The 56,773-nt window shown below is 73.0% G+C and carries 54 protein-coding genes (1 of these 54 only partly in view); 44 read left to right on the top strand and 10 right to left on the bottom strand.

The window, feature by feature from the left end; genetic code table 11:
- The first annotated feature begins 86 nt into the window (after nt 1–86).
- A complete protein-coding gene (locus ACZ43H_RS11930; RefSeq protein WP_464590559.1) occupies nt 87–1,046 on the top strand; it encodes a thiamine-phosphate kinase in 960 nt (319 codons plus the stop codon).
- 162 nt (nt 1,047–1,208) lie between these two features.
- On the opposite strand, the gene rpmB is transcribed toward ACZ43H_RS11930, so the two are convergent.
- Entirely contained in the window at nt 1,209–1,394 is a 186-nt protein-coding gene (gene rpmB, locus ACZ43H_RS11925) for a 50S ribosomal protein L28 (RefSeq protein WP_011756723.1), read from the bottom strand.
- A 277-nt stretch (nt 1,395–1,671) separates the two neighbouring features.
- On the opposite strand from rpmB, the gene ACZ43H_RS11920 reads away from it, so the two are divergent.
- The 10 genes from ACZ43H_RS11920 (at nt 1,672) to ACZ43H_RS11875 (ending at nt 11,139) form a co-directional block, all read left to right on the top strand.
- Entirely contained in the window at nt 1,672–3,351 is a 1,680-nt protein-coding gene (locus ACZ43H_RS11920) for a DAK2 domain-containing protein (protein ID WP_464590557.1), read from the top strand.
- A 13-nt stretch (nt 3,352–3,364) separates the two neighbouring features.
- A complete protein-coding gene (locus tag ACZ43H_RS11915) occupies nt 3,365–5,605 on the top strand; it encodes an ATP-dependent DNA helicase RecG (RefSeq protein ID WP_464590555.1) in 2,241 nt (746 codons plus the stop codon).
- 49 nt (nt 5,606–5,654) lie between these two features.
- Entirely contained in the window at nt 5,655–6,236 is a 582-nt protein-coding gene (gene rsmD / locus ACZ43H_RS11910; protein ID WP_464590553.1) for a 16S rRNA (guanine(966)-N(2))-methyltransferase RsmD, read from the top strand.
- Between the two features lie 3 nt (nt 6,237–6,239).
- Entirely contained in the window at nt 6,240–6,737 is a 498-nt protein-coding gene (coaD, locus tag ACZ43H_RS11905) for a pantetheine-phosphate adenylyltransferase (protein ID WP_464590551.1), read from the top strand.
- Between the two features lie 263 nt (nt 6,738–7,000).
- Nucleotides 7,001–7,384 (top strand): YceD family protein, encoded by a 384-nt coding sequence (locus ACZ43H_RS11900; RefSeq protein WP_464590549.1) that lies wholly within the window; start codon nt 7,001–7,003, stop codon nt 7,382–7,384.
- 43 nt (nt 7,385–7,427) lie between these two features.
- On the top strand, nt 7,428–7,613 hold the full coding sequence (gene rpmF / locus ACZ43H_RS11895; RefSeq protein ID WP_135080093.1) for a 50S ribosomal protein L32: 186 nt from the start codon (nt 7,428–7,430) through the stop codon (nt 7,611–7,613).
- Nucleotides 7,568–8,365 carry a ribonuclease III gene (rnc, locus tag ACZ43H_RS11890; protein ID WP_464590546.1) on the top strand — a complete coding sequence of 266 codons (798 nt, stop codon included), beginning with the start codon at nt 7,568–7,570 and terminating at the stop codon, nt 8,363–8,365. Before rpmF ends, rnc begins: the two co-directional genes overlap by 46 nt.
- Nucleotides 8,366–8,380: 15 nt before the next feature.
- Nucleotides 8,381–9,268, top strand: a complete 888-nt coding sequence (gene mutM / locus ACZ43H_RS11885) for a bifunctional DNA-formamidopyrimidine glycosylase/DNA-(apurinic or apyrimidinic site) lyase (protein WP_464590544.1) — start codon at nt 8,381–8,383, stop codon at nt 9,266–9,268.
- A gap of 77 nt (nt 9,269–9,345) precedes the next feature.
- Complete coding sequence (locus ACZ43H_RS11880) at nt 9,346–9,555, top strand: hypothetical protein (protein ID WP_379184087.1); 210 nt, start codon at nt 9,346–9,348, stop codon at nt 9,553–9,555.
- Nucleotides 9,556–9,639: 84 nt separating this feature from the next.
- Nucleotides 9,640–11,139: an LVIVD repeat-containing protein gene (locus ACZ43H_RS11875; RefSeq protein WP_464590542.1), complete on the top strand. Its 1,500-nt coding sequence runs from the start codon at nt 9,640–9,642 to the stop codon at nt 11,137–11,139.
- Between the two features lie 78 nt (nt 11,140–11,217).
- Here the strand turns inward: ACZ43H_RS11875 and ACZ43H_RS11870 are convergent, their stop codons facing one another.
- Nucleotides 11,218–11,643 (bottom strand): hypothetical protein, encoded by a 426-nt coding sequence (locus tag ACZ43H_RS11870; RefSeq protein ID WP_464590540.1) that lies wholly within the window; start codon nt 11,641–11,643, stop codon nt 11,218–11,220.
- Nucleotides 11,644–11,770: 127 nt separating this feature from the next.
- Here ACZ43H_RS11870 and ACZ43H_RS11865 point away from each other — a divergent pair, with 127 nt between their 5' ends.
- The 12 genes from ACZ43H_RS11865 to ACZ43H_RS11810 all read left to right on the top strand — a co-directional run bounded on the left by ACZ43H_RS11865 (nt 11,771) and on the right by ACZ43H_RS11810 (nt 26,974).
- Nucleotides 11,771–12,994, top strand: coding sequence for an MFS transporter (locus ACZ43H_RS11865; RefSeq protein ID WP_464590538.1), 1,224 nt, complete (start codon nt 11,771–11,773; stop codon nt 12,992–12,994).
- A gap of 193 nt (nt 12,995–13,187) precedes the next feature.
- Nucleotides 13,188–16,742: a chromosome segregation protein SMC gene (gene smc, locus ACZ43H_RS11860; protein ID WP_464590536.1), complete on the top strand. Its 3,555-nt coding sequence runs from the start codon at nt 13,188–13,190 to the stop codon at nt 16,740–16,742.
- 2 nt (nt 16,743–16,744) lie between these two features.
- Nucleotides 16,745–17,209 carry an acyl-CoA thioesterase gene (locus ACZ43H_RS11855; RefSeq protein ID WP_464590534.1) on the top strand — a complete coding sequence of 155 codons (465 nt, stop codon included), beginning with the start codon at nt 16,745–16,747 and terminating at the stop codon, nt 17,207–17,209.
- Between the two features lie 118 nt (nt 17,210–17,327).
- Complete coding sequence (locus ACZ43H_RS11850) at nt 17,328–17,564, top strand: hypothetical protein (protein WP_464590532.1); 237 nt, start codon at nt 17,328–17,330, stop codon at nt 17,562–17,564.
- A 52-nt stretch (nt 17,565–17,616) separates the two neighbouring features.
- Entirely contained in the window at nt 17,617–18,777 is a 1,161-nt protein-coding gene (ftsY, locus tag ACZ43H_RS11845) for a signal recognition particle-docking protein FtsY (protein WP_464590530.1), read from the top strand.
- 297 nt (nt 18,778–19,074) lie between these two features.
- Nucleotides 19,075–20,379 (top strand): ammonium transporter, encoded by a 1,305-nt coding sequence (locus ACZ43H_RS11840; protein WP_464590528.1) that lies wholly within the window; start codon nt 19,075–19,077, stop codon nt 20,377–20,379.
- Nucleotides 20,376–20,714 carry a P-II family nitrogen regulator gene (locus ACZ43H_RS11835; protein ID WP_379184069.1) on the top strand — a complete coding sequence of 113 codons (339 nt, stop codon included), beginning with the start codon at nt 20,376–20,378 and terminating at the stop codon, nt 20,712–20,714. The genes ACZ43H_RS11840 and ACZ43H_RS11835 overlap by 4 nt, the downstream gene beginning before the upstream one ends.
- Nucleotides 20,715–20,927: 213 nt before the next feature.
- The gene (locus ACZ43H_RS11830; RefSeq protein WP_464590526.1) at nt 20,928–22,301 is read left to right on the top strand and encodes an ammonium transporter; all 1,374 of its coding nucleotides are present in this window, start codon (nt 20,928–20,930) and stop codon (nt 22,299–22,301) included.
- On the top strand, nt 22,298–22,636 hold the full coding sequence (locus ACZ43H_RS11825) for a P-II family nitrogen regulator (protein ID WP_464590525.1): 339 nt from the start codon (nt 22,298–22,300) through the stop codon (nt 22,634–22,636). Before ACZ43H_RS11830 ends, ACZ43H_RS11825 begins: the two co-directional genes overlap by 4 nt.
- 10 nt (nt 22,637–22,646) lie before the next feature.
- Entirely contained in the window at nt 22,647–24,869 is a 2,223-nt protein-coding gene (locus tag ACZ43H_RS11820) for a [protein-PII] uridylyltransferase (RefSeq protein WP_464590523.1), read from the top strand.
- 54 nt (nt 24,870–24,923) lie between these two features.
- A complete protein-coding gene (gene ffh, locus ACZ43H_RS11815; protein WP_464590521.1) occupies nt 24,924–26,495 on the top strand; it encodes a signal recognition particle protein in 1,572 nt (523 codons plus the stop codon).
- Nucleotides 26,496–26,602: 107 nt separating this feature from the next.
- The gene (locus ACZ43H_RS11810; protein ID WP_464590519.1) at nt 26,603–26,974 is read left to right on the top strand and encodes an NYN domain-containing protein; all 372 of its coding nucleotides are present in this window, start codon (nt 26,603–26,605) and stop codon (nt 26,972–26,974) included.
- 32 nt (nt 26,975–27,006) lie between these two features.
- Here ACZ43H_RS11810 and ACZ43H_RS11805 read toward each other — a convergent pair whose 3' ends face one another.
- Nucleotides 27,007–28,173 carry an ROK family transcriptional regulator gene (locus ACZ43H_RS11805; RefSeq protein ID WP_464590517.1) on the bottom strand — a complete coding sequence of 389 codons (1,167 nt, stop codon included), beginning with the start codon at nt 28,171–28,173 and terminating at the stop codon, nt 27,007–27,009.
- A 167-nt stretch (nt 28,174–28,340) separates the two neighbouring features.
- On the opposite strand from ACZ43H_RS11805, the gene ACZ43H_RS11800 reads away from it, so the two are divergent.
- The gene (locus ACZ43H_RS11800) at nt 28,341–30,341 is read left to right on the top strand and encodes a glycoside hydrolase family 3 protein (RefSeq protein ID WP_464590515.1); all 2,001 of its coding nucleotides are present in this window, start codon (nt 28,341–28,343) and stop codon (nt 30,339–30,341) included.
- Between the two features lie 70 nt (nt 30,342–30,411).
- Entirely contained in the window at nt 30,412–31,497 is a 1,086-nt protein-coding gene (locus ACZ43H_RS11795) for an amidohydrolase family protein (RefSeq protein ID WP_464590513.1), read from the top strand.
- A gap of 19 nt (nt 31,498–31,516) precedes the next feature.
- Here ACZ43H_RS11795 and ACZ43H_RS11790 read toward each other — a convergent pair whose 3' ends face one another.
- Nucleotides 31,517–31,813, bottom strand: coding sequence for a hypothetical protein (locus tag ACZ43H_RS11790; RefSeq protein WP_464590511.1), 297 nt, complete (start codon nt 31,811–31,813; stop codon nt 31,517–31,519).
- 140 nt (nt 31,814–31,953) lie between these two features.
- Here ACZ43H_RS11790 and ACZ43H_RS11785 point away from each other — a divergent pair, with 140 nt between their 5' ends.
- Nucleotides 31,954–36,246, top strand: coding sequence for an nSTAND1 domain-containing NTPase (locus tag ACZ43H_RS11785; protein WP_464590509.1), 4,293 nt, complete (start codon nt 31,954–31,956; stop codon nt 36,244–36,246).
- Nucleotides 36,247–36,264: 18 nt separating this feature from the next.
- On the opposite strand, the gene ACZ43H_RS11780 is transcribed toward ACZ43H_RS11785, so the two are convergent.
- Entirely contained in the window at nt 36,265–36,909 is a 645-nt protein-coding gene (locus tag ACZ43H_RS11780; protein ID WP_464590507.1) for a hypothetical protein, read from the bottom strand.
- A 180-nt stretch (nt 36,910–37,089) separates the two neighbouring features.
- On the opposite strand from ACZ43H_RS11780, the gene rpsP reads away from it, so the two are divergent.
- The 7 genes from rpsP to ACZ43H_RS11745 all read left to right on the top strand — a co-directional run bounded on the left by rpsP (nt 37,090) and on the right by ACZ43H_RS11745 (nt 41,972).
- Nucleotides 37,090–37,629 carry a 30S ribosomal protein S16 gene (rpsP, locus tag ACZ43H_RS11775; RefSeq protein WP_464590505.1) on the top strand — a complete coding sequence of 180 codons (540 nt, stop codon included), beginning with the start codon at nt 37,090–37,092 and terminating at the stop codon, nt 37,627–37,629.
- A 5-nt stretch (nt 37,630–37,634) separates the two neighbouring features.
- The gene (locus ACZ43H_RS11770; RefSeq protein WP_379184044.1) at nt 37,635–37,877 is read left to right on the top strand and encodes an RNA-binding protein; all 243 of its coding nucleotides are present in this window, start codon (nt 37,635–37,637) and stop codon (nt 37,875–37,877) included.
- Between the two features lie 105 nt (nt 37,878–37,982).
- Nucleotides 37,983–38,561: a ribosome maturation factor RimM gene (rimM, locus tag ACZ43H_RS11765; protein ID WP_464590503.1), complete on the top strand. Its 579-nt coding sequence runs from the start codon at nt 37,983–37,985 to the stop codon at nt 38,559–38,561.
- Nucleotides 38,561–39,718 (top strand): tRNA (guanosine(37)-N1)-methyltransferase TrmD, encoded by a 1,158-nt coding sequence (gene trmD / locus ACZ43H_RS11760; protein WP_464590502.1) that lies wholly within the window; start codon nt 38,561–38,563, stop codon nt 39,716–39,718. Before rimM ends, trmD begins: the two co-directional genes overlap by 1 nt.
- A gap of 296 nt (nt 39,719–40,014) precedes the next feature.
- Nucleotides 40,015–40,365 (top strand): 50S ribosomal protein L19, encoded by a 351-nt coding sequence (gene rplS / locus ACZ43H_RS11755; RefSeq protein WP_464590500.1) that lies wholly within the window; start codon nt 40,015–40,017, stop codon nt 40,363–40,365.
- A 35-nt stretch (nt 40,366–40,400) separates the two neighbouring features.
- Nucleotides 40,401–41,192 carry a signal peptidase I gene (gene lepB / locus ACZ43H_RS11750; RefSeq protein ID WP_464590499.1) on the top strand — a complete coding sequence of 264 codons (792 nt, stop codon included), beginning with the start codon at nt 40,401–40,403 and terminating at the stop codon, nt 41,190–41,192.
- Between the two features lie 18 nt (nt 41,193–41,210).
- Nucleotides 41,211–41,972, top strand: coding sequence for a ribonuclease HII (locus ACZ43H_RS11745; RefSeq protein ID WP_464590497.1), 762 nt, complete (start codon nt 41,211–41,213; stop codon nt 41,970–41,972).
- Here ACZ43H_RS11745 and ACZ43H_RS11740 read toward each other — a convergent pair.
- Nucleotides 41,889–42,653 (bottom strand): YqjF family protein, encoded by a 765-nt coding sequence (locus ACZ43H_RS11740; protein WP_464590495.1) that lies wholly within the window; start codon nt 42,651–42,653, stop codon nt 41,889–41,891. The genes ACZ43H_RS11745 and ACZ43H_RS11740 overlap by 84 nt on opposite strands.
- Nucleotides 42,654–42,663: 10 nt before the next feature.
- Nucleotides 42,664–43,902, bottom strand: coding sequence for an NAD(P)/FAD-dependent oxidoreductase (locus tag ACZ43H_RS11735; RefSeq protein ID WP_464590493.1), 1,239 nt, complete (start codon nt 43,900–43,902; stop codon nt 42,664–42,666).
- A 69-nt stretch (nt 43,903–43,971) separates the two neighbouring features.
- Between ACZ43H_RS11735 and ACZ43H_RS11730 the strand changes: the two genes are divergently transcribed.
- The 5 genes from ACZ43H_RS11730 (at nt 43,972) to ACZ43H_RS11710 (ending at nt 48,520) form a co-directional block, all read left to right on the top strand.
- Nucleotides 43,972–44,280 carry a DUF2469 domain-containing protein gene (locus tag ACZ43H_RS11730; protein WP_180933790.1) on the top strand — a complete coding sequence of 103 codons (309 nt, stop codon included), beginning with the start codon at nt 43,972–43,974 and terminating at the stop codon, nt 44,278–44,280.
- A gap of 146 nt (nt 44,281–44,426) precedes the next feature.
- Nucleotides 44,427–44,801 carry a YraN family protein gene (locus ACZ43H_RS11725; protein WP_464590491.1) on the top strand — a complete coding sequence of 125 codons (375 nt, stop codon included), beginning with the start codon at nt 44,427–44,429 and terminating at the stop codon, nt 44,799–44,801.
- Nucleotides 44,801–46,390 (top strand): YifB family Mg chelatase-like AAA ATPase, encoded by a 1,590-nt coding sequence (locus ACZ43H_RS11720; RefSeq protein WP_464590489.1) that lies wholly within the window; start codon nt 44,801–44,803, stop codon nt 46,388–46,390. The genes ACZ43H_RS11725 and ACZ43H_RS11720 overlap by 1 nt, the downstream gene beginning before the upstream one ends.
- Nucleotides 46,387–47,523, top strand: coding sequence for a DNA-processing protein DprA (gene dprA, locus ACZ43H_RS11715; RefSeq protein WP_464590487.1), 1,137 nt, complete (start codon nt 46,387–46,389; stop codon nt 47,521–47,523). The genes ACZ43H_RS11720 and dprA overlap by 4 nt, the downstream gene beginning before the upstream one ends.
- 97 nt (nt 47,524–47,620) lie before the next feature.
- The gene (locus ACZ43H_RS11710; protein ID WP_464590805.1) at nt 47,621–48,520 is read left to right on the top strand and encodes a tyrosine recombinase XerC; all 900 of its coding nucleotides are present in this window, start codon (nt 47,621–47,623) and stop codon (nt 48,518–48,520) included.
- A 102-nt stretch (nt 48,521–48,622) separates the two neighbouring features.
- On the opposite strand, the gene ACZ43H_RS11705 is transcribed toward ACZ43H_RS11710, so the two are convergent.
- The gene (locus tag ACZ43H_RS11705) at nt 48,623–49,252 is read right to left on the bottom strand and encodes a M23 family metallopeptidase (RefSeq protein ID WP_464590485.1); all 630 of its coding nucleotides are present in this window, start codon (nt 49,250–49,252) and stop codon (nt 48,623–48,625) included.
- Nucleotides 49,253–49,646: 394 nt separating this feature from the next.
- On the opposite strand from ACZ43H_RS11705, the gene rpsB reads away from it, so the two are divergent.
- The 6 genes from rpsB to ACZ43H_RS11675 all read left to right on the top strand — a co-directional run bounded on the left by rpsB (nt 49,647) and on the right by ACZ43H_RS11675 (nt 54,446).
- Nucleotides 49,647–50,594 carry a 30S ribosomal protein S2 gene (rpsB, locus tag ACZ43H_RS11700; RefSeq protein ID WP_464590483.1) on the top strand — a complete coding sequence of 316 codons (948 nt, stop codon included), beginning with the start codon at nt 49,647–49,649 and terminating at the stop codon, nt 50,592–50,594.
- A 92-nt stretch (nt 50,595–50,686) separates the two neighbouring features.
- Nucleotides 50,687–51,496: a translation elongation factor Ts gene (gene tsf, locus ACZ43H_RS11695; RefSeq protein ID WP_464590481.1), complete on the top strand. Its 810-nt coding sequence runs from the start codon at nt 50,687–50,689 to the stop codon at nt 51,494–51,496.
- 182 nt (nt 51,497–51,678) lie between these two features.
- Entirely contained in the window at nt 51,679–52,392 is a 714-nt protein-coding gene (pyrH, locus tag ACZ43H_RS11690; RefSeq protein ID WP_379184018.1) for a UMP kinase, read from the top strand.
- 83 nt (nt 52,393–52,475) lie between these two features.
- Nucleotides 52,476–53,030, top strand: coding sequence for a ribosome recycling factor (frr, locus tag ACZ43H_RS11685; protein WP_464590803.1), 555 nt, complete (start codon nt 52,476–52,478; stop codon nt 53,028–53,030).
- Between the two features lie 20 nt (nt 53,031–53,050).
- Entirely contained in the window at nt 53,051–53,929 is an 879-nt protein-coding gene (locus ACZ43H_RS11680; RefSeq protein WP_464590478.1) for a phosphatidate cytidylyltransferase, read from the top strand.
- Nucleotide 53,930: 1 nt separating this feature from the next.
- Nucleotides 53,931–54,446 carry a histidine phosphatase family protein gene (locus tag ACZ43H_RS11675; protein WP_464590476.1) on the top strand — a complete coding sequence of 172 codons (516 nt, stop codon included), beginning with the start codon at nt 53,931–53,933 and terminating at the stop codon, nt 54,444–54,446.
- 11 nt (nt 54,447–54,457) lie between these two features.
- Here the strand turns inward: ACZ43H_RS11675 and ACZ43H_RS11670 are convergent, their stop codons facing one another.
- Nucleotides 54,458–56,053 (bottom strand): hypothetical protein, encoded by a 1,596-nt coding sequence (locus ACZ43H_RS11670; RefSeq protein ID WP_464590474.1) that lies wholly within the window; start codon nt 56,051–56,053, stop codon nt 54,458–54,460.
- A 2-nt stretch (nt 56,054–56,055) separates the two neighbouring features.
- On the bottom strand, nt 56,056–56,773 hold the 3' portion of the coding sequence (locus ACZ43H_RS11665) for a CorA family divalent cation transporter (protein WP_464590472.1). 263 nt of this gene lie beyond the right edge of the window; the window shows 718 of its 981 coding nt (coding positions 264–981); its start codon lies beyond the right edge, outside the window — the gene reads right to left on this strand; its stop codon occupies nt 56,056–56,058.

The raw sequence follows: 56,773 nt of genomic DNA, 5'->3' as shown, positions 1-56,773 counted from the left end.
TGCCGGTCAACCTACCGTGCGACCCGTGGCTGTCGATAGGTGCGCCCACGTCCGGGCCGCCTACCGGGATCTGGTGGGATGAGCGCATGGCCTTTCCCCCCGACGCCACGCTCGCCGACGCCGGCGAGTTCGGACTCATCAGCGCCCTCACCGACGTCTTCGAGCAGGGGGAGCAGGTGCTGATCGGCCCGGGCGACGATGCCGCCGTGCTGCGCGTGCGGACGGGCCACGTGGTGGTGTCGACGGACCTGATGGTCGAGGGACGCCACTTCCGCCGTGAGTGGGCCTCGGCCGAGGACGTGGGCCACCGCGCCGCCGCGCAGAACCTCTCCGACGTCAATGCCATGGGTGGCCGGGCGACCTCGCTGACGATCGGGCTGGCGGCCCCGGCCGACCTCCCGGTGCAGTGGGCGCTCGACTTCGCCCGCGGCTTCGCCGACGAGTGTGCGCTCGTCGGTGCCAGCGTGGTCGGCGGGGACGTCACCCGGTCCGACCAGCTGGTCATCGCCGTGACGGTCCTCGGCGCGTGCACCCAGGCGCCCGTGGTCCGCTCCGGAGCCGAGCCCGGGGACGTCCTCGCGCTCTGCGGACGCCAGGGCTGGGCGGCCGGGGGACTGGCCGTGCTCGGCCGCGGGTTCCGCTCCCCGCGGGTGCTCGTCGAGGCCTACCGGCGCCCCGAGCCGCCGTACGCCGCCGGGCAGGTCGCCGCCGAAGCCGGCGCCACCGCCATGATCGACGTCTCCGACGGGCTGCTCGCCGACGCCGGGCACATCGCGAAGGACTCCGGGGTGGCGATCGACGTGCGCCGCTCGGCCTTCCCGGTGCCCGACCCCCTGCAGGCCGTGGGCGCCGCGCTGGGCGCCGACCCGCTGCAGTTCATCCTGGGTGGCGGGGACGACCACGCCCTCCTGGCCACCTTCCCGGAGGGGTCGGTGCCCGAGGGCTGGTCGGTGGTCGGCTCGGTCGCCGAGGCCGGCGAGGACGGCCCGGTGGTCACGGTCGACGGCGCTGCGTACGACGGCCCCACCGGCTGGGTGCACTTCTAGCGGAGACGCGTCAGCGGATCCGCTGATGGTGGTCGAGCGAGCCGCGCGACCGAGCCTGCGAGGTCGCGACCGGCGTGTCGAGACCCGTCGTCGGCTCCTGCTGACGCAAGCAGAAGGCCCCCGAAAGCTGCTCGGCAGCTTTCGGGGGCCTTCGTGCTTACGTCAGCGCGTGACCTTGCCGGCCTTGAGGCAGCCGGTGCACACGTTGAGGCGCTTGGGGGTGCCGTTCACGGTCGCCCGCACGCGCTGGATGTTGGGGTCGAAGCGTCGCTTCGTGATCTTGCGCGACCACGGCCGGTTGTTGCCGAAGCCAGGCTTCTTGGCGCAGATGTCGCAGACGGCAGCCACCGTGAACTCCTGAAGAAATCGAGGTACCAGAAAATGGGCCCGAGCGAGCGGGCAACCGAGCCAGAGTATCCGATCTCCCCGGCTCGGTGCGAATCGTGACGGGCCACCCCCGGGGCGACCCGTCGCCCGCGACGTGCTGCGGGCGGTGTGGGGCGCCTCCATGGTGCCACGCCCTATCCTGTGGCCCTCACCCGGCGTGGTCGCGACGACGTGCCCAGGCGCGGGACCCACGACACGAACACAGGCGGGCCACACAGGCAGGCGGCAGAGGCAGGCGATGGAAGTACCGCACGGGGGCACGATCGGGCTCGCCGTCGTGCTGCGCTTCGTCGACATCGCCACGGACGCCCTGGCGCAGGCGCGCGAGGAGATCGACGCGCTCAACGTCTACCCCGTGCCCGACGGCGACACCGGCACCAACATGTTCCTCACCGTCTCCGCCGCGCGCGACGCGATCCGGGAGGCGACCGGGGGAGACCCGAGGGCCGAACGTGGCCCGGCCCTGGCCGCCTGCAGCCGCGGTGCCCTGCTCGGGGCGCGTGGCAACTCCGGGGTGATCCTCAGCGAGATGCTCGGCGCGATCTGCCACCGGATCGCCGCCTCGCGACCCGACGAGCGCAACGCGGTCGTGATGGCCGAGGCCCTGCGGCGGGCCGCGGACGCCAGCTACGCGGCGGTCGGGACACCGGTCGAGGGCACCATGCTGACCGTCGCCCGGGCGGCGGCGGAGGCCGCCGAGGTGCGTGCGGCCGACCCCCGCGCCCGCGCACGCGACGTGTTCACGGCGGCCGCCGCGGCGGCCCGCGAGGCGCTGGCACGGACCCCCGAGCAGCTCCCGGTGCTGCGCAACGCCGGCGTCGTGGACGCCGGTGGGCGCGGTGTGAGTGTCATCCTCGACGCAGCCGAGACCGTGCTCACCGGGCGTCGCCCGACACCGGTCACCGCCCCGTTCGGCCGCCACCACATCCCGGTCCCGCACCCCGCCGAGGCCCGCGAGGGCGACCTCACGGCCGACGGTCCCGCCTACGAGGTGATGTACCTCCTCGACGCCGACGACGACCGGGTGGCGGTGCTGCGCAAGACCCTGGCCGGCCTCGGCGACTCGCTGGTGGTCGTGGGCGGCGAGGGACTGTGGAACGTCCACGTGCACGTCGACGACGTCGGCGCCGCGATCGAGGCCGGCATCGAGGCGGGGCGTCCCCACCGGGTGCGGGTCACGCACTTCGCCGAGCAGGTGGAGCGCGCCCGCGAGCGCACCCGCGAACGGACGGGCCGACGGATCGTCACCGTGGCCGCCGGACCCGGCCTGGCCGAGCTCTTCGTGGAGGCGGGCGCAGTCGTGGTCGACGGCGGTCCCGGGCGGCGCCCCTCGACGGGGCAGCTGCTCGAGGCGATCACCTCCTGCGGTGCCGTCGAGGTCGTGGTGCTCCCCAACGACCCCGACTCCGTGCGGGTGGCCGAGATCGCGGCCCGCACCGCCGAGGAGGACCACGGGATGCGTGTCGCGGTCATCCCGACGCAGGCGCAGGTGCAGGGGCTCGCGGCGCTGGCCGTGCACGAGCCGGGCCGCACCTTCGACCAGGACGTGCTGGAGATGACCGCCACCGCCCGGCACGCCCGGCACGGAGCCGTCACCATCGCCGCGCGGCAGGCCATCACGATGGCCGGGCCCTGCGAGCCGGGTGACGTCCTCGGCGTGGTCGCCGGCGACTTCGCGCTGGTCGGCGCGGACCTGTACGCCGTGGCCACCGATGTGCTCGACCGGCTGCTCGGCGGTGGCGGCGAGCTGGTGACGATCGTCGCCGGGGCGCCCGCCGACGACAACACGGCCCATCCACACCCCGCCGAGCTGGCCGCCCGGAGCGCCGCGTGGGTCGAGGAGCACCACCCCGCTGTCGACGTCGTGGTGTACGACGGGGGGCAGGAGCGCTACCAGCTCCTGATGTCGGTCGAGTGAGCCGGAGCCGCGCATGATCACCCTCTCCTCACCCGTCGAGTCCGTGCTCGGGGGCAACGCGAAGCGCGGCCTGCGCGCCGGGATCACGGAGGGTCTCGGGATCCGCACCGTGGGCGACCTGCTGCGCCACTTCCCCCGCCGGTACCTCGAGACCGGCGAGGTCTCGCGGCTCGAGGACCTGCAGGAGGGCCAGCTGCTGACGATCGTCGGCGACGTGGTCCGCAGCAGGGTCAACACCTACCAGGACCGGCGCACCGGCCGCCCGGCGTACCGTCTCGACGTCGTGGTGCGCACCGAGGGGCCGTCCCTGCGCATGTCGTTCTTCGCCAAGTCGCAACGCATCAGCGAGTGGCAGGCCAGCCGGATGTGCGTCGGGCGGCGCGGCATCTTCCTCGGCAAGGCCGGCACGTTCCGGGGAGAGTGGCAGCTGACCAACCCCCAGACGGTGCTGTTCGGGTCCGGCGAGGAGGACGCCGCGCAGATGTCGCTGGACGCGATGCGCGACCTCTACCCGATCTACCCCCAGACCAAGGGCGTCGACTCCTGGGACCTCCAGCGTGCGGTGACCTTCGCGCTCACGGTCCTCGACGACGTGCCCGAGCTGCTCCCTGAGGACGTCCGGAAGGCCTACCGCCTGCTCGACATCCAGCAGGCCTACCACTGGGTCCACGCGCCCCAGGACCTCGGCGAGGTACGCCGCGCGCAGCGCCGGTTCCGCTTCGAGGAGGCCCTGGTCACGCAGCTCGTGCTGGGCCGGCGGCGGCGCGAGCTGATGGCCCTCGGGGCCCAGGCCCGCACCGGCCGCGAGGGCGGGCTGCTCGACTCCTTCGACGCGCGGCTGCCGTTCGAGCTCACCGAGGGCCAGCAGGTCGTCGGCGACGAGATCGAGCGCGACCTGGCCCAGCCGCACCCGATGCACCGGCTGCTCCAGGGCGAGGTCGGCTCCGGCAAGACCGTGGTGGCGCTGCGCGCGATGCTGCGCACCGTCGACTCGGGTGGCCAGGCGGCGCTGCTGGCGCCCACCGAGGTCCTGGCCCAGCAGCACCACCGGTCGATCACGGCGATGCTCGGCGACCTGGCCGCGGGCGGCATGCTCGGCGGGGCCGCCGACGCCACCAACGTGGAGCTCCTGACGGGGTCGATGACCAAGGCCCAGCGGACCGCCCCGCTCTCGCGGATCGCCACCGGCGAGGCCGGCATCGTGGTGGGCACCCACGCCCTGCTGGAGGACCAGGTGATGTTCGCCGACCTCGGGCTCGTGGTCGTCGACGAGCAGCACCGCTTCGGGGTCGAGCAGCGGGCCGCGCTCACCGACAAGGCCGCCAGCCCTCCGCACGTGCTGGTCATGACCGCGACGCCGATCCCGCGCACCGTCGCGATGACCGTCTTCGGCGACCTCGAGACCTCCACGCTGACCGAGCTCCCGGCGGGTCGCGCCCCCATCCAGACCAACGTGGTCCCGCTGGGGGAGCAGCCGCTCTGGATCAACCGGGTGTGGGAGCGGCTGCGGGAGGAGGTCGGCAAGGGCCACCAGGCCTACGTCGTCTGCCCGCGGATCGTCCGCGACGAGATGGAGCAGGGGGAGCGCGACCAGCTCGACCTCGACGAGGACGGCAACCTCGTCGTGGACCGCACCGGCACCGGCCTCAGCTCGGTGGTCGACGTGGCCGCCGACCTCGCCGACGCCCGGCTGCCGGGGCTGCGCATCGGCGTCCTCCACGGCAAGCTCCCGGCCGACGAGAAGGACCGCACCATGCGCGCCTTCGCGGCCGGCGAGATCGACGTGCTCGTCTCCACGACCGTGATCGAGGTCGGTGTCGACGTGGCCAACGCCACCGCGATGGTGCTCCTCGACGCGGACCGGTTCGGCGTCTCCCAGCTCCACCAGCTGCGGGGCCGGGTGGGCCGCGGTGGCCACCCCGGGCTGTGCCTGCTGGTGACCCGCGCCGAGACGGGCTCGCCGGCCCGGGACCGTCTCGAGGCGGTGTCGCGAACCACCGATGGGTTCGAGCTGAGCCGGGTCGACCTCGAGCAGCGGCGGGAGGGCGACGTGCTGGGCAAGAACCAGTCCGGCTTCCGCTCCAGCCTGCAGAACCTCCGCGTGCTCCGCGACGAGGAGACGATCCTCGACGCCCGCGCGGCCGCCAAGGACCTGCTGGACGCCGATTTCGAGCTGCGTCAGGCTCCGGGCCTGGCGGCCGCGGTGGAAGAGATGGAGCGCTCGGTGCAGTCTGAGTTCATGGAGAAGTCGTGAGCGCCCTCGGTGGGTGCTCGGGGCCCTCCGCGTCGCACGGGGGGCGGGCATGACGCGCATCATCGGGGGGTCGGCCGGCGGCCGGCGGATCACGACGCCGCGGGGCGCCAGCACACGACCGACCAGCGACCGGGTCCGCGAGGCGCTCTTCTCGGCAGTGGAGTCGTGGTGCGGCTCGCTCCACGGCCTGCGCTTCCTCGACCTGTACGCCGGGTCCGGCGCGGTGGGCCTGGAGGCGTGGTCCCGTGGTGCCGGCGTCGTCACCCTGGTCGAGCAGGACCGCCGCACGGCCGCGCTGATCTCCCACAACGCGCGGGCCCTCGGGTTCACCCGGGCCAACGTGGTGGCGGCGCCGGTGTCCACGACGCTGCGGCGGCCCCCCGCGGCGCCGTACGACGTCGCGTTCCTCGACCCGCCGTACCCGCTGGAGGACACCGCCGTGGCCGCCGACCTGCGGGCTCTGGTGACCCAGCACTGGCTCGTGCCGGGTGCGCTGGTGGTCGTCGAGCGGTCCGCCCGCAGCCCGGAGCCCCGCTGGCCCGCGGGCTTCGACGACACCCGGGACAAGCGCTACGGCGAGACCGTGCTCTGGTACGGTCACGCCGCCTCAACGCCAGACCCCGAGGAGTAGCCCGTGCGCCGAGCCGTCTGTCCCGGATCCTTCGACCCGGTCACCAACGGACACCTCGACATCATCTCCCGCGCCTCGCGGCTCTTCGACGAGGTCGTGGTCGCCGTGGGCGTCAACAAGTCCAAGCGGCGGCTGTTCACCGCCGAGGAGCGCATGGAGATGCTGCAGGACGTCTGCAGCGGGTTCGACAACGTGGAGGTCGCCGGCTTCGAGGGCCTCCTGACGACGTTCTGCGCCGAGCGGGACATCCACGCCATCGTCAAGGGCCTGCGCGCCGTCAGCGACTTCGACTACGAGCTGCAGATGGCCCAGATGAACGCCTCACTGGCCGACGTGGAGACCGTGTTCGTGCCGACCAGCCCCGAGTACTCCTTCCTGGCCTCGAGCCTGGTCAAGGAGGTGGCGACGTTCGGCGGCGACGTCTCCGGGCTGCTCCCCGCGTCCGTGCACCAGCGTCTCGTCGAGCGGCTCCACGAGCGCTCGGCGTCCGGGGAGGGCTGAGCCGTGGGGGCCTGTTTTGCCGTCCCGAGCCCTCGACCGTTAACATTCTTCGCGATCTGTCCTGTCCGGACCTGGAAGTGAATCCCCTGAGCAAACTGGACCCGAGAGCGCCGCTCGTGCTCGACACCCGCGAGCTCGGCCGCCGCCCGGGGTCCCAGCGCGGGGTGACACGTTCGGTTCCGGCACCGGCAGATCTGGGCATCGAAGTCCTTCGTGTCCCCGAAGGCTCGCCGGTCGAACTCGACCTGCGGCTGGAGGCGGTCATGGAGGGGGTGCTGGTCACGGGCACGGCGACAGCCGCGCTCGAGGGCGAGTGCGTACGGTGCCTGGAACCCATCACGGACGACCTGTCCGCGACGTTCCAGGAGCTGTACGTCTACGACGACCCTCACGACCGGTCCCACTCCGAGGAGGACGACGAGGTCAGCAAGCTGGAGGACGACCTGCTCGACCTCGAGCCGCTGCTGCGGGACGCGGTGGTGCTCGCACTGCCGTTCCAGCCGCTGTGCCAGGACGACTGTCCCGGACTGTGCCCCGAGTGCGGGGCCCGTCTGGCAGACGACCCGGACCACGGGCACGAGGCTGCGATCGACCCGCGGTGGGCGAAGCTGACCAAGCTCGAGCAAGACCACGAACAACCCGAGTAACACGTGCGGCCGGACGTCCCGGTCAAGGTAAGAGGAGAGAACAGTGGCTGTCCCGAAGCGGAAGATGTCGCGCAGCAACACGCGTCACCGTCGCTCGCAGTGGAAGGCCGTCGCGCCGTCCCTGGTGACCTGCGCGAACCCCGCCTGCGGTGCCAAGCACCTCCCGCACCGTGCGTGCGGCGAGTGCGGCCAGTACGGCGCGCGGGCCGACCGTCGTCAGGTCCTCTGACCAGACCCGGTCCACTGACCAACTACGGCGAGCTACGAGCAGCGCTCGGGAACCCTGAGCTGGATCCCGAGCTGCTCGAGCGCGCCCTCACCCACCGGTCCTTCGCCTACGAGAACGGCGGACTGCCGACCAACGAGCGCCTGGAGTTCCTGGGCGACTCGGTGCTCGGCGTCGTCGTGACCGAGACGCTGTACCGGACGCACCCCGACCTCTCCGAGGGCCGGCTGGCCAAGCTGCGTGCCGCGGTCGTGAACGCCCGCGCCCTCGCCGAGGTCGGCCGCGGCATCGGGCTCGGCGAGCACGTCAAGCTCGGCCGGGGTGAGGAGTCCACGGGCGGCCGCAACAAGGCGTCGATCCTGTCCGACACCGTCGAGGCGGTGCTCGGGGCGGTCCACCTCAGCGGCGGCTTCGTCGTCTCCGCCGAGGTCGTGCACCGGCTCTTCGACCCGCTCATCGAGGCCGCCTCGGCCATGGGCGCCGGCCTGGACTGGAAGACCTCCCTGCAGGAGCTCTCCGCCGAGCACGGCCTCGGCGTGCCCGAGTACGTCATCGAGGACGACGGGCCCGACCACATGAAGACCTTCACCGCGAAGGTCAGGGTCGGCGAGGGTCTCTACGGCAACGGCGTGGGTCGCTCCAAGAAGGAGGCCGAGCAGGCCGCCGCCGAGACGGCGTACGGCGAGATCGCCGCCGACCTCGGCGTGGAGGACCCGGCCATCGGCGCGGCCCAGACCGCCGCACGCGACAACTGACGCACCCGAGCTGACGTGCCCGAGCTCCCCGAGGTCGAGGTCGTCCGGGCCGGGCTCGAGCGCCACGTCCTCGGCGCGACGATCACCCGCGTCGACGTCCTGCACCCCCGGCCGGTCCGCCGGGACCTGCGCGGCCCCGCCGGGTTCGCCGCGGCCCTGACCGGTCGCCGCATCGAGGCGGCCCGCCGTCGCGGCAAGTACCTCTGGCTCCCGCTCGACAACGGCGACGCCCTGCTCGGGCACCTCGGCATGAGCGGCCAGATCCTGGTCCAGCCGCCGGACGCCCCCGCCGAGCGTCACCTGCGGGTGCGCCTCGCCCTCGAGGGGGCGGACGAGGGCCGGGAGATGCGCTTCGTCGACCAGCGGATGTTCGGCGGGCTCTCGGTCTCCGCCGGCGGCGCCGGGCTGCCCCCCGAGATCGCCCACATCGCGCGCGACCCGCTCGACCCCGACTTCGACGACGACGAGTTCGTACGCCGCGTCCGCCGGCGCGCCTCGGGGGTCAAGCGACAGCTGCTGGACCAGAACCTCGTCTCGGGCGTCGGCAACATCTACGCCGACGAGGCCCTGTGGCGCGCACGTATCCACGGCGAGCGACCGGGGGAGCGGCTGACCGCCGCCCAGGTGCGCGAGCTGCTGGGCCACGCGCGCGCCGTGATGACCGACGCGCTCGGCCAGGGCGGCACGTCGTTCGACGCGCTCTACGTCAACGTCAACGGCGAGTCCGGCTACTTCGACCGGTCGCTGCACGCCTACGGCCGCGAGGGTGAGCCGTGCGAGCGGTGCGGCACCCCGATCCGCCGGGTGGCGTTCATGAACCGGTCGTCGTACTTCTGCCCCGTCTGCCAGCCCGTCCCACGGGCTCGCCGCGCGCCCCGTCAGGCTTTGCCTTCGGCAGATTGACCCCACGCGGATCCGGTGGGACTCTTGAAGACGGCCCGGACACCCACGGGCTTCCCTCCCACCCGGAAGGCTTTTCCATGGCCAAGGCGCTGATCGGATACATGAACAGCGACCTGCGGACCCCCGCCCGACTCGTGGCCGAGAACGACCGGCTGCGCGCGCGAGTGGGTGAGCTGGAGACTCTCGTCCGCCGGCTCTCCGAGGAGAACGACCGGCTCGCGGCCGACCACGCCGCCGTGCTGCTCGACCTCGAGTCCGCCTCGATGCAGGAGATGCAGCCCGCCTGACCGGGCCTGCACCCTCGCCTGCGTCCGCCTGACGGCGGACGCGGCAGTTCCGTGACCGCGGGCGCGGTGGCTCGTTGAGCCGCCATGCGACCTGTTGCCGCGCTCGCCGGCGCCGTCCTCACCCTCGGCACCGCCCTGGGCGTGGCCCAGCCCGCTCTCGCCCACGGGGACCACAGCGGCCCACGCCCGGTGCAGTCGGCGCTCGCCGGCGGGTCCGGCGGCGGGCTGCTGGCCAGCCCCAACGTCGCACACCTCTCGTCGAACCCCTCCCAAGTCGGGATCTCCGGGTGCTTCATGCAGACGGCGCCGATCCTCGTGACCAGCGGTGCCGACTCCGTGCGGGTCTGGGACGTGAGCGACGCCGCGCACCCGAGCGTGGTCGGCGTCCTGCCGAACGCGCTGTTCGAGAACGAGGCGATGAACTGCGGTGAGCGCAGGACCGCCCACGGCGTCCGGCGCTTCGCGCTGATCGGCGTCGACAGCGTGCAGGCCTCGCCCGGCGATGTCCAGCACGCCAACGTCGGGGGCGGCGAGATGATCGTGGTCGACGTCACCGACCCCAGCGATCCGGTGATCCTCTCCCGTGCGCCCGGCACGACCAGCACCCACACCGTCGCCTGCGTGACCTCGGCGAACTGCACCTACGTCTACTCGGCGGGGGAGGGCGACCACTTCTCGATCTTCGACCTGCGCGACCTCGACCACCCGCGCGAGGTCGACGCCGCCCCCGGAAGGCCCGGCACCCAGCCGTTCTGGTCGCCCACCGCCGGTCACAAGTGGAACTTCGACGCCGCCGGCATCGGCACCCACACCGGCTGGAACGGTGCGTCGATGTGGCGCACCGACCGCCCGGCACACCCGCAGCTGATCACCACCACCGGCCGGGCCGGGCGCGGCACCGACCCGCGCCACCCGGGCTGGAACGACTTCATCCTGCACAACTCCTTCCGTCCGAACGCGAAGGCCTTCCGGCCGGGCGCCAAGCCGTCGTTCACACACGGCAACGTGCTGCTGACGACCGAGGAGGACTACGAGCAGACCGACTGCTCCAAGGCCGGCTCGTTCCAGACCTGGTGGGTCAAGCGTCTCGACGGGACGAGGTCGGCCATCGTGCCGCTGGACAAGGTCGAGCTCGCCGACCTCGGCACGTTCCCGCTGCCGCGGGGCGCCTTCTGCTCCTCGCACTGGTTCGACTTCCGCCCGGGCGGGATCGTCGCGGTCGGCTACTACGGCGGAGGCACGCAGCTCGTCGACGCCCGCCACCCACGGCACCTGCGGTCCTACGGTCACGCGGTCTGGGGTGCCTCGGAGGTGTGGGACAGCATGTGGGTGCCGGCGTACGACGCGCAGGGCCGGCAGACCGGGCGGAAGACCAACGTCGTCTACTCCATCGACCTGGTCCGGGGGCTGGACGTCTACGCCGTCGACGTGCCGGGCGACGGCGTCGGGGCCGAGCCCGAGCCCGGGTCGGTCCCGTCCAGCACGACCGCGGACCGGGCCCGGGAGGGCGCCGTGCCGCTGGGGCTGGTCGGGGGTGCGGTGGCCCTGGCGCTCGCCGTACGCCGCCGCGCCCGGCGCAGCTGACCCGGACGTGGAACGACCCGCCCTGCGGTTGCAGGGCGGGTCGTCACGCGCCGAGCGCTGGAGCGGTGCAGGTCCGGATCAGCGACGGTGGGCGGTCATGTAGCCGGTGTCGCCGCTGCTGGGCTCACGCCACACCACACGCAGCTTCGCGCCCTTGCGTCGGGTCTTCACGGCCACGGGGGAGACACACGTGGGGGCGCCCGGGTCCCTGGTGATCACCTCGCGGAACCGGAACCAGCCGTTCTTCTTGCCCTTGTACACCCACTTGCCCGAGCAGGTGTCCGGGTAGACGACCTTCCCGTGGAGCTTGCCGTCCGCCTTGGTGATGGTCACCTTCGCGGCGTAGCCGGCGGGGCCGCCGCTGTCGCCGTACACGGCGCCCTTCCACTTGCCGGTGATGCTCGTCGCGCTCCGCGCGTCGGGTGCCGGCGCCGCCTCCGCAGCGCCGACCGTCGAGCACGTCAGGACCGCCGCGACAACGGTGGCCATCGTTCGCTTGTGCATGGGTCTCCTCGAGATGGGTGGTCGTGGACCCGGAATGCTGCCCGCTCGCGACGCCGTTAATCCCGGTGACGCGCCGGGCCGCGACGACTAGCGTTTCCTCCTTGTGAGCTGCCTCCTCGAGACCGTCGTGCCCCAGCGTCTGGGGCGGGGCTTCCGGTGGCTCCTCGCCTCCTCGTGGGTGTCCAACCTCGGTGACGGGATCGCGCTCGCGGCGGGACCTCTGCTGGTTGCCTCGCAGACGCACGACGCGTTCCTCGTGGCGCTCGCCGCCCTGCTCCAGTGGCTGCCGCCGCTGCTCTTCGCCCTCCACGCCGGGGCGATCGCGGACCGGCTCGACCGCCGGCTGATCGTGGTCACGGTCGACCTGCTGCGTGCGGTCGTGCTGGTCCTGCTGTCCCTCGCGGTCCTCACGGACGCGGTCTCGATCGCCCTCGTGCTCGTGGCGATGTTCCTGCTCGGCACGGCGGAGGTGTTCGCCGACAACACCACCAGCACGTTGCTGCCGATGCTGGTGGGCCGAGCCGACCTCGCGCTGGCCAACTCCCGCCTGCAGACCGGTTTCATCACGGTCAACCAGCTGGCCGGTCCGCCCATCGGCGCTGCGCTGTTCGCGACCGCGATGGCGCTGCCGTTCCTGACCCAGGCCGTGCTGGTGGCGCTCGGCGCCGTGCTCGTGTCCAGGATCGTGCTGCCGCCGCACGGTCGCGAGCCCGGAGCGGAGAGCCACATCCGCCGCGACATCGCCGAGGGGTTCCGCTGGGTGCGCAACCACGCTGCGGTCCGGACCCTGGTCCTGACGATCCTGGTCTTCAACGTGACCTTCGGAGCAGCCTGGTCGGTGCTCGTCCTGTACGCCACGAAGCACCTGGGCATGGGTGCGATCGGCTTCGGGCTGCTCACGACGATCTCGGCGGTCGGCGGCCTGCTCGGCACCCTCTCCTACGGCTGGATCACGCGCCGGGTGTCCCTCGGCAACATCATGCGCGTGGGGCTGGTGATCGAGACCCTCACGCACCTGGCGCTGGCCCTGACCACGCGGCCGTGGGTGGCCATGGGCATCTTCTTCGTCTTCGGTGCCCACGCGTTCATCTGGGGCACCACATCGATCACCGTGCGCCAGCGGGCGGTGCCCTCCGAGCTGCAGGGCCGGGTGAGCGGGGTCAACATGGTGGGCGTCTACGGCGGCCTCGTGGTCGGCTCCGCCATCGGCGGCCTGATCGCGCGGCACTGGGGGGTCACCGGACCGTTCTGGTTCGCGTTCGTCGGCTCCGCGGTCTTCGTGGTGCTGATCTGGGGCCAGCTGTCCCACATCGCCCACGCGGACGAGGAGCCGGCGCCCGCACCCGCCTGAGCGGCGTACCGGCGCGGGGTCGGGCGGACGCGCCGAGATGCGGGGAACGGGGGGAGGCGGCCGGTAGGGTGAGTCGCGCTGAGCTTCCCCCTCGGCGTGCTGCGACGACGCAGCCGCGTCTCAGTGCCCATGATCGGGAGCCTTTGATGGGCCGGCGGACCTCCCGCCGGCCCGACGATGGTGAGGAGCCGCGGTGTACCTGAAGAGCCTGACCCTGAAGGGGTTCAAGTCCTTCGCCTCCTCGACCACCCTGCAGCTCGAGCCCGGGATCACGTGCATCGTCGGCCCCAACGGCTCCGGCAAGTCCAACGTGGTCGACGCGCTCGCCTGGGTGATGGGCGAGGCCAGCGCCAAGTCGCTGCGCGGCGGCAAGATGGACGACGTCATCTTCGCCGGCACCTCCGGTCGCCCGCCGCTGGGCCGCGCCGAGGTGCTGCTCACCATCGACAACTCCGACGGCGCCCTGCCGATCGAGTACGCCGAGGTCACGATCAGCCGCACCATGTTCCGCAGCGGCGGGTCCGAGTACGCCATCAACGGCAGCTCGTGCCGGCTGCTCGACGTGCAGGAGCTGCTCTCGGACTCCGGCATCGGCCGCGAGATGCACGTGATCGTGGGGCAGGGCCAGCTCGACACGATCCTGCACGCGACCCCCGAGGACCGCCGCGGCTTCATCGAGGAGGCCGCGGGGGTGCTCAAGCACCGCAAGCGCAAGGAGAAGGCGCTCCGCAAGCTCGACTCGACCGAGGGCAACCTCACCCGGCTCAACGACCTGCTGACCGAGATCCGTCGCCAGCTCAAGCCGCTGGGCCGGCAGGCCGAGGTGGCCCGCAAGGCCGCCGCCGTGCAGGCCGACGTCCGCGACGCGCGGGCCCGCCTGATGGCCGACGACCTCGTCACCGCCCGCACCGCGCTGGAGCAGGAGCTGGCCGACGAGTCGGTGCTGCTCGAGCGTCGCGAGCAGGTCGAGGCGGCGATCGCGGCCGCCCGCGAGGCCGAGGCCGCGCTCGAGGCGGCCCTGCGCGAGGATCTGCCGGCCCTGTCCGCGGCCCAGGAGACCTGGTTCGCCCTGTCCGGGCTCCGGGAGCGCCTGCGCGGCACCCAGTCGCTGGCCGCGGAACGGATCCGCAACGCGGCCGGCACCGCCGAGTCCGACCAGGAGCGGACGGGCCGCGACCCCGAGCAGCTCGAGGCCGAGGCCGAGCGGGTGCGCGAGCAGGAGCAGCGGATCGCGGCCGAGGTCGACGGCCACCGCGCCGCGCTCGAGCAGGCCGTCGCGGCCCGCAAGGCGGCCGAGGACGCCGCGGCCGAGGAGGAGCGCCGCGTGGCCGCGCTCCAGCGCGCCGCGGCGGACCGGCGGGAGGGCCTGGCCCGCCTGCACGGCCAGGTCAACGCGCTGAAGTCGCGCGCCGCGGCCGCCGACGACGAGGTCGGCCGGCTCACGCTGGCCCGCCAGGACGCGATCACCCGCGCCGACCGCGCGCAGCGCGACTTCACCTCGCTGGAGACCAAGGTGGCCGGGCTGGACGCCGGCGAGGAGGGTCTCGACGCCGAGCACGAGGCCGCCAGCGCCCTGCTCGACGACATCGAGGAGCGGCTGGCCAAGGCCCGCGACGAGGCCCAGCAGGCCGAGCGCGAGCGGACCGGCCTGCTGGCCCGCAAGGACGCCCTCGAGATGGGCCTCAACCGCAAGGACGGCGCCGGCGCCCTGCTGGCCGCCTCCGACTCGGTCTCGGGACTGCTCGGCTCGGTGGCCGCGCTGCTCACCGTGCGCGCCGGCTACGAGGCGGCTGTCGCCGGAGCGCTCGGCTCCGCGGCCGACGCCGTGGCGATCACCGACGCGGACGCCGCCGTGCGCGCGATCGGGCTGCTCAAGGACGACGACCTCGGCCGCGCCGGCATGCTGCTCGGCGGCGCGCCGGGGGAGGAGCCCGGCAGCTGGCCGGCCCTGCCCGGCCACGCGTCGTACGCCGTGGACGTGGTCGAGTGCCCGGACGAGCTGCGACCCGGGCTGGCCCGACTGCTGTTCAAGGTCGCGGTCGTCGACGACCTGGCCGCCGCGCGCAGCCTGGTCGCCGACCTGCCCGACGTCACCGCGGTCACCCGCGAGGGCGACGTGCTCGGCGCCCACTTCGCCTCGGGCGGCTCCTCGAGCCAGCCGAGCCTGATCGAGATCCAGGCGGCCGTCGACGAGGCCGCCGCACAGCTGGCGGAGGCGATCGCCGCCTCCGAGCGGCTGGGCTTCGACATGTCCCGCCTGGAGAACGAGCGGCTGGAGGCGCAGAAGCGTGCCGACGTCGCGCTCGCCAAGCTGCACGAGTCCGACGCCACGCTCGCCGCGGTGGCCGAGGAGCTCGGGCAGTACGGCTCCCAGGCGCGGGCCGCCCGCGGCGAGGCCGAGCGGCTCGCCCAGGCGATCGAGAAGGCCGAGGCCGCCCGCGACCAGGACCTGGCCGGGCTCGCCGAGCTCGAGGCCCGGCTGGCCCGGGCGGAGGATGCGCCCGAGGAGGAGCCGGACACCGAGGCGCGGGAGCGGCTGGCGGAGGCGGCCCGGACCTCGCGTCAGGGCGAGATGGACGCCCGGCTCGCACTGCGCACCTCCGAGGAGCGCGCCCGGGCCATGCACGGCCGCGCCGACTCGCTGGTTCGCGCGGCCAGGGCCGAGCGCGAGGCGAGAGCCCGTGCCGCCGAGCGCCGCGACCGGCTGCTGCGCGAGGGCCGGGCCGCCGAGGCCGTCGGAGCCGCGGCGGCGTTCGTGCTCGGTCGCCTGGAGGTGTCCGTGCACCGGGCCGCGGAGGTGCGGGCCGCCGTGGAGCAGGCCCGCCGGGGGCGCGAGCAGGAGCTGATGGACGTCCGCGCGCGGCTGCGCGACCTGGGTCGGGAGCACGACGAGCTGGTCAACTCCGTGCACCGCGACGAGATGGCGCGCACCCAGCAGCGGATGCGCATCGAGCAGCTGGAGGAGAAGGCGCTCGAGGAGCTCGGCCTCGACCCGGCCGGGCTGGTCGCCGACTACGGTCCGGAGCAGCCGGTCCCGGCGACGACGGAGAACGAGGACGGCACCCTCCCGGAGCCGGTCCCGTTCGTCCGCGAGGAGCAGCAGAAGCGGCTGCGGGCCGCCGAGCGGGCGCTGTCGATGCTCGGCAAGGTCAACCCGCTCGCGCTCGAGGAGTTCTCGGCGATGGAGGAGCGGCACAAGTTCCTCACCGAGCAGCTCGAGGACCTCCGCAAGACCCGCAAGGACCTGCTCGACATCGTCAAGGAGGTCGACACCCGGGTCGAGCAGGTGTTCACCGAGGCGTACGCCGACGTCGAGCGCGCCTTCGACTCCACCTTCGCCCGGCTCTTCCCCGGCGGCGAGGGCCGACTCGTGCTCACCGATCCCGCCAACATGCTGACCACCGGCGTGGAGGTCGAGGCGCGGCCCCCGGGCAAGAAGGTCAAGCGGCTCTCGCTGCTGTCCGGTGGCGAGCGGTCCCTGGTCGCGGTGGCGTTCCTGGTCGCGCTGTTCAAGGCCCGGCCGTCGCCGTTCTACATCCTCGACGAGGTCGAGGCCGCGCTGGACGACACCAACCTCGGCCGGCTGCTGGAGATCTACGAGGAGCTGCGGGAGAACTCCCAGCTGCTCGTCATCACTCACCAGAAGCGGACCATGGAGGTCGGCGACGCCCTGTACGGCGTCACCATGCGCGGCGACGGTGTCTCCGCGGTGATCAGCCAGCGGCTGCGTGAGACGGAGCCCGTGTAGTGGTGCGAGCGCGACCGACCCGCGACGAGTACGTCCACTGGGAGCGGGTCACCACCCGCTGGGCCGACATCGACGTCTACGGGCACATGAACAACGCCCGCTACTTCGAGCTGATCGACACCGTCGTCAACAACCACCTCGCCGAGGCCACCGGCGTCGACATCCGTCGGCTGCCGGCGATCGGGGTGGTGGCCGAGGTCTCCTGCCGCTACTTCGCGGAGGTGGGCTACCCCGAGCCGGTCGACGTGGGCGTGGTGGCGGACAAGGTCGGCACCTCCTCGGTCATCTACCGGGTGGGCCTGTTCCAGGGCGAGGATGACGAGGCCGCGGCCGAGGGACGCTTCGTGCACGTGTACGTCGACGACACCGACCCGGCCCGCCCCGTCACCCCCATGCCGGACGTGGTCCGCCGCGCCGTCGAGCCGCTGCTCAGGGTCCGGGCCGACGGGGGCCGGCCGGCGGAGTGACGTCGGCCACCCCCACGCCGGGGGCCGGGGCGCCGAGGCGGGCCGGCGTACTGGTGTGTGCGACGGTGGAGAAGGGGGTACGCCCACCACCGACCCACCTTCCGGGAGGAACCCACCCATGCTCGTGATCGTCCTCGTGATGCTCGTCATCCTCGTGCTCGCCGGGCTCGTCGTGGCCTTCGTGGCCTTCCCGCACCGGGGTGCGGAGCTGCCGGCCGCGCCCTGGCTCGGCGACGCGATGACGAAGGCGGTGGAGGCGCTGCCGATCGTGGAGAACATCGACGGCGTGCCCGACGGTGACCAGCACACGCCGAGCCTCACCGCCCGTCGTGGTGACGCTCGTCGGTCGGCCTGACCCGTCTCCCTGATTCGTCCGGCCCCCGGGCCCCTCTGGTTGGATTGAGCCCATGAGTCTGCTCGCCCTGATCGTCGTCGTCGCGCTGGTCGCCCTGCTCGTCGTGGGCCTCGGCGTCGGCCTGCTGGTCGGTGGCCGCCGACGCCAGACACCCCCTGCCGGGGGTGGCGCCGACGTCATCGCGCCGCCGCCCACCGAGGCCGACGTCGAGGCGCCGACGCAGGAGCCGGCGGTCGTCACGCCCGAGGCGCCCGTCGAGCCCGCCGCCCCCGAGGCGCCGGTCCTCGAGCGGCCCGAGGGCACCGCGTCCCGCCTGGTGCGGCTGCGCCAGCGCCTCGCCGGGTCGCAGAGCGGCCTGGGCCGCGGCCTGCTCGCCCTGCTCTCGCGCGACCGCCTCGACGAGGACACCTGGGAGTCGATCGAGGACACCCTGCTGACCGCCGACGTCGGTGTGGCCCCGACCCAGGAGCTGGTCGAGAAGCTGCGCACCCGGATGCGCGTCGACGGTGGCCAGGGCGCCGACGCCCGGGCCGTGCTCCGCGAGGAGCTGCTCGCGCTGGTCGACCCGACCATGGACCGTCGGCTCCAGGTCAGCGGCGCCGACGGGAAGCCGGGCGTCGTCCTGGTGGTCGGCGTCAACGGCGCCGGCAAGACCACCTCGGTCGGCAAGATCGCCCGCATCCTCGTCGCCGAGGACCGCAGCGTCGTCCTCGGCGCGGCCGACACCTTCCGGGCCGCCGCGGTCGAGCAGCTGGCCACGTGGGGAGAGCGGGTCGGCGTCGACGTCGTCCGCGGCCCCGAGGGCACCGACCCGGCCAGCGTCGCCTTCGAGGCGGTCAAGGAGGGCGTCGACACGGGCGCCGACACCGTCATCGTCGACACCGCCGGCCGGCTGCAGAACAAGGCCGGCCTGATGGACGAGCTCGGCAAGGTCAAGCGCGTCATCGAGAAGCAGGCCCCGGTCACCGAGGTGCTGCTGGTGCTCGACGCCACCACCGGCCAGAACGGCATGATCCAGGCCCGCGTCTTCAGCGAGGTCGTCGACGTGACCGGCATCGTCCTGACCAAGCTCGACGGCTCCGCCAAGGGCGGCATCGTGGTCGCCGTGCAGCGCGAGCTGGGCGTCCCGGTCAAGCTGGTCGGCCTCGGCGAGGGGGCCGACGACCTCGCGCCGTTCGACGCCGGCGCCTTCGTCGACGCCCTCCTCGGCTGATCGCCGCCCCCACTTCTCAGCCGGTTCCTGACGTTCTCAGCCGATGCACCGGCTGAGAACGTCAGGAGTCACCGGTGCACCGGCGATTCATCCAGGGCGCCCGTTCACACGGAAGTAACACGACGCGGGAACTCGTTTCCTGACCGCAACACAGCACGGCGAACCTCGAAACCTCCGGGCCGGAGGGTTTCTGCCAATGGGGCGGGAGCCCTGGCCGACAGCGCGGTCGGCGGTCGAGATCACGGGCTCGGCGCACAAGTGCTCCGTCCTCGAAGGATCGAAATCCCTGGAGGTTCTGTGGACGGCTACTACGCCTGGATGATCGTGGCGACAGCCCTCGTCCTGATGATGACGACTCCCGCGCTGGCGCTGTTCTACGGCGGCATGAGCCGCTCGAAGTCCGTGCTGAACATGATGATGATGTCCTACGTCTCGCTCGGGATCGTCGGCATCGTCTACGTCCTGTGGGGCTGGTCGATGTCCTTCGGCCCCAGCGACGTCGGCGGCATCTTCGCCAACCCGTTCTCGCTGTGGGGTCTCAAGGACGTGGGCTGGGACTCCTACATCGCGGTCTGCTTCCAGATGACGTTCGCGGTGATCACCGCGGCGCTGATCTCGGGCGCGATCGCCGACCGCGTCAAGCTCTCCGCCTGGGTGGTCTTCCTCCCGCTGTGGGTGACGCTCAGCTACTTCCCGATCGGCCACATGGTGTGGGGCGGCGGGTTCATCGCCGAGCACCTCGGTGCGCAGGACTACGCGGGCGGCACGGTGGTCCACATCAACGCCGGTGTGGCCGGCGGCGTGCTCGCGCTGATCATCGGCAAGCGGATCGGCTTCGCCAAGGAGCCGATGAAGCCGCACAACCTGACGCTGACCATGGTCGGCGCGGGCCTGCTGTGGTTCGGTTGGTACGGCTTCAACGTCGGCTCGATCGTGCTCACCGGCGCGAGCGAGGAGAAGGACGTCGCCCAGTTCATGTCCGAGACCGGCGTGACCTTCCTGAACACCACTGTCGCCACCTGCGCCGCCATGCTGGCCTGGCTGGCGGTCGAGCGGGTCCTGCACGGCAAGGCCACCTCGCTGGGTGCCGCGTCGGGCATCGTCGCCGGCCTCGTCGCGATCACGCCCTCCTGCGGCGCGGTCGACACGACGGGTGCCATCGCGATCGGCGCCATCGCCGGCGCCGCCTGTGCCTACGCCGTGGGCCTGAAGTACAAGTTCGGCCTCGACGACTCGATGGACGTCGTGGGCGTCCACCTCGTCGGCGGTGTCGTCGGCACCGTCCTGATCGGCTTCCTGTCCACCGCCTCGGCCCCTGGCGGCATCGACGGCCTGTTCTACGGCGGCGGCTTCGGCCCCCTGGGCGACCAGGTCGGCGCGGCGGCCATCGCGATCGTCTGGTCGGCCTTCTTCACCGCTCTCATCGGCCTGGCGATCAAGTACACGCTCGGCTGGCGGATCAGCGACGAGGCCGAGGTCGAGGGCATCGACGCCGACCAGCACGGCGAGGCGGCGTACGACCTCGGGACCAGCATGAGCGGCGGCCTGCCGTCCACGTCGGTCCTGGCCAAGAGCACCGTCACGGAAGGGGTGAACGCATGAAGCTCGTGACAGCGGTCATCAAGCCGCACAAGTGGGAGGACGTCCGCGAGGCCCTCGAGACCTTCGGGGTGACGGGCATGACCGTCAGCGAGGTCAGCGGCTACGGCCGCCAGAAGGGCCACACCGAGGTCTACCGGGGCGCGGAGTACGACATCGCGCTGGTGCCGAAGATCCGCATCGAGATCGTCGTGGACGACGGGGACGCGGAGGACGTCGTCGGCATCGTCGTCAAGACCGCCCAGACGGGCCGGATCGGTGACGGCAAGGTGTGGCTGAGCCCCGTCGAGACCGTCGTCCGGGTCCGCACCGGCGACCGCGACGAAGCCGCACTCTGAGTGAGGGCCCCCGGCGCTTCGCGCGTACGCCGCGTGGACGCCGGGGGCATCGCTCCCCGAACTTGTAACGCTCCGTTAGGCAATCTGGGACCCCTCTGTAGCGGAGCACCAGAGGCCTTAACGGAGCGTTACAAGTTCGGCCGCATGCTCGTTTACGCGCCCGAAACACAACCGGCGGGCGCGTGTAACAGGCGCTGGCGAGGGTGGGGGCCCATGACCGCCCCGCTCGCCCTCGCCGCCGCCCCCGCAGCCCTCGACACCGGTGACACCGCCTGGTTGCTGGCGGCCTCGGCGCTGGTGCTGCTGATGGCCCCGGGGCTGGCGCTCTTCTACGGCGGCATGGTCCGGTCCAAGAGCGTGCTGAACATGATGATGATGACCTTCGGGTCGCTCGCGGTGATCACCGTGCTGTGGGTGCTGGTCGGCTACTCACTGGCCTTCGGGGACGACCTCGGTGCCGGCCTGCTCGGCGACCCGACGCAGTACGCCGGACTCGGTCAGCTGATGTCGCCCGACAGCAACGGCGGCTCGACCGTCCCGCTGATCCTCTTCGCGGTCTTCCAGGGGCTCTTCTGCGTGATCACCGGCGCCCTGGTCTCCGGCGCGATCGCCGACCGGGCCCGCTTCGGCGCCTGGATCGTCTTCGTCTCGGTCTGGACGCTGCTGGTCTACGCCCCCGTCGCGCACTGGGTCTTCGACTTCTCCGACGGCGACCACGTCGGCGGCTGGCTGGCCAACCGGGTCGGCCTCGTCGACTTCGCGGGTGGCACTGCCGTCGAGATCTGCTCCGGGGCCTCGGGGCTGGCCCTCGCGCTGGTCCTCGGCCACCGGGTCGGGTTCGGCAAGGACCCGATGCGGCCACACAACCTCACCCTGGTGATGCTCGGGGCGGGCCTGCTGTGGTTCGGCTGGTTCGGCTTCAACGCCGGCTCCGCGCTCGGCGCCGACCAGGCCGCGGCGGTCGTCTTCGCCACCACGCTGGTGGCAGGCGCTGCCGGGACGCTCGGCTGGCTCGCCCTCGAGCGGCTCCGCGACGGCCACGCAACCTCGTTGGGCGCAGCGTCCGGCATGGTCGCCGGGCTGGTGGCGATCACCCCCTCCTGCGGCTCGCTGTCCCCTCTCGGCGCGATCGTGATGGGCGCCGTCGCCGGCGTCGTCTGTGCCTGGGCGGTCGGGCTGAAGTACCGCTTCGGCTACGACGACTCGCTCGACGTCGTCGGCGTGCACCTGGTCGGGGGACTGGTGGGCACCTTCGGCATCGGGCTGCTCGCCACGGCTGCCGCCCCCACCGGCGTCGACGGGCTGCTCCACGGCGGCGGGGTCGACCAGCTCGGGCGCCAGCTCCTGGGCGGCGGCGCGGTGCTCGTCTACGCGTTCGTCGTCTCGGGCATCATCGGCCTCGTCGTGGACCGGCTGATGGGCTTCCGGATCGACGAGGAGCACGAGGTCAGCGGGATCGACCTGGTCGTGCACGCCGAGACGGCGTACGACCTGCACGCCACCGCCGGCGCCCGGTCGGCGGGACACGGGATCCTGGGTGCCATCACCCAGCAGAGCACCCAGCAGCGAGAGGAACCACGTCCATGAAGCTGGTCACCGCGGTCATCAAGCCGCACAAGTGGGAGGACACGCGCGCCGCCCTCGAGACTGTCGGCGTCACCGGGATGACGGTGAGCGAGGTCAGCGGCTACGGCCGGCAGAAGGGCCACACGGAGGTCTACCGCGGTGCGGAGTACGACATCGCGCTGGTGCCCAAGATCCGCGTCGAGATCGTCGTCAGCGACGAGGACGCCGACGCCGTGGTGAACGCGATCCTGGCCAGCGCGGCCACCGGCCGGATCGGCGACGGCAAGGTCTGGGTCGCCCCGATCGAGTCGGTGGTGCGGGTCCGCACCGGCGACCGCGACGACGCCGCGATCTGACCGGCAGGCGATGACGGCTCCCGAACGCGCCGAGCGCGCCGCCGCGGCGGACGCGCTGTGCGCCGCGGCGTACGAAGGCTGCGGCGGCCCCGAGGCGGGCGCGGCGCTGGTCGCGGTCGGGGGCTACGGCCGCTCGGAGCTGGCGCCGCACTCCGACCTCGACGTGGTGCTGGTCGCCGACGAGGGCGTCGAGCTGGGGGAGCTGGCCGCGCAGGTGTGGTACCCGCTGTGGGACTCGGGCTCCAAGCTCGACCACTCGGTGCGCACGCTGCCGGAGATGGTCGCTGCCGCGGGCGGGGACCTGCGGGTGGCGCTCGGACTGCTCGACCTGCGCCACCTCGCCGGTGATCCCAACCTGACGCTCCGGCTGCGCACCACCATGCTCGCGCACTGGCGGCGCCAGGCGCGCGACCAGCTGCCCGCGCTGCGCGACCTGGTGCGCTCGCGCCACGAGCTGGTGGGCGAGCTGGCCCACCTGTCCGTGCCGGACCTGAAGGAGGCGGAGGGCGGCCTGCGCGACGCCACCGTGCTCAAGGCGCTGGTGGCCACCTGGCTGGTCGACGTGCCGCACGCCGATCTCGAGCGCACCCGGCTCGCGCTCCTCGACGTGCGTGACGTGGTCCAGGGCCTGGCCGGGCGGGCCACCGACCGGATCGCCCCCGAGACGTGGGACGGGCTGGCCGAGCGCCTGCACCTGCCGGACGCGGGGGCCGCGCAGGTCCACGTCCGTGAGCTCGGGCGGCGCATCACCCACCTCTCGAGGCTGACCTGGCGGCGGGTCGACGGGGTGCTCGCGCGGCCCGCCACCGTGCGCGGCGCCCGGAAGCCCTCGCTCACCCCCCTGGCCCCCGGGGTCGCGCTCTCGTCCGGGGAGGTCGTCCTGGACCGGCGGGCGCGGCCGGCCGAGGACCCGCTGCTGCTGCTTCGCGCCTGCGCTGCCGCCGCCGAGCAGGACGCCGTGCTGGCGCCGCCGACCGCCGCGCGGCTGGTGCGCGAGTGCCCACCGCTGCCCGACCCCTGGCCGGCGGAGGCCCGTCAGCTGCTGGTGCGGCTGCTCGCCTCGGGGCGGGGGCTGCTGCCGGTCTGGGAGACGCTGGAGGAGACCGGTGCGCTGGCCGGGATCCTCCCGGAGTGGGACCGGATCCGGCTGCTGCCGCACGCGTCGGCGATCCACAGGTTCACCGTGGACCGGCACGTGGTCGAGACCTGCATCGAGGCCTCGTCGCTGATCCGCGACGTCCGGCGGCCCGACGTCCTGATGGTGGCCGCGTTGCTGCACGACATCGGCAAGGGCGGCCTGACCGAGCACAGCGTCGCGGGGGAGCCGGTCGCCCGGGCGATCGCCACCCGGATGGGCATCGACGCCGAGGGGGTGGAGCTGGTGGGCCGGCTCGTACGACGCCACCTGCTGCTCGCCGAGACCGCCACCACCCGGGACCCCGACGACCCCGCCACCGTGGACCTGGTCACGGAAGGCGTGGGCAGTGCCGAGGCGCTCTCGCTGCTCCTGGCGCTGACCGAGGCGGACGCCCGCGCCACCGCCCCGAAGGCCTGGTCGAGCTGGCGGGCCGGACTGGTGCGCGACCTCGCGCGCCGGGCCGCCGCGTCGCTCGACGCGGGCGCGACCCCGCCACCCGTGGTGGCGGACGACGTGCCGATCCCGCCCGAGGTCCGAGCCGGCGGCGCCGCGGTCCGTGTCGAGGCGACCGACGACGGCTCGCGGGTCACCGTCCTCGCCCCCGACCGGGTGGGGCTGCTCGCCGACGCGGCCGCCGTGCTGGCCCTGCAGCGGGTGGCGGTGCGTGCGGCGCGCGCGTGGCAGCAGGACCAGTACGCCGTGTCGGTCTGGGAGGTCGCCGAGCAGCACCTCGACGAGGCGGTGCTCCGGCAGCGGTACGACGCGGTCGTCGACGGACGGGTCGACCCGGCCGGCCGACTCCGGCCGGCCGACGCGCAGGTGCTCGCGCCCACGGTCGTCGTACGCCCCGAGGCCTCGCGGCAGGCCACCGTCCTGGAGGTCCGGGCGGCCGACCGGCCCGGCGTGGTCTACCTGACCTGCGCGGCCCTGGCGAGGCTGGGCATCGCGGTCCGTTCCGCGCACGTGGACACCCTCGGGCCGCAGGCCGTGGACGTGTTCTACCTGCAGGAGGACTCGGCCGGGGCGCTCGGTGACGGACGGGCCGCGGAGGCGGCTCACGCCGTCAGGGCGGCGCTCTCGGGTGACCCCCGTTAGGCTTGACCCTCGACTGGCCGCCACCCGGCCGACGTACGACTGACGAGGACCGACTTGTTCGCCACACTCTCCGACCGGCTCGCCGACACCTTCAAGAACCTGCGCGGCAAGGGCCGGCTGTCCGAGGCCGACATCGACGCGACCGCCCGGGAGATCCGGATCGCGCTGCTCGAGGCCGACGTGGCCCTGCCCGTGGTCAAGGAGTTCGTGGGCGCGGTCAAGGAGCGGGCCCGCGGCGAGGAGGTCAGCGGGGCCCTCAACCCGGCCCAGCAGATCGTCAAGATCGTCAACGAGGAGCTCGTCACGATCCTCGGCGGCGAGACCCGCCGGCTGCGCTACGCCAAGACCGGACCGACCGTCATCATGCTGGCCGGCCTCCAGGGTGCCGGCAAGACGACGCTGGCCGCCAAGCTCGCGCTGTGGCTCAAGGAGCAGGGCAAGACCCCGATGCTGGTCGCCTGCGACCTGCAGCGACCCAACGCGGTCAAGCAGCTCCAGGTCAACGGCGAGCGCGTGGGCGTGCCGGTCTTCGCCCCCGAGCCGGGCAACGGTGTCGGTGACCCCGTCGGCGTGGCCCGGGCCTCGATCGACGAGGCGAAGCGCAAGCTCCACGACGTCGTCATCGTCGACACCGCCGGCCGCCTCGGCATCGACGCCGAGATGATGCGCCAGGCCGCCGACATCCGCGACGCCGTCGACCCCGACGAGGTCCTCTTCGTGGTCGACGCGATGATCGGCCAGGACGCCGTCGTCACGGCCCAGGCGTTCCTCGAGGGTGTCGGCTACGACGGCGTCGTCCTCACCAAGCTCGACGGCGACGCCCGCGGTGGTGCGGCGCTGTCCATCGCGTCGATCACCGGCAAGCCGGTCATGTTCGCCTCCGCGGGCGAGAAGATGACCGACTTCGACCTCTTCCACCCGGACCGGATGGCCTCGCGCATCCTGGACATGGGCGACATGATGACCCTGATCGAGCAGGCCGAGAAGGCCTTCGACCAGGAGCAGGCGGCCAAGGCGGCCGCCAAGCTGACCGGGCAGGGCGGCGAGTTCACCCTCGACGACTTCCTCGAGCAGATGCAGCAGGTCCGCAAGCTCGGCTCGATGTCGAAGATCATGGGGATGCTGCCCGGGATGGGGCAGTTCCGCGAGCAGCTCGAGAACTTCGACGAGCGCGAGATCGACCGGATCCAGGCGATCATCCAGTCGATGACGCCGGCCGAGCGCGCCAACCCCAAGATGATCGACGGCTCCCGCCGCGCCCGCATCGCCAAGGGCTCGGGGCGTCAGGTGTCCGACGTCAACAGCCTCGTGGACCGCTTCTTCGAGGCGCGCAAGATGATGCAGTCGATGGCTCGCGGCGGCGGCATCCCCGGGATGCCCGGGATGCCGGGCATGGGCGGCATGGGCGGCGGCAAGCGCGGGAAGGCCAAGCAGCAGCCCAAGAAGGGCAAGGGCAAGCGCGTGTCCGGCAACCCCGCGAAGGCGGCCCAGCAGGCCGCGGCCCAGAAGGAGAAGGCCGGCTCCGGCGGCAACCCCTTCGGAGCGCCGGCCGGCGAGGAGATCGACTACGAGAAGGCCGCCGCCGCCCTCGACCTGCCCAAGGACTTCTCCAAGTTCCTGAAGTGATCAGACGCCCAGTCGTGCGCGAGCGGAGCGAGCGTACGGCGTGGGGGCGTCGAAACCCGGTGGGACGACAAGCAACGTCGGGACGGGCAGACGAAGGGGCAAGGGTGATGGCCACAGTCCTCGTCGTCGACGGCGCCAACGTCGTCGGCAGCCGCCCCGACGGGTGGTGGAAGGACCGCGCCGGCGCGGCACGCCGCCTGCACGAGGGGCTCGCGGTCGCCGACACGCCGTACGACGAGGTCGTGCTGGTCCTCGAGGGCGCGGCCAAGGGCGGGGTCCGGCCGGGCCGCGACGCCCACCTGCGGACGGTGCACGCACCCCGCAGCGGCGACGACACGATCGTCGCGGAGGCCCGGGCCGCTGCCGAGCGCGGCAGCCGCGTCACGGTCGTCACCGCCGACCGGATGCTGCAGGCCCGCGTGCAGGCGGTGGGCGCGATGGCGCTCAGCCCGTCGTGGCTGCTCGACCAGCTGCCCTGAGCGAGCCCGCCCGGCCGGCGCCTGCCCCGGGCTCAGGCGACGGCGACCCGCGAGACGGCGAGCGAGATGGCACCCACCACCTCGGCCCGGTCCCCGAGCTGACCCGGCACCACCCGCACCGCTGCCGCCGTGTCCGGCTGCGCGTAGCGGTCGATGGAGAGCCGGATGCCCTCGGCCAGGGACGGCGATGCGCCCAGCGAACCGCCGAGGACGACTGCTTCGGGGTTGAGGCTGTTGCACAGGTCGCCCAGCGCCCGGCCGATCGTGCGGCCGGCATCGCTCAGCACCCGGCGCACCCCGGCGTCACCGAGCTCGTCGAGCTCGAGGATCCGCTCCACCGACAACGGCTCGTCGTACGCCGGCTGCAGCAGTCCGAGCAGTCGTGGCGCGGCCACCAGCGTCTCGAGGCAGCCCCGGTTGCCGCAGCGGCAGACCTGGCCGTCCTCGCCGACCTGGACGTGGCCGAGCTCGCCGGCGATGCCGGTGGCGCCGCGGTGCAGGCGTCCGCCGAGGACGATGCCGGCCCCGAGCCCGCTGGCCGCCTTGACGTAGACGACGTCGGAGAGTCCGCGGGCGGCACCCTGGCTCAGCTCGGCGAGCGCGCCGAGGTTGGCGTCGTTGTCGGGGAAGACGGGGACGTCGAGGCGGCGGGCGAGCTCCTCGCCGGGGAGCAGGCCCCGCCAGCCGGGCAGGATGCCGGCGCTGACCCGCGCCGAGCGGCGGTTGAGGGGGGCCGGGACGCACATGCCGACCCCTTGGAGGTCGCGGCGCTCGAGCCCGGCCGTGCGCAGGGCCGAGCGCAGCATGGCCGCGGCCCGGTCGAGGGTCGTCGCCCCGTCGGCGTCGACGTCCACGGGACGCACCTCCTCGGCCAGCACGCGTCCGGTGCGGTCGGCCACGGCGGCGCGCACGTGTCGGTGCCCGATGTCGACGCCGCCGACCCCGCCGCTGGCCGCGCTCAGCGTCACCAGCAGCGGCGGCCGACCGCTGCCGCCCTTGTGGGGCCGGCCCCGGTCGGCGGTCTCGCTGACCTGCCCGCTGTCGATGAGCTCCGCGATCAGGCTCGAGACCGTGGTGCGGGACAGCCCGGTGCCCCGGGCGAGGTCGGCCCGGCTCATCGGTCCCTCGGCGGCGAGCAGGCCGGTCACCGCGCGCCGGTTGGTCGCGCGCAGCCGCTCCAGCGAGCCGTAAGTGCCCATGACCGCAGGGTAGGAGATTTGTGCGGGACTCGCACTAAAAAGACCGAAGAGCGCGATCTTTTCTCATTGACGCTGCGGTTTCGCCGTTCCTAGGTTGAGCGGCACGCGCACCGCGCGATCCGGCCGTCAGGGCCGGACCCTCTTGCTCGGGCAAGGAGAACACACCCATGTCGAACCACCCCCCACGACGGCGCCGCGGCGTCGTCCTCGGCAGTGCCGTCGCCGGCGTCCTGGTCGCGGCGCTGCTGCCGTTCCAGGCGTCCGAGGCCCTGCCCGACGGCGCATCCGCCGACGGGACGCTGCCCTACCAGGACCCGTCGCTCCCCACGCAGCAGCGGGTCGATGACCTCCTGGGCCGGATGACGCTGGCCGAGAAGGTCGGCCAGATGACGCAGGCCGAGCGGCTCGACGTCGTCGCCGACCCGTCGCTGATCACGACCTACGGCCTGGGCAGCGTGCTGTCCGGCGGCGGGTCGGTGCCCGACACGAACACCGCCGAGGCCTGGGCCGACACCGTCGACACCTTCCAGCAGGCGGCGCTCGACACGCGCCTGGGGATCCCGCTGCTGTACGGCGTCGACTCGGTGCACGGCCACGGCAACCTGCTCGGCGCGACCGTGTTCCCGCACAACATCGGCCTCGGCGCGACCCGGGACCCCGCGCTGGTGAGGCGGATCGGCCACATCACCGCCATGGAGACCAGAGCCTCGGGACCTCAGTGGGCGTTCGCCCCCTGCGTGTGCGTCGCCCGCGACGACCGCTGGGGCCGCACCTACGAGAGCTTCGGCGAGAAGCCGGGCCTGGTCGTCTCGATGGAGACCGCGATCGACGGCCTGCAGGGCAAGCCGGGCCAGCTGGACCGCCCCGACCGGGTGCTCGCGACCGCCAAGCACTTCGCGGGTGACGGGCTCACCTCCTGGGACACCGGCGAGGGCGACTACACCGTCGACCAGGGCATCGACCGGGTCTCCCGCGAGGAGTTCGACCGGCTCGCGCTGGCGCCGTACCTCCCGGCGGTGCAGGAGCACCACGTCCGCTCGGTGATGCCGTCGTTCTCCAGCGTCGACTGGACCGAGGACGGCCTGGGCAACCCGATCAAGATGCACGCGAACAAGGAGCTCCTCACCGACGAGCTCAAGGGCGAGATGGGCTTCGACGGCTTCGTCATCTCCGACTGGCGGGCCATCCACCAGATCCCCGGCGACTACGCCACCCAGGTCGAGACCTCGGTCAACGCAGGCGTCGACATGTTCATGGAGCCGGGCTCGGGCGACGAGACCGACTGGCAGGACTTCGTCACGACGCTCACCCAGCTGGTGCAGGACGGCAAGGTCTCGCAGGACCGCATCGACGACGCCGTCTCGCGCATCCTCACCGCGAAGTTCGAGCTCGGCCTCTTCGAGCACCCGATGACCGACCGCACCCACATCAAGGACATCGGCAGCGCCGGCCACCGCAAGGTCGCCCGCCGGGCGGTCGCCGAGTCGCAGGTCCTGCTGCAGAACCGGGGCCGGACGCTGCCGCTCGAGCGCGGCCGCCAGCCGGTGTACGTCGCCGGCAGCAACGCCGACAACATCGGCAACCAGGCCGGCGGCTGGACGCTGACCTGGCAGGGCGGCTCGACCAACGTGATCCCCGGACAGACGGTCCTCGACGGCATCCGCGACGCGGCGACCAAGAAGGTCACCTTCAGCGAGACGGCCTCCAAGCCGGTCCCCGCCAAGGCCGCCGGCATCGTGGTGGTCGGCGAGACGCCGTACGCCGAGGGCTTCGGCGACGTCGGCGGCCCGCGCTGGGGCTACGACCCGGGCGACAACGGCGTGCAGCGCCCCGCGAAGACCATGCAGGTCTCCGAGGCCGACCAGCAGGCGGTCGACGAGGTCTGCTCCCGGGCGGCGAGCTGCACCGTGCTCGTCGTGTCGGGCCGGCCGATGATCCTCCCGCCGGCGCTGCTGCACGAGGCCGATGCGGTGGTCGCGTCCTGGCTGCCCGGCAGCGAGGGCGGCGGCGTCGCGGACGTGCTCTTCGGACGCCGCCCCTTCACCGGCAGGCTGTCGGTGAGCTGGCCGCGCAGCCTGGACCAGGAGCCGATCAACGTCGGCGACGCGGACTACGACCCGCTCTACCCCTACGGCTGGGGACTGCGCACGCACGGGCCGCGGCACTGACCTGCCGCTGACCCGGCAGCCTCGTCGTGCCCCGGACGCCCGGCCCCTCACGGCCGGTAGCGTCCGGGGCATGACTGCTTCCCAGCCTGCTCTGAAGTTCAGCGGCCCGGTCCTGCCCGACGGCGAGGCCCGCGACCTGTACGTCGTCGACGGCACGGTGACCTACGAGCGGGTCGCCGGCGCCGAGGACGCCGGGAGCGGCTGGATCGTGCCGGGCCTCGTCGACGCCCACTGCCACGTCGGTCTCGACAACCACGGCGCGGTGGACGAGGCCACCACCGAGCAGCAGGCCATCACCGACCGCGACGCCGGTGCGCTGCTGCTGCGCGACTGCGGCTCGGCCGCCGACACCGCGTGGGTGCACGACCGCGAGGACCTGCCCCGGCTGATCCGGGCGGGCCGGCACATCGCCCGGACCAAGCGCTACATCCGCAACTACGCCCACGAGGTCGAGCCGGTCGAGCTGGCGTCGTACGTCGCCCGGGAGGCGCAGCGCGGCGACGGCTGGGTGAAGCTGGTGGGGGACTGGATCTCCCGCGAGGAGGGCGACCTCGCGCCGTCGTTCCCGCCGGAGGCGTTCGCCGACGCGATCGCGGCCGCCCACCAGCACGGTGCCCGCGTCACCGCGCACTGCTTCGGGACCACGGTGCTGCCGGCCCTGATCGAGGCCGGCATCGACTGCATCGAGCACGGCACCGGGCTCACCACCGACCTCATCGACACGATGGTCGAGCGCGGCACGGCCCTGGTGCCCACGGTGATGCAGCTCAACAACTTCCCCGGCTACGCCGAGGCCGGCGAGGCGCGGTTCCCGGCGTACGCCGCCACGATGCGCGACCTGTACGCCCACCGCCGGGAGACGATCATGTCCGCTTACGAGGCCGGCGTGCCGATCTACGCCGGCACCGACGCCGGAGGGGTCCTCCCGCACGGCGGCATCGCGGGGGAGGTCCTCGAGCTGGCGGCGTACGGCTTCAGCGCCGAGGACGCCCTCGGTGCCGCCTCGTGGCGGGCCAGGGAGTGGCTCGGCTGGAACGCCACCCTGCACGAAGGCGCCCCCGCGGACTTCGTCGTCCTGGACCGCAACCCGCTCGAGGACCTCGGTGTGCTGCGGACCCCGGCGCGGGTGGTGCTCCGGGGGCGCGTGGTCGCCTGAGCCCCGCGCCGGGCGCCCCTCAACGGCGTCCGGCGCCGCTGCGCTCGGCCGCGTCCGCCGACACCGCACAGCGGCCGATCGTGCTGCCGGCCCAGGCGTGCCGGTTGGCCTCGCGCACGCAGGCGGGGAGGACGGCACCGGCCTCGGTCCAGTGCTCGACGGCGTCGGCCGACATGACGCACGGCACCTCCGGCGAGGCCGGGGCGGAGGCGGCGGGTGCCGAGCCCCCGGACGCGACCAGGGAACCCGAGACGAGGACGAGCGCAGCGACACCCAGGGTGTGCCGGGCGGTCCGGCGTGAAGCAGACGCGTTCATGATGGTTCCTTCCGGTGGTGGGTCCGGAGGTCGGGCCCACGACCAACGTCGGACGGGCCGGTGTCAGCGGCCCGCTGTCGCGGTATCAGCCCGGTATCAACGCCGTTGACCGCGGCCCCGGCCGATCCCACACTCGAGAGGTGAGGGTGCGGCTGCTCGGCCCCGTCGAGCTCGGGCCGGACGGTTGCGCCCTCGGCCCCCGGGACCGGGTCGTCCTCGCCGCGCTCGCCCTGCGCTGCGGCGAGTCCGTGAGCACCGAGCAGCTGGCCGACGCCCTGTGGTCGGCATCGCCCCCGGCCTCGTGGGCCAAGGTCCTCCAGGGCTGCGTGAGCCGGCTGCGCCGGGTCCTGGGTGCACCGGCGATCGAGACCACGCCGGCCGGGTACCGCCTGCATGAGCAGGCCGTCGAGCTCGACCGCGACGAGTTCGAGGCTCTCGTGGACCGGGCGCGCCAGAGCGCCGCGACCGGTTCGCCGGAGCGGGCGGCCAGGCTCCTCTCCGACGCGCTGTCCCTGTGGCGGGGTCGCCCCTTCGCCGAGCTCGAGGAGTGGATGCCGGGCCGGGTGGAGGCCTCCCGCCTCGTCGAGCTCCGGCTGGCCGCCCAGGAGGACCTGCTCGAGGCGCGGCTCGAGGCGGGGGAGCACCGCGAGGTCGCCGAGGAGGGCACGGTGCTCGTGCGCGAGGAGCCGCTGCGGGAGCGTCGGTGGGCGTTGCTGGCCCTCGCGCAGTACCGCTGCGAGCGGCAGGCCGACGCCCTCGCCTCCATCCGGGCCGCGCGCCGGGTGCTCGGCCGGGAGCTGGGGCTCGACCCCGGCTCGACGCTGGTCACCCTCGAACGCGCGATCCTGGACCAGGATCCTGCGCTGGCGGCCGACCACGAGTCGCGCGCCGCTGCGTCCCGGTGCCCGTGGAAGGGGCTGGCCTCCTACACCGCAGAGGACGAGGACACCTTCCACGGCAGGCGGGCGGAGATCGATCAGCTGGTCACCCGGCTGCCCCGCACCCCGCTGCTGGTGGTCACCGGACCGTCCGGCAGCGGCAAGTCCTCCCTGCTGAACGCCGGCCTGGCCCCCGCCCTGCGCCGCCAGGGCCGCCCGGTCGTGACGTTCGCCCCCGGGGCCGACGGGCACGCCGCCATGGCGCTGGCGCGGTCCGCGGCCACGGGCGAGCCGATGCTGCTCGTCGACCAGTTCGAGGAGGCGTTCACGCTGGGGACGGAGGAGCAGGCGGCCGCGTGGCTCGCCGAGCTGGCGTCGTACGCCGAGCACGTGGCGCCCGTCGTCGTCACGCTGCGGGCGGACCACGTCGCCCACCTCACCCTCGACCCCGGCTTCTCGCGCCTGGCCGAGCAGGGCATGCACCTCGTCGCGCCCCTCGCCGGCGAGGCGCTGCGCGAGGCGATCGAGGAGCCGGCCCGGCAGTCCGGCCTGCGGTTCGAGCCCGGGCTCGTGCCCCTGATGATGCGCGACGCCGAGCACCAGCCCGGTGCGCTGCCGCTCCTCTCGCACGCCCTGACCGAGACCTGGCAACGCCGCGAGGGCCCGCTGCTGACCGTGGACGGGTACCGGGCCTGCGGGGGCATCCGGGGCGCCGTGGCGGCCTCCGCGGACCGGCTCTACGAGGGCCTGTCGACGAGGGAGCGGGCCCAGCTGCGATGGCTCATGCTGCGCATGGTGACCCTGGCGGACAGCGGTGAACCGGTCCGGACGGCGCTGCCGCACGCCGCGGTCGGCGAGGAGCGTGGCAAGGTCCTGGACCTCCTGGTGCGCTCGCGCCTGGTCACCTCGGGGGGAGAGTCCTGCGAGGTCGCGCACGAGGCGCTGGTGCGGGCCTGGCCGCGGCTGCGGGCGTGGCTCGACGAGGACAAGGCGGGGCAGCGGATCGCGCGGCACCTGTCCACCACGGCCTGGGGCTGGGACGCGCTGGGACGCCCCGACAGCGAGCTCTACCAGGGTGCCCGGCTCGCCGCCGCCCTCGAGCTGCAGTCGCGACCCGGGTCCGACCCGACCCCGCTGGAGCGCGACTTCCTGGCGGCGTCGCAGGAGCGGGCCCGCGACGAGCAGCGCCAGCTCGAGCTGAGGGCGCACCGCCAGCGGGTCCAGAACCGTCGGCTGCGCGCCCTGCTCGGCGGGGTGGCGGCCCTGCTGGTGGTGGCCGTGGTGGCCGGGATCGTCGCCGTCGACCGGGGGAGGGCCGCCGGTCAGGAACGGGACACCGCCCGCACGGCCGAGCTCGCCGCGCAGCGTGAGTCGCTGGTCGGCAGGTCCCTGACCCTGCGTGCGACCAACCGGAGCGTGGCGGCTCTCCTTGCCGTGGAGGCCTACCGCCGCCAACCCGACGCCCTGGCCCAGTCCGCGCTGCTCGGCACCTTCACCGCCTCGCCCGGGTTCCTGGGCTACCAGTACCTCGCCGGACGCAGCAGCCTCAACGGAGCCGTCATCCCGCGCACCCAGCGCGCGGTGGTGTCGGGGGCCGGCAGCCACCTGGGAGTCCTCGACATCACGACCGGCACCATCCGCCATCCCTTCGGCCCGCCGCTCCCCAGGGCGCTCGACTACTCGGTGGTCAAGGTCAGCGAGGACGGTCGACGGGTGGCCCAGCTGCTGTTCGCGCCCCGCGACCCGTCGCGGTGCGGCACCTACGAGTCCTTGCAGGACCGGGACGGGCGCGGCTGCTCGGTCCTGGTGGTCCACGACATCGCGTCGGGGCGCCGGCTGCTCGGCCCGGTCGTGATCCCGTTCAGCGGCGCGGACGTCGCCGTCAACCAGGACGGGACGCTCGTGGCGGTGACCGGCGGGCTCGACGGTGACCTCGCGACGTACGACGTGGACAGCGGCCGGAGGCTGGGCACCCTCGCCGGGCTGCCCCGACCGAAGGGTGTCGACCTGTGGCGCGACACGGGCGCGGTCACCTTCGACCTCGGCGACCACGTCTACCTCGGCTCCCTGCGAGGTCCGGTCCGGGAGGTCGACGCCCGCTCGCTCCGGGTGCTGCGCACCCTGCCGGCCCCGCCGATGTCCTCGCACAACGACCTCGTCATCACCGACGACCAGGTGCTGGTCGGCGCCGGGGACCGGGCCCAGGTCGCGATCGACCTCCGCACCGGCGCCCGCCGGTGGACCGTGGACCTGCGCGACGAGCTGTCGCCCGAGCCGTGCCCGTTCTTCGCGGTCGCCGACGCCGTGGACCGCACCTACTGCGGCAACTACTTCGGGCAGCTCGAGGAGCGCAGCCTGTCCACCGGGCAGCGGACCGGCGTACGCCTCGATCCGCAGCTGGGGAGCGTGGGGGACCTGGTGGTCAGCGGGGACGGCCGTGAGCTCGTCGCCTTCGCGGCGGGCGAGGCGGCCTACTCCCGCTGGCGGCTGGACGGGTCCGGGCTGGTGGCACGGCTGCTCACCCCCGGGTACGCCGCAGTCCTGGGCTACGACCCGTCCGGCGCCTACCTGGTGACCGACCCGGACGCGCGGCTGCAGCACCAGTACCGGTGGTTCGGTCCGGTGGGCCTGGCAGGGGACATGACGGGAGTCCCCGGCTCGGGCCCCGTCATCCAGACCGCCGACGACGTCTGGGTGGCCGACGCGCCGCGAGCCGAACGCCTCGCCTGGGCCGGGCCGGGCACGCTCGCCCACTGGGGAGGTGGAGCCGGCGGGCTGATGGACGTGGCCTCGGGGCGCAGCCGGCCCGCCACGGCGCTGACCGGCGCGACCGACCAGGTGTTCGCCGAACCCGGTGGGACCCACGGATGGGCGACGGCGTACGACGGCGCCGTCGGCTCCGTTCGTCGGTTCAGCCTCGCGACCGGGTCGCCCACGGGTGTGGAGATCGACGTGCCCGGTTATGTCCAGTCCGTGGTCGTCACCCCCGACGAGGAGTCCGTGCTGGTGACCTGGTCGGGGGCGGAGGACTGGGAGACCGCCCGTTTCGACCTGGCCACGGGACAGCGGCTCGCGACGGGGATGCCCGGGCAGGTCCGGACCGCCATCAGCCCGACCGGACGCCTGGTGGCGGCGGACTCCGCCGGCGCCATCACCGAGTTCGACCCCCGCGACCTGACGCCGGTGGCCACCCTCCCGGGGGCCCGGGGGAGCACGTCCTCGCTGCAGTTCGACGACGGCGGGGAGCGGCTGGCCGTGACCAGCGCCGACCAGACCGTGCAGATCTACGACATGGCCTCGCGCACGCGCCTGGGCGACGCCATCGAGTCGGCCGCGCACGACGGGCTGACCGAGGGCTGGCTGGCCCCCGCCGGCGCGACGATCGCGGTCAACGGGCAGTCGGGGGTCGTGGCCTGGGCCCTCGATCCGGGGGTGCAGGCACGGGCAGCCTGCGTCCTGGCCGGGCGCAACCTGACCCGGACGGAGTGGTCGACCTACCTCGGCGACAGCGAGCGCTACCGCGCGACCTGCCCGGCGTACCCCGACGGGAAGTGACCGGGCCCCCGGGCCTCCTCAGCGCGGCGGGCCTCCCGGTGGCGGTCCGTACGACGGTGCTCCCTGCGGCTGGCGCGGGGCGCCGTTCGAGTAGCGGACGCCGGTCACGATCAGGACGATCAGGCCGAGGACCCCCAAGAACATCGGGACGAGGATCGTGGCGAGGATCCCGCCGACGAAGCTGCCGATCCTGGGCGCCGGTCCGATCTGCGCCGGGCCGCCGGACCGGTCGCAGGTCACCTCGAGCTGCCCGGAGCCGGAGTCGAAGCGCCGGTCGCCGACCCACTCGCCGCTCCCGCCGGAGGATCGGGTGAAGCTGCCGGAGACCGGCGAGTAGGTGACCTCCTGGCCGGTGGCCCGGTCGACCAGCGAGCAGCGCGCGGCGTCGTACTCGTGGACCCACAGCATCTTGTCCTCGCCGGGCTCGAGCAGCACGGCGTGGGCGGCCCCGTCGGCGGGCACCGTCGCGTCCGTGGCCATGAACCCTTTCAGGGTCCACACGAACGTGCCGATGCCGATCGCGATGCCGGCCAGGATCAGCCCGCCACCGACCACGAACCACCAGCCGCTGGGGCGTGGCCGGCGCGGGGGAGGAGGGGGGACCGGGGCGCCGTACGGCGGGGGTGGGGCGGCGCCGTACGGTGGCGGTGGGTACTGGCTCATGGCCGTACCCTGCCCGATTTAGGCAGCGTGCAACCGATCTGGCAGAATCACCCGCTGAGTCCTGTGCGCCCGGACCCTCTCAGCCGGGCGCCGCAGAGCCCACGAGGAGCCCGGACCGGTGTCCCCACTCAGGTGAACGGCCCTCACCACACACGAAACGTCCAAGGAGACACCACCAACGTGTCGGTCAAGATCCGTTTGAAGCGCCTCGGCAAGGTCCGGGTGCCGCAGTACCGCATCGTCATCGTCGACTCGCGCAAGAAGCGCGACGGTCGCGTGATCGAGGAGATCGGCAAGTACCACCCCAAGGAGGACCCGTCGTACATCGACGTCGTCTCCGACCGGGCGCAGTACTGGCTGGGCGTCGGCGCGCAGCCGACCGAGGCCGTCGAGGCCATCCTCAAGGTCACCGGTGACTGGCAGAAGTTCAAGGGCCTCCCGGGCGCCGAGGGCACCCTCCGCCACGCCGAGCCCAAGCGCGACAAGCTCGAGATCTTCAACGAGGCGCTCAAGGAGGCCGCGAGCGAGTCCAAGGGCGACGCCGTGACCAAGAAGGCCGCCGCCAAGAAGTCCGACTCCGCGAAGGCCGACAAGGCCGAGGAGCCGAAGGCCGAGGAGACCCCGGCCGAGGTTCCCGCCTCGGAGACCCCGGAGGGTGCGGCCGCCGAGGCCGAGGCCGCCGAGGGCACCGAGAAGGCCGGCGACAAGGCCGAGTCCTGAGCGCCATGCTCGCCGAGGCCCTCGAGCACCTGGTGCGCGGCGTGGTCGAGCACCCGGACGACGTCGTCGTCCGGGACAAGCAGCTGCGCCGCGGCTCGATCCTCGAGGTCCGGGTGCACCCCGACGACCTCGGCAAGGTGATCGGCCGCGGCGGCCGCACCGCCACGGCCTTCCGCACGGTGATCTCCGGGCTGGCCGGTCGTGGTGGGGCTCGCATCGACTTCGTCGACGTCGACCGGCGCCGCTGAGGCCCACCGGTGGTCACGCAGCCGTGACCACCACCAGCATCGCGATCGAATGGGTGCCGCCCTCGGGCGGCACCCATTCGTGGTTCCCAGAGCAGGAAGGCAACCGTGGTCCCGACAAGCCCGACCAACGAGGGTGACGGCACGATCGAGGTCGTCGTCGGCCGGATCGGCAAGCCGCACGGCGTGCGGGGCGAGGTCACCGTCGACGTGCGCACCGACGAGCCCGAGCGGCGCTACGCCCCCGGTGCGATCCTGCGCGCGCAGGCGCCCCGCGGGTCGCACAGCCCGCTCACCACGGTCACGGTCGCCCGAGCCCGCTGGCACCAGAGCACCCTGCTGGTGACCTTCGAGGAGATCCCGGACCGCACCGCCGCGGAGGCCGCCCGCGGCATCGTCCTGCACGCCTCGATCCCGGCCGACGCGTCCCCGGAGGACCCCGACGAGTTCTACGACCACCAGCTGATCGGCCTGGCGGCGTACGACCTCGACGGCACCGCGCTCGGCGAGGTCACCGCGGTGGTCCACGGCGGCGCCCAGGACCTGCTCACCATCCGCACCCCCGACGGCCGGGACACCCTGGTGCCGTTCGTGCAGGCGCTCGTGCCCGAGGTCGACGTGGCCGGGGGCAGGGTGGTCGTCGCCGACCGTCCCGGGCTGGTCACGCCCCTGCCCGAGGACGACTAGTGCAGGTCGACGTCGTCACGATCTTCCCCGGCTACCTCGAGCCGCTCGAGCTGTCGCTGGCGGGCAAGGCCCGGGACAAGGGCCTGCTGGACGTGCGGGTGCACGACCTGCGCGGCTGGACTCACGACCGGCACCGCACCGTCGACGACACGCCGTACGGCGGCGGTGCCGGCATGGTCATGAAACCCGAGCCGTGGGGCGAGGCGCTCGACGAGCTGGTCCCGGCGGGTGCGTCCGGCACGACCGTCGTGTTCACCACGCCGTCCGGTGAGCCGTTCACCCAGGAGCTGGCCCGCGAGCTGGCGACCCGGGAGCGCCTGGTCTTCGCGTGCGGCCGCTACGAGGGCATCGACCAGCGGGTCCTCGACGAGGCGCGCACCCGCGCCGAGGTGCGTGAGATCTCGATCGGCGACTACGTGCTCAACGGTGGCGAGGTCGCCGCGCTGGCGATCACCGAGGCCGTGGTCCGGCTGATCCCCGGGTTCATGGGCAACCCCGAGTCCCTGACCGAGGAGTCGCACGAGGACGGGCTGCTGGAGTACCCCGTCTACACCAAACCCGCCGAGTGGCGCGGCCGCGAGGTGCCGCCGGTGCTGCGGTCCGGCGACCACGCCGCGATCCGAACCTGGCGTCACGAGCAGGCGGTCCGGCGCACCGCCGAGAGGCGCCCCGACCTGGCCCACCCAGCGGTGCTGCTCGACGACGTCGAGCTCCGCCTGGTGCAGCCCGCGGACGCGGGGGAGCTGTACACCCTGCAGCGGGCCTGCTGGGTCCAGGAGGCCCAGGACAACCCCGGCGTCGAGATCCCGGCGCTGCTCGAGACCTTCGAGGACCTGCGTGCCTGGATCGCCCGCGACACCGTCCTGGTCGCCCGGTCCGCGGGGCGGCTGGTCGGCGCGGTCCGCGCGAGCCTGCACGACGACGCCTGGCACATCGGCCGCCTCATGGTGGCCCCCGACCTCCAGGGCCGTGGCCTCGGCCGCACCCTGCTCTCCCGCATCGAGGCGGCCGCCCCCGCCCAGGTCACGTCGTACGAGCTCTTCACCGGCGCCGGCAGCCTGCGCAACCAGCGGATGTACAAGAAGGCCGGCTACCGCCTCCGCGGCGAGCTCCAGCCCGGTGCCGTCCGCCTGGTCAAGCCCCGTCGGGCGAGATAGTCCGGCACGTTCCTGATTTTCCGGGACAGTCCGGCACGTTCCTGACGTCTTTGGGGACCGGGCGAGGCAGGAACGTGCCGGACTATCCCGGATTTCTGGGGTACGTCGCGGCTGTGGCAGACTTGCGCCTCGGCCCGTCGGCCAAACAGGGATCGCCCCGAGGACTCGTTCCGGGCGGGGGATCCGCGTCAGTTCCTGCCACAGGGGGAGCGTGACGCCGCCGGCCAGCACGACGGTCCCACAACAGAACCGTTCCCCGTACCGCGGCTGACCTGTGGCACTCGCGAGGAGAGACAATGAGCAACGTCATTGCCGAGCTCGGCAACGCGATCAAGCGCGACGACGTCCCGGCCTTCCGCGCCGGTGACACCATCAAGGTGCACGTCAAGGTCGTCGAGGGCAACCGCTCCCGCGTCCAGGTCTTCCAGGGCGTCGTGATCCGCATCCACGGTGCCGGCGTCGGCCGCACCTTCACCGTCCGCAAGGTCTCCTTCGGCGTCGGGGTCGAGCGCACCTTCCCGCTGAACTCCCCGATCTTCGAGCAGATCGAGATCGTGACTCGCGGTGACGTCCGCCGGGCCAAGCTGTACTACCTGCGCAACCTGCGCGGCAAGGCCGCCAAGATCAAGGAGCGCCGCGAGGCCTGAGCCCGTTCCAGCCAACGGCTCCCTAGACTCTGCGCGTGAACAACGAAGACCGCGACTCCACGTCCGTCGTCGATCCTGACGAAGGGGAGTCGCGGTCTTCGCGTTCCCGCAGGAAGAAGAAGAAGCACCTGCCGGTCTGGCAGGAGACGGTCCTCCTGCTCGGCATCGCGCTGGTGCTCGCCATCGTCATCAAGGCGCTCTTCGTCCAGGCGTTCTACATCCCCTCGGAGTCCATGGAGCCGGGGCTGGTCAAGAACGACCGCATCCTGGTCCAGAAGGTGTCCTACTGGGGCGGTGGTCACCCCGAGCGCGGCGACGTCGTCGTGTTCAAGGACCCCGGCGACTGGTTGAGCCCCGAGGAGTCCGCCGGTCCCCAGAGCGGGCTGGCGCGACTGATGGCCAAGGTCGGTCTCTACCCCTCGGGCGGCCACCTGGTGAAGCGGGTCATCGGCGTCGAGGGCGACGTCATCACCTGTTGCGACAAGCAGGGCCGCATCTCGGTCAACGGCCAGCCCCTCGACGAGGCGTCCTACGTCAAGGAGAAGGGCATCGACTGCAACGGACCGATGGTCTACCGCTGCGATAAGGACTGGACCGCCGGCCCGGTGCCCAAGGGGCACATCTTCGTGATGGGCGACAACCGCGGCCACTCCGCCGACTCGAGCGCGCACATGTGCCGCAGCGACGAGACCGACTGCGTGCCCGGTGACGAGTACGTCGCCACCGACCTGGTCGTCGGCAAGGTGTTCGTCCGTCTCTGGCCCAGCGACCGCTTCGCCTGGGTGCACCGTCCCGACACCTTCGCGGACGTGCCCGACCCCTCCTGAGCCCGCCGTGAGTGCTTCATGAGTCTGCTGCCCCGAGGTTCGACGGTCCGCCGCGACGCGGGTCTCTACGGCTACGAGCGCGCGCTGCGCCGCCACGGCATCGAGCCGATCGCCGGCGTCGACGAGGCCGGCCGCGGAGCCTGCGCCGGGCCGCTGGTGGCCGGCGCCGCGATCCTGCCCGCCGGGAAGTCCGGCATCATCCCGGGCCTGGCCGACTCCAAGCTGCTCACCGAGAAGGCGCGCGAGCGCTGCTACGACCAGGTCGTCAGGCGGGCGCTGGCCTGGTCGGTCGTCATCATCGGGCCCGAGGAGTGCGACCGGCTGGGCATGCACGTGGCCAACGTGGAGGCGCTGCGCCGCGCCGTCGCGCTGCTGGACCTGCCCCCTGCCTACGTCCTCACCGACGGCTTCCCGGTCGACGGGCTCGGCGTGCCGGGGCTCGCGGTGTGGAAGGGGGACCGGGTCGCCGCCTGCATCGCCGCCGCGTCGGTGCTCGCGAAGGTGACCCGGGACCGGATCATGCGCGACCTCGACGCCGAGTGGCCGGCGTACGACTTCAAGACCCACAAGGGCTACATCACCGACGTGCACACCGCGGCCCTCACCGAGCACGGACCCTCGCCGGTGCACCGGATGCGGTTCGTGAACGTACGCCGCGCGGCCGGGCTCGAGCCCGCCGCGTCGGCCGAGGTGGCCTCAGCGTCGCCCGCGGCCGACGCGCTGGGGGAGACCGAAGACCGTCTGGACGCCGGGGGAGAACAGCACCGACTCGGGGCGTGAGGAGACCAGGTCCCGGGGCAGTCCCGCCGCGGCCACCAGGGTGTCCTCGAGGTGTGTCAGCTGGGCCCGGTGCAGCGGCCAGGGCTCGTGGGTGTTCGGCACCCACAGCGTCCGGCCGAGCATGCTCGTGTGCAGGCCGAAGCGGGCGGTGAGGAAGAGCTCGAGCGGGGACGGGTCGGTGATCGGCTCGCCCACCTCGACGTCGATGCGGCCCCCGACGCCGGTCCCGCGACGGCGGGACCGGTAGGAGAGCCGTGCCCCCCGCGGGTCGGCGCCGGGGGTGCGGGGCGACGCCTCCATGGCCGCCCACCGGTAGGGGACCCCGAACGCGACGTTCGCACCGACGACGACGGGCAGCCGGTCGGCGTCCAGGGAGCGGAAGACGACGCCGTGCCGCCCCTGCTCGTCGACGGAGTACACACGGACGTTCGTCTCGAGGAACGTGCCCAGCCAGGGGACCGGCCGGCCGCGCCCCGCAGCTGCGTCGACCATGCGGAACGGGATGAGCCCCACCCAGGCGCTGCCGTCGTGCAGGTCGGGACTGACGCCGCGAGGCAGCAGCGGGGCGACCAGCTCCGGCGCCACCCGCCAGTGCACGAAGCTGATGTCGCGCCACCACTGGCTCATCACCTGGGCCGTGGACAGCGGTGGACCCACCGGGTCGACCACGCCGCCGGTCACCGGGCGCCCCTCACGAGGCGGCCAGCTGACGACGCACGGCCGCCGCGGTGCGCGCACCCGAGACCAGCGCACCCTGCAGCGACGAGGTGTCGCGGTGATCGCCTGCGACGAACAGGCCGTCGCCCAGGTCGACGGGTCGACGCACCTCGAGCGGGGGTCCCACGAGGGGGAGGGCCTCCGGGACGTCGTGGCGGACGACCACCTCCCAGCCGTCCGTCGGGGCGGCGTAGAGCTCCGCGAGGTGACGGCGTACGTCGGCCTCGCCGGCGTCGCTCGGCAGCAGCGTGGTGGCCTGGACGAGCGGACGTCCGCGAGGTGCATAGGTGGGCGCCGCGTTGGTCACCACGACCGTGTTGACGACCGGTCCCGCGGACCGGCCACGTCCGTCCAGGCGCAGCAGCGTCGACGTGGTGGGTGCCGCCGGCGCGGTGAACCACCAGGTGCGCAGCCCGCGCATCGTGGGCCGGGGGAGACCGAGGAGCTCGGACGCGGTGCGGGGGTCGGTGGCGACGACCACCGCCCGCCCGCGCGCGGTGAGACCGTCGGCCAGCACCTCCCGACCGGCGGCCCGCACCTCCCGGACCCTGGTGCCGAGACGGACCGGGCGACCGGGCAGCACGGCGAGCTGGTCGGGGAGCGCCTGCATGCCGCGCGCCGGCACCCCCGGTGTCGCTCGCAGGAAGCTCCGCAGCAGCAGCCGGACGAAGGTCGCCGACGAGTCGCCGCGGTCGTCGGCGAGCACGCCCGTCAGGAACGGCTCGAGCACCTCGCGGCGCAGCCTGCCGTCCACGTGCGCAGGATCCAGCGAGGCCGCCAGGGAGCGGTCCCGGCCGGCGAGCAGCCGTGAGACCGGACCGAGGGCGGGCGCCACCCAACCCGCAAACCGCACCAGCTCGAGCGGCCGGACGTAGCCGCTGCGCAGGGTGGCGGGCAGCGTGGCCGGCCGCCGGATCGGGTCAGCCAGGGTGGCCGGCCCGTCGGCGGTGAGCACGTCCACCCCGCGCCCGAAGGCACGCAGGTCGAGGGCGGCCAGGTCGAGGTGGCGACGGGCCGCCGGGTAGGCGGGGTTCAGCAGCTGGAAGCCGCGATCGCAGCGGAAGCCGTCGACGATGTCGGTGCGAACCCGGCCGCCCGGGGCGTCACCGGCCTCCAGGACCAGCACGTCGAGGCCGGCACGCTGCAGCTCGCGGGCGCAGAGGAGTCCGGCGATCCCGCCACCCACCACGACGACGTCGGCTTCATCCCTCACGCGTCTACGATGCCAGTGGGGGTGGAACACCGTCCCCGACCATGCTGGCGGACGCGACGAGGAGAGCCGATGAGTGCCGAGGATCTCGAGAAGTACGAGACCGAGATGGAGCTCACCCTCTACCGCGAGTACCGCGACGTCGTGTCGATCTTCAAGTACGTCGTGGAGACCGACCGTCGCTTCTACCTGTGCAACCAGGTCGACGTGAAGGCCCGCACCGAGGCCGGCGAGGTGTTCTTCGAGGTGTCGATGAGCGACGCGTGGGTGTGGGACATGTACCGGCCCGCCCGGTTCGCCAAGAACGTCAAGGTGCTCACCTTCAAGGACGTCAACGTCGAGGAGCTCAGTCCCGCGGACATCGACCCGCCCAAGGCCTGACCTCCGGTCCGCCCGGGCTCCGGATCCGTCGGACGGGCCACGAGTCGTCCACAGGGCACCGTCCCGCCACCCTCCTCCACAGCGCCCTCCCCGGCACCGCGCCGCCGTCCCCGCCCGCGGCGACGCTGGGCGCAGGAGGTCGGATGATGACGGGATCGACAACGGCGCGGAGCAGGCGGGCGCTCGGGGACCACGGCGAGCGGGTCGCGGAGCGCCACCTGTGTGCCCAGGGGATGGTCGTGCTCGACCGGAACTGGCGCTGCGACGAGGGCGAGATCGACCTGGTGCTGCGCGACGGCGGGGTGCTGGTCGTGTGCGAGGTGAAGACCCGCAGGGGTGTGGGCTGCGGGACGCCGCACGAGGCTGTCACCGCCGAGAAGCTCGACCGGCTCCGACGCCTCGCCGAGCGCTGGCTCACCGCCCACGACCTGCGACCCCCGGACGTGCGGATCGACCTGGTCGCCGTCCTGCTCCCGCCTCGTGGCGCCTGCCGGCTCGACCACGTGCGGGGGCTGGTCTGATGGCCTTCGCGACCGCGCGCGCCGTCTCACTGCACGGGGCGGTGGGCCACCTGATCGACGTGCAGACCGACGTGTCGCCCGGCCAGGTCGGCCTGACCCTCGTGGGCCGGCCGGACGCCTCGCTCAACGAGGCGCGGGACCGCTGCCGGATGGCCGTCACCAACAGCGGCCTGGAGTGGCCGTCGACCCGCCGGATCACCGTGCTGCTGTCGCCGGCCGACCTGGTGAAGCGCGGCAGCCACTTCGACCTGGCGATCGCCGTGTCGATCCTGGGGGCCGCCGGGAACCTGCCCGCGGCGGCTCTGCACGGCGCGGCCTTCATCGGTGAGCTGACCCTCGACGGCGGGCTGCGCTCGGTGCCGGGCGTCCTGCCGATGGTGCTGGCGGCGGCCGAGCGTGGCCTGCACCGTGTCTTCGTGCCGGAGCCGCAGGCCCGGGAGGCCGCCATGGTGCCCGGGATGGCCGTCATCGGCATGCGCTCGCTGGCCCAGGTGGTCGCCGAGCTCCGTGGCGAGGAGGTGCCGGAGGCCCCGCCCGTCGCGCCCATGTCGGGCAGCCGGCTGCTGTCCTGGCGCGGCTCGGAGCGGATCGAGGAGGTCGACATGTCCGACCTGGTCGGCATGCCCGACACCCGCTACGCCGTGGAGGTCGCCGCGGCCGGCGGCCATCACCTGCTGCTGTCCGGGCCGAAGGGGTCGGGGAAGACCAGCATCGCCGAGCGGATCCCCGGGATCCTGCCCGATCTCTCCTCCGAGGAGTCGCTCGAGCTGACCGCGATCCACTCGCTGGCCGGCGCGCTCGAGCCCGGTGACGGGATGCTGGTGCGGCCACCGTTCTCGGCGCCGCACCACGACGCCAGCAAGACCAGCCTGCTGGGCGGGGGCCTCGGGGCGGTCCGGCCCGGTGAGCTGAGCCGGGCGCACGCCGGCGTGCTGTTCCTCGACGAGTTCCCGCTGTTCCGCTCCGACGTCATCGACGCGCTGCGTCAACCGCTCGAGAGCGGCGAGGTGACCGTCGCCCGCCGCGACGAGTCGGTGACGCTGCCGGCCCGTGGCATGGTCGTCCTGGCCTGCAACCCCTGCCCGTGCGGGGACTACGCGCCCCACCTCGGCCGCCACACGTGCAGCTGCCGCGAGGTGCAGCGTCGTGACTACCGCCAGCGGATCACCGGGCCGGTGTCCGACCGGATCGACATCCTGCGGCACCTGGCACCGCTGAAGCCGGCGGACCGCGACGACCTGTTCGCGCCTCGGGAGTCGAGCGCGGAGATCCGGGTCCGGGTGGAGGCCGCGCGGGCGCGCCAGGCCACGCGGTACTCCGGTCGCAGCTGGCGGCTCAACGCCCAGGCCCCCGGACCGCTGCTGCGCGAGCACTGGCCGCTGGACCGCGAAGGACAGGCCGCGGTCGACGACGAGACGTACTCCGGCAGGCTGACCCAGCGCGGCGCCGCGCGCGTGCACCGGCTGGCGTGGACTGTCGCCGACCTGAGGGGCATCCCGCGACCGGGCCCCGCGGAGGTCGCGGTGGCGCTGCGGTTGCGGTCCGGCGCCCCTCTCATGCTCGCCACGATCGAGCGGAGAGCCGGATGAGCGTCCCCGAGCGGGAGCTGCTGGCGCGGGCCGCGCTCTCCCGACTGACCGAGCCCGGCGACCCGAAGATCGCGGTGCTGGTCGCCGACCTCGGCGCCGCCCGGCTCTACTCGTTGCTGCGCGAGCAGCGCGACCTCGGCGGACTGCTCACCGACGTGGCCGCGCGGCTGGCGTCCATCGACCCCGTGCGCGACCTCGAGCAGGCCGAACGCCTCGGGCTGCGGTTCGTGGTGCCCGGCGACGAGGAGTGGCCGACGCAGCTCGACGACCTCGCGGCAGCGACCCCGCTCCAGGAGCGGGGCGGGGTCCCGTTGGGGCTCTGGGTGCGCGGACCGGTCCGCCTGGACAGCCTGGGTGAGTCGGTCGCCGTGGTCGGCTCGCGCTCGGCCACGACGTACGGCGCCGACCAGGCCGTCGACATCGCGGCCGTCACGGCCCGTGCGGGGTTCACCCTGGTCTCGGGGGCGGCGTTCGGGATCGACCAGGCGGCGCACCGGGGCGCCCTGGCAGTCGGCGGCCGGAGCGTGGCCGTCCTCGCGTGCGGGGCGGACCGGGCCTACCCCAAGGCCCACCTGCCCCTGATCGACCATCTCGCCGCCGAGGGCGCGGTCATCTCCGAGGCTCCACCCGGCTGCGCTCCCACCCGGGTGCGCTTCCTGTCCCGCAACCGGCTCATCGCCGCGCTGACCCGCGGGACGGTCGTGGTCGAGGCGGCGGTGCGCAGCGGCGCGCTGAACACCGCCAACTGGGCCGGCCGGCTCAACCGGCCGCTCATGGGGGTGCCCGGGCCGGTGACCAGCGCCCCCTCGCAGGGCGTCCACCAGCTGATCAGGTCCGGTGCGGCCACGCTGGTGACCTCGGGAGGGGAGGTGCTGGAGATGTTGGGGGCCTCGGGTGAGCACCTGGTCGAGGTGCCGCGCGGCCCCAGCCGGTCGCGTGACCGGCTGACCCTGCGCGAGCAGCAGGTGCTGGACGCCGTCCCCGTGGGGCGTGGGGTCGGGGCCGACTCCGTCGCCCGCACCGCCGGGCTCGGACTGATGGAGGTCGGTTCGGCACTCGGGCGGCTGCTGCGCCAGGGCCTGGTCGAGCAGGACGAGCAGGGCTGGCGGCTCGCCGCGCTCGCGCACACCTGACCCGCCACGGCTGCCTACACTCGTCAGCGTGACGCACGAGGCGGACGAGGCCCGGGAGACCGGTGGGGCGGACGAACGCGACGTGCTGCCCGATCCCATGACCGCGGTCCTGGGGGACTACGAGCGCCACCTGGTCGCGGAGCGGGACCTGGCCCCGCACAGCGTGCGCGCCTACCTCACCGACGTGGCCGGCCTGCTCGAGCACGCGGCCCGTCTGGGGCACACCGGGGTCGACACCCTCGACCTGCGCTCGCTGCGCAGCTGGCTGGCCAAGCAGCAGACTCTCGGCCGCTCGCGCACGACGCTGGCACGCCGCGCCACGGCCGCCCGGGTCTTCACGGCCTGGCTGGCCCGCACCGGCCGCGCACCGCTGGACGCCGGCCCGAGCCTGGGCTCGCCCAAGGCCCACCACGAGCTCCCGCCGGTGCTGCGTGTCGACGAGGCCGACGAGCTGATCCGCGCCGCCTCGGAGCTGGCGGACGACGGCAGCCCGGTGGGGCTGCGCGACGTGGCGATGCTGGAGCTGCTCTACGCGACCGGCGTCCGGGTCGGCGAGCTGGTGGGACTCGACGTGGACGACGTGGACCGCGACCGCTACGTCATCCGGGTGTTCGGCAAGGGGCGCAAGGAGCGCTCGGTGCCGTTCGGGCGCCCCGCCGCGCGGGCCCTCGACTTCTGGCTGCGGCACGGCCGGCCGCTGCTGGCGCGCGACGGGTCCGGAGCCGCGCTGTTCCTCGGTGCACGCGGGGGCCGGATCGACCAGCGCGCGGTGCGCACGCTGGTGCACCGGCGGATCGCGGAGGTGCCCGGCGCCCCCGACATCGGTCCGCACGGCCTCCGCCACACCGCGGCCACCCACCTCCTGGAGGGCGGCGCCGACCTGCGCTCGGTCCAGGAGCTGCTGGGGCACGCCTCCCTGGCGACGACCCAGCTCTACACCCACGTCACCACCGACCGGCTCCGTCGGGCGTATCAGCAGGCGCATCCCAGGGCTTAGCGGAGACGCGTCAGCGGATCCGCTGATGGTGGTCGCCTTCGAGACGCCTCGTCCCTCGGCTCCTCAGGAACCATGCGAGGCGACCGGGGTGTCGAGACACCTTCAGGGCAGCGGGAACAACGAGAAGAACGGTCGCCAGCCGGCGTAGGGGAGCGCTGGTGGCCGCCACCGGGACGGCGGCGCGGACCCGTCGAGAGGCTCCGCCCCGGAGAGGGGCAGCAGCCGGACCGGTCCCGCACCGACCAGCCGCAGCGGGTCGAGGTAGGTGTCAGCCTCGATCCACCCCCAGTGCAGGCACGCGCGGGGGAGGCAGTGGGAGCCGGGAAGGTCGAGCAGCCCGATCCGATCGCCCGCCGCCACGGTGTCGCCGGTCCGGGCGGTCGCGGTGACCGGCTCGTAGGTGGTGCGGGTCGCCCCGTGGTCGACGACCACCACCCCCCGGCCGGCGATGGAGCCGACGAAGGCGACCACGCCGGGCAGGGCCGTGCGGACCGGCTGGCCGGGGGAGCCCAGCAGGTCCACGCCACGGTGCCCCGCTCCCCACGGCGACGTGGGCGGGTCGAAGCCGGTGACCACCTCCGGCTCGGGCTGCAGCGGCCACACGCCGACCGGATCCGGTGCCCCGGGTGCGCCGAGCGCCGCGGCGGGCCACAGGAGGCCCAGCACGACGCCCAGGACGACGACGAGCGCGGGCCCGGGGCACCGGGTCGGGCGGGCGGTGAGCGACTGCATGGTGGCAGCCTGCCCGGGACCACGGCCTCGGCGTACGCTCCCCGGGCGGGGCTGGGGAGAGGCGCCGTGGGAGTGGCGCTTGCGGACGGTTGCCGGCCCCTCGCCGCTGATTGGCCGGGGACCCCCGAGGTCGACTACTCTGGTCGACGCAATCCTTGCGGATTGACTTCGCACGCCCGCCGACCGCGACGGAGCCTGACTTCTGGGTTCCGACCACCCGTGGGCGAGCCCCTCAGTCCTCTCCGGCAGCGGAGCGGGTCGGGTCTCGCGTGGGCGTCAGGGCAGCCGACTCCCGTCGGGTGCGGCAACTGAAAACAACCCGGAGCGTGCTCCCGGCTCGTCCTGCTTCAAGGGCGGGCACACGGTGGTGCGCTCCTCACAACAGGAGATTCACATGGCAGTCGTGACCATGCGCCAGCTTCTCGAGAGCGGCGTGCACTTCGGGCACCAGACCCGGCGCTGGAACCCGAAGATGAAGCGCTTCATCATGACCGAGCGCAACGGCATCTACATCATCGACCTGCAGCAGTCGCTGGCCTACATCGACCGCTCGTACGCCTTCATCAAGGAGACCGTCGCCAAGGGCGGCACCGTGATGTTCGTGGGCACGAAGAAGCAGGCCCAGGAGGCGATCGCCGAGCAGGCGACCCGCGTCGGCATGCCCTACGTCAACCAGCGCTGGCTGGGCGGCATGCTCACCAACTTCTCGACCGTGCACCAGCGGATCAACCGCCTCAAGGAGCTCGACGAGATCGACTTCGACGACGTCGCCGGCAGCAGCCGCACCAAGAAGGAGCTGCTGCAGATGCGCCGCGAGCGCGACAAGCTCAACAAGTCGCTGGGTGGCATCCGCGAGATGAGCCGCACCCCCTCCGCGGTGTGGATCGTCGACACCAACAAGGAGCACCTCGCCGTCGAGGAGGCGCGCAAGCTGCGCATCCCGATCATCGGCATCCTGGACTCCAACTGCGACCCCGACCTGGTCGACTTCCCGATCCCGGGCAACGACGACGCGATCCGCGCCGTCGGCCTGCTGACCCGCGTCGTCGCCGACGCCGTCGCCGAGGGCCTCATCGCCCGCTCCGGTGGCAAGGCCGGCGCCGAGACCGCCGAGCCCGGTGCCGAGGAGCCCCTGGCCGAGTGGGAGCGCGAGCTCCTGGGTGGGGACGCCGAGAAGGCCGCCGTCGAGGCGACCGGTGGCGACGCCGCCACCGACGAGACCCCCGCTTCCGAGGCCACCGGCGCCTCCACCGAGGCCGCCGAGTCGACCGAGGCCGCCGAGGCCGCCGCCCCGGCCGCCGACGAGGCTGCCGCCCCGGCCGCCGACGAGTCCAAGGCCTGACGGTCCCACGTCATCTCGTCGTACGCCGGCCCGCGGGCCGGCGTACGACGGCGTCGTGACCACCACTCCACGAGTCAGAGGGAAGAACGAACATGGCTTACACCGCAGCTGACGTCAAGAAGCTCCGTGAGCTGACGCAGGCCGGCATGATGGACTGCAAGAAGGCGCTCGACGAGACCGACGGTGACTTCGACAAGGCCGTCGAACTGCTCCGCGTCAAGGGTGCGGCCAAGGCCGCCGCCCGCGCGGCGGAGCGCGAGGCCTCCGCCGGCCTGGTCGCCGCCTCCGGCAACGCCCTGATCAGCCTCAGGGCCGAGACGGACTTCGTCGCCAAGAACGAGGCCTTCATCAACGCCGCTCAGCAGATCGCGGAGGCCGCCGACGCGAGCAAGGCCGGCGACGCCGAGGCGCTCAAGGCCGTCTCGCTCGGCGACAAGACCGTCGGCGAGACCGTCGAGGAGCTCGCCCGCACCATCGGCGAGAAGATCGAGCTCGGCGAGGTCGCGTACTTCGACGGCACCACCACGGTCTACCTGCACAAGAAGGCGACCGACCTGCCCCCGACCCTCGGCGTCCTCGTCGAGTTCGAGGGTGACGAGGCCGCCGCGAAGCAGGCCGCGCAGCAGGCTGCCGCGCTCAAGGCGCAGTACCTCACCAGCGACCAGGTGCCGGCCGACGTCGTGGAGGCCGAGAAGGACGTGCTGACCAAGAAGACGCTGGAGGAGGGCAAGCCCGAGGCTGCCGTCGCCAGGATCGTCGAGGGTCGCATCAACGCCTTCTTCAAGGAGATCGTCCTGCTCGACCAGGAGTCGGTCTTCGAGGCCAAGAAGTCGGTCAAGCAGGTGCTGGACGCCGCGAACACCTCGGTGACGCGGTTCGCCCGCTTCGAGGTCGGCGCCTGACCCCAGCGTCACCACGAGGGCCGGTACGACGAGCACAGCTCGTCGGCCGGCCCTCGTGCCATGTCCGGCACGCTGTTGCCAGGTCGTCGCACGGCTCCCGGCGGGTGGTCGACGCCGGATCGGGAGCCGGGCGGCCCATCCGATAGGTTTCTGCCTGGCGACGACGATCAGGGAGGTCCAGCGTGACCGGGTACAAGCGAGTCCTGCTCAAGCTCTCCGGCGAGGTGTTCGGGGGCGGGAAGGTCGGCGTCGACCCCGACGTGGTCCAGAAGATCGCCCGGGAGATCGCCTCGGTGGCCCAGCACGGCGTCCAGATCGCCGTGGTCACCGGGGGCGGCAACTTCTTCCGTGGCGCCGAGCTCCAGCAGCGCGGCATGGACCGGGTGCGCGCCGACTACATGGGCATGCTGGGCATCGTGATGAACTGCCTGGCGCTCCAGGACTTCCTGGAGAAGATGGGTGTCGAGACCCGCGTGCAGACCGCGATCACCATGGGTCAGGTCGCCGAGCCGTACGTCCCCCGGCGGGCGATCCGGCACATGGAGAAGGGGCGCGTGGTGATCTTCGGCGCCGGCATGGGCATGCCGTTCTTCTCCACCGACACCGTCGCGGTGCAGCGAGCCCTCGAGAGCAAGTGCGACGTGGTCCTGGTCGCCAAGAGCGGGGTGGACGGTGTCTACACCGCCGACCCCAAGATCGACCCGACCGCGACGAAGTTCGACGAGCTGACCTACGACGAGGCCATCAGCCGGGGCCTGCGGATCATGGACCAGACCGCCTTCGCGCTGTGCGGCGAGAACAAGCTCCCGATGGTGGTCTTCGGCATGGAGCCCGAGGGCAACATCCTGCGTGTCGTGCAGGGTGAGAAGATCGGAACACTGGTCAGCGCAGGCTGAGCCCGACGGGCTCGACCGCCGGCCGAACGGGCGTCAGCCCGACCCGAACAACCACGCACGTGACGAGACCAGGAGCAGCCGTGATCAACGACATCCTCAACGAGGCCGACAGCAAGATGGACAAGTCGGTCGACGCGACGCGCGAGGAGTTCGCGGCGATCCGCGCCGGCCGGGCCCACCCGAGCATGTTCAACAAGATCGTCGTCGACTACTACGGCTCGCCGACCCCGCTCCAGCAGCTGGCGTCGTTCACGGCGCCCGAGGCGCGGGTCATCCTCATCGCGCCCTACGACCAGGGTGCGATGAAGAACATCGAGAAGGCGATCCGTGACTCCGACCTCGGGGTGAACCCGGCCGACGACGGCAAGGTCATCCGCTGCGTGTTCCCCGAGCTCACCGAGGAGCGCCGCAAGGAGTACATCAAGGTCGCCCGCTCCAAGGCCGAGGACGGCCGTGTCGCGGTGCGCAACCTGCGTCGTACCGCCAAGCAGAACCTCGAGAAGCTCGAGAAGGACGGCGAGGTCGGCAAGGACGACGTCACCGGGGCCGAGAAGCGGCTGGACTCGATCACCAAGAAGCACACTGACGTGATCGACGAGATGCTCAAGGGCAAGGAAGCCGAGCTGCTCGAGGTCTGACGACCTCGACGCTCCCGCCCATGACCGAGACCTCACCCGGCCCGGCACCCGTGCCGGCGCCCGGCTACGGCCGCGCCGGCCGCGACCTCCGCAAGGCCGTCGCCTCGGCAGTCGTGCTGCTGGCCGCCATCGCCGCGTCGCTCCTCGTCTGGAAGACGGCGTTCATGTTCATCGTCGCAGCGGCGGTGGTCGTGGCGGTGTGGGAGCTGCACCGGGGCCTGCTGGCCAAGGACGTCGACATCCCCGAGCAGCCGCTGACGCTGGGCGGGGTCGTGATGGTCGTGGTGGCCTACGTCTGGGGCGCCGACGCCCTGGTCACCGCCACGGCCGTCAGCGCGCTGGTGATCATGCTCTGGCTGCTGCGCCGGGGCATCGACGGCTACGTCAAGAACTCCACCGCGTCGGTCTTCACGCTGGTCTACGTGCCGTTCCTCGGCTCGTTCGTCGCACTGATGCTCTCCGAGGGCGGCACCGGCGGCGGCGGTCTCGACAACGACGGGGTCAAGGGGATCATCGCGTTCGTGCTGGTCACCATCGCCTCCGACATCGGCGGATACATCGCCGGCGTGCTGTTCGGCAAGCACCCCATGGCGCCGGTGATCTCCCCCAAGAAGTCCTGGGAGGGCTTCGCCGGCTCGGTGCTCTTCTGCGTGGTCGTCGGGTGGGCGCTGGTCGTCTACCTCCTCGACGGCGACTGGTGGGTCGGCGTCCTGCTCGGCCTGATCGCGGTCGTCATGGCGACGCTCGGCGACCTGTGCGAATCGGTCATGAAGCGCGACCTCGGCATCAAGGACATGAGCCAGGTGATCCCGGGCCACGGCGGCCTGATGGACCGGCTCGACTCGCTGCTGGCCACGATCGCCCCGATCTGGCTGCTGCTCCACTACCTCGTCTTCTGACGTGGCGCTCTTCCTCGTCCGCCACGGTCGCTCCGCGCCACGCCCCGGAACCCCCGCCCACGAGTGGGAGCTCGACCCCGCCGGGTTCGACGACGTGTGGGCGCTCAGGGAGTCCGGTCGGTTGCCGGAGCAGGCGGTGTGGTTCTGCTCCCCGGAGCCGAAGGCGACCGCCACCGCGCAGCTGCTCACCGAGACCGAGGTCGGGGTGGTCGACGGGCTGCGCGAGCACGTGCGGGCCTCCAGCGACTGGCTGGAGGACTTCGCCGGCACCGTGGCCCGCGCCTTCGCCGACCCCGCGACGTCGGCGTACGACGGCTGGGAGCCGCTCATTGCCTGCCGGGACCGGGTCGTCCGCTCGGTCCGCGGGATCCTCGACGTCCATGCCGGCGAGGACGTGGTCCTGGTGGGTCACGGCACCGCGTGGACGGTCCTCGTCGCCGAGCTGACCGGGCGGCAGCCCGACCTCGAGCGCTGGCGCAGCCTGGCCATGCCGGACCTCATCGTCCTCGAGGCCTGAGCGACCGACCCTCAGAGCGGTGAGGGCACGAAGGGCAGGAACGCCCGCACCCAGTCCAGCCGGTCGTCGAGCCAGCCGAGCAGGCTCAGCGTGCTGCCGATCGAGGCCGGAGGGTCGCTGACCAGGGTGTCCGCGCGCAGCAGGCGCTCGAAGTCCACGGTCACCGGGCCCGGGCGGGGCCGGCCGTCGCGGGTCCGGAACTCGACGCCGGCCAGCTCCATCACCTTGATGACCTCCTGGGCGAGGATGCCGTAGCCGATCGTGGTCGGGTGGACGCCGTCGAGGGAGAAGAGGCCGCCCTCGGTGCGACCCTCGGGACCGGAGCGGAAGAACCGGGTCGACGGCACCGGGTCCAGTGCTGCGAGCGCCGGCGGCAGCGGGTACGGCGTCCACCAGGCCGGGCGTGCCCACGGGCTCTCGATGTAGCGGCGGGTGGCGAGCCGGTCGAGGATCGAGCCCATGTCGAACAGGTACCAGTCGAGCCCGTCGGAGCGCGCCGCCTCCACCGAGGCGATGATCGTCGCGTTGTAGGCGTCGATGGCCGAGTCGATCGCCTGGGCCTCGTCGCCGGTCAGGTGGGGGTCGTGCCGGGGGTCGAAGGCGTCGTCGGTGATCCAGGGGCGGGTGTAGTAGGGGAAGTAGCGGGAGTCGGGGCTGATCTTCCGGAAGACGCCGCGGCTGATGGGCGCGATCGTCACCGAGGGCACGGTGGCCACGACCACGTGCTTCGCAGCCACCCCGCGCAGTCGCTGGACCAGCAGCTCCCAGTCGGCCGCGAACGCGCTGGGTCGCCAGACGTTGCACCCGACGCGCGCCGCGAGCCGCTCCTGGGCGGACAGGGTGGCGTAGTCGGCCGGCGTCCAGGCGGGGTCGAGGCTGACCACGGAGCCCAGCGCGTTGTTGGCGCCGAGGACGACCACGAGGGTCTCCACGCCGCCGGTCCGGCTGAGGTCGGTCACGGCCTCGAGAACGGAGCGGCCGCGGCTGCCCTTGCGGGCCCGCTGCAGGACGGGCCAGGCGGCGCGGTCCTGATGGTGCTCCACGAGCTGGTCGAGGAAGTCGTCGCCGGTCGGGCGCCGGATCCGCGCGGCCACGGTCGTCGCCGTCTGCAGCTGCGGGTCGAGCAGGTCCCAGCCGTACACCGCCATGTTGTGGAACGCTGCCCCGTTCGGCGGCACGGCGGATCCGGCACCTCGCTCCCAGTAGTCCTCGACGTCGTCGAGGTAGGAGCGCAGCCATGCCGCGGCGCCCACGATCTCCCAGAAGTCGAGCCGGTCGCCGTACCGCTTCTCGAAGGCCCGCGCGAGCCGCTCCAGGTCGAGCGGCAGGCCGCCCGGCCCCGTGGGCCACTCGTACGTGGGGTAGGTGAACTGGTCGGCGGTCAGGCCGAGCTCGTAGGCGGCGATCGCCGGCCACGACAGGTCGGTGCGGTGGACCGCGGCGCTCATGAACCCCTGGGTGAGGGAGTCTCCCACCGTCACCAGCCGGTGCCGCGACGCGCCGCCGCCGGGGGCTGGTACGTCGATGCCGAGCCGCGGGTCGGTGACGGGCTCCCGGGGAGCGTCGTTGATGTGCACCTCGTCGGGCGTGGTGCGTGCCTCGGCCATCGTCACCACCAGCCCTGCCGGCGCGCCCAGCGGAGCAGGGCGAGGCTCACGGCCAGCATGACGACGAGGACGACGGCCAGCTCGGTGTAGTGGGTCTGCTGGGAGACGATGACGTTCATGCCGTAGACGGAGGCGATGGCGGTGACCGGGAGGGTGACCGCGGCGATGACGGCGAGGCGCTCCATGGCCACCGTCATCTTGGTGTGGACCTTGGTCTGGTAGAGCTCGATCACGCCGAAGAGGAAGTGGGACTCGCCGTCGGCGAGCGAGCGCACCCGGTCGAACTGGTCGGCCAGGTCCAGGATCCGGGTGGCCTCCGGGTCGTCGGCCATCCGGTGGATACCGGCCAGCCGCACCCAGATGTCGTGGCACTGGGCGGCCATGGTCCGGGTGGTGATGAGCTCGTGGCGGATCAGGAACATCGTCTCCAGGAGGGCCTCGGGGTCGCGCAGCTGCGAGGCCATCACCTGCTGCTCGAGCCCGGGCAGCTTCGCGGCCACCTCGCGCACCAGCCCGCTCTGGCGCCGCGCCACGGCGGAGGTGACGGCGTACGACAGCTCGACGGGGGTGCGGGGGTGGAAGCGGCCGCCCCGGACCCGCTCGAGCACGCCGGCGGTCTCGACCAGCGCCAGGGCCGGGTCCACCTCGGGGTTGATCGGGCCGTGGACGGTGACCAGGTAGTGGTGGGCGATGATCTGGTCGAGCTCGAGCAGGTGCACG

The organism is Nocardioides sp. DN36 (assembly GCF_055380375.1).
Note: the sequence above shows the minus strand (reverse complement) of the source record. Positions and strands in the feature narration are given on the sequence as shown.

Coding starts and splice junctions, on each gene's coding strand:
- ACZ43H_RS11705 (WP_464590485.1), bottom strand. CDS start 49,252: ATGCAGTCGCTCACCGCCCGCCCGACCCGGTGCCCCGGGCCCGCGCTC.
- ACZ43H_RS11805 (WP_464590517.1), bottom strand. CDS start 28,173: ATGGGCACTTACGGCTCGCTGGAGCGGCTGCGCGCGACCAACCGGCGC.
- ACZ43H_RS11875 (WP_464590542.1), top strand. CDS start 9,640: ATGCGACCTGTTGCCGCGCTCGCCGGCGCCGTCCTCACCCTCGGCACC.
- ACZ43H_RS11770 (WP_379184044.1), top strand. CDS start 37,635: ATGCTCGCCGAGGCCCTCGAGCACCTGGTGCGCGGCGTGGTCGAGCAC.
- ACZ43H_RS11720 (WP_464590489.1), top strand. CDS start 44,801: ATGGCCTTCGCGACCGCGCGCGCCGTCTCACTGCACGGGGCGGTGGGC.
- ACZ43H_RS11745 (WP_464590497.1), top strand. CDS start 41,211: ATGAGTCTGCTGCCCCGAGGTTCGACGGTCCGCCGCGACGCGGGTCTC.
- ACZ43H_RS11680 (WP_464590478.1), top strand. CDS start 53,051: ATGACCGAGACCTCACCCGGCCCGGCACCCGTGCCGGCGCCCGGCTAC.
- tsf (WP_464590481.1), top strand. CDS start 50,687: ATGGCTTACACCGCAGCTGACGTCAAGAAGCTCCGTGAGCTGACGCAG.
- dprA (WP_464590487.1), top strand. CDS start 46,387: ATGAGCGTCCCCGAGCGGGAGCTGCTGGCGCGGGCCGCGCTCTCCCGA.
- ACZ43H_RS11730 (WP_180933790.1), top strand. CDS start 43,972: ATGAGTGCCGAGGATCTCGAGAAGTACGAGACCGAGATGGAGCTCACC.
- ACZ43H_RS11930 (WP_464590559.1), top strand. CDS start 87: ATGGCCTTTCCCCCCGACGCCACGCTCGCCGACGCCGGCGAGTTCGGA.
- ACZ43H_RS11870 (WP_464590540.1), bottom strand. CDS start 11,643: ATGCACAAGCGAACGATGGCCACCGTTGTCGCGGCGGTCCTGACGTGC.
- ACZ43H_RS11810 (WP_464590519.1), top strand. CDS start 26,603: ATGGCCACAGTCCTCGTCGTCGACGGCGCCAACGTCGTCGGCAGCCGC.
- ACZ43H_RS11830 (WP_464590526.1), top strand. CDS start 20,928: ATGACCGCCCCGCTCGCCCTCGCCGCCGCCCCCGCAGCCCTCGACACC.
- ACZ43H_RS11915 (WP_464590555.1), top strand. CDS start 3,365: ATGATCACCCTCTCCTCACCCGTCGAGTCCGTGCTCGGGGGCAACGCG.
- ACZ43H_RS11800 (WP_464590515.1), top strand. CDS start 28,341: ATGTCGAACCACCCCCCACGACGGCGCCGCGGCGTCGTCCTCGGCAGT.
- ACZ43H_RS11880 (WP_379184087.1), top strand. CDS start 9,346: ATGGCCAAGGCGCTGATCGGATACATGAACAGCGACCTGCGGACCCCC.
- ACZ43H_RS11850 (WP_464590532.1), top strand. CDS start 17,328: ATGCTCGTGATCGTCCTCGTGATGCTCGTCATCCTCGTGCTCGCCGGG.
- ACZ43H_RS11820 (WP_464590523.1), top strand. CDS start 22,647: ATGACGGCTCCCGAACGCGCCGAGCGCGCCGCCGCGGCGGACGCGCTG.
- ACZ43H_RS11900 (WP_464590549.1), top strand. CDS start 7,001: ATGGAGGGGGTGCTGGTCACGGGCACGGCGACAGCCGCGCTCGAGGGC.
- rplS (WP_464590500.1), top strand. CDS start 40,015: ATGAGCAACGTCATTGCCGAGCTCGGCAACGCGATCAAGCGCGACGAC.
- ACZ43H_RS11670 (WP_464590474.1), bottom strand. CDS start 56,053: ATGGCCGAGGCACGCACCACGCCCGACGAGGTGCACATCAACGACGCT.
- ACZ43H_RS11780 (WP_464590507.1), bottom strand. CDS start 36,909: ATGAGCCAGTACCCACCGCCACCGTACGGCGCCGCCCCACCCCCGCCG.
- rsmD (WP_464590553.1), top strand. CDS start 5,655: ATGACGCGCATCATCGGGGGGTCGGCCGGCGGCCGGCGGATCACGACG.
- ACZ43H_RS11835 (WP_379184069.1), top strand. CDS start 20,376: ATGAAGCTCGTGACAGCGGTCATCAAGCCGCACAAGTGGGAGGACGTC.
- ACZ43H_RS11725 (WP_464590491.1), top strand. CDS start 44,427: ATGACGGGATCGACAACGGCGCGGAGCAGGCGGGCGCTCGGGGACCAC.
- rpsB (WP_464590483.1), top strand. CDS start 49,647: ATGGCAGTCGTGACCATGCGCCAGCTTCTCGAGAGCGGCGTGCACTTC.
- ftsY (WP_464590530.1), top strand. CDS start 17,617: ATGAGTCTGCTCGCCCTGATCGTCGTCGTCGCGCTGGTCGCCCTGCTC.
- ACZ43H_RS11710 (WP_464590805.1), top strand. CDS start 47,621: ATGACCGCGGTCCTGGGGGACTACGAGCGCCACCTGGTCGCGGAGCGG.
- ACZ43H_RS11790 (WP_464590511.1), bottom strand. CDS start 31,813: ATGAACGCGTCTGCTTCACGCCGGACCGCCCGGCACACCCTGGGTGTC.
- ACZ43H_RS11825 (WP_464590525.1), top strand. CDS start 22,298: ATGAAGCTGGTCACCGCGGTCATCAAGCCGCACAAGTGGGAGGACACG.
- ACZ43H_RS11920 (WP_464590557.1), top strand. CDS start 1,672: ATGGAAGTACCGCACGGGGGCACGATCGGGCTCGCCGTCGTGCTGCGC.
- ACZ43H_RS11795 (WP_464590513.1), top strand. CDS start 30,412: ATGACTGCTTCCCAGCCTGCTCTGAAGTTCAGCGGCCCGGTCCTGCCC.